The 57671-nt window shown below is 50.7% G+C and carries 60 protein-coding genes and 1 pseudogene (1 of these 61 running past the window's edge); 11 read left to right on the top strand and 50 right to left on the bottom strand.

Going from position 1 to position 57671, the window contains the following annotated elements; genetic code table 11:
* Positions 1-475, top strand: the final stretch of a protein-coding gene (locus G614_RS0124860) for a DUF2079 domain-containing protein (RefSeq protein WP_027644023.1). The gene continues 1118 nt to the left of window position 1, outside the view; the window shows 475 of its 1593 coding nt (coding positions 1119-1593); its start codon lies beyond the left edge, outside the window; the stop codon is at positions 473-475.
* 107 nt (positions 476-582) lie between these two features.
* Here G614_RS0124860 and pepT read toward each other — a convergent pair whose 3' ends face one another.
* The 9 genes from pepT to G614_RS0124815 form a co-directional block, all read right to left on the bottom strand.
* Positions 583-1872: a peptidase T gene (gene pepT / locus G614_RS0124855; RefSeq protein ID WP_027644022.1), complete on the bottom strand. Its 1290-nt coding sequence runs from the start codon at positions 1870-1872 to the stop codon at positions 583-585.
* An 86-nt stretch (positions 1873-1958) separates the two neighbouring features.
* Positions 1959-3272: a bifunctional phosphoribosyl-AMP cyclohydrolase/phosphoribosyl-ATP diphosphatase HisIE gene (gene hisIE / locus G614_RS0124850; protein ID WP_027644021.1), complete on the bottom strand. Its 1314-nt coding sequence runs from the start codon at positions 3270-3272 to the stop codon at positions 1959-1961.
* A gap of 26 nt (positions 3273-3298) precedes the next feature.
* Positions 3299-4018: a 1-(5-phosphoribosyl)-5-[(5-phosphoribosylamino)methylideneamino]imidazole-4-carboxamide isomerase gene (hisA, locus tag G614_RS0124845; RefSeq protein WP_027644020.1), complete on the bottom strand. Its 720-nt coding sequence runs from the start codon at positions 4016-4018 to the stop codon at positions 3299-3301.
* Between the two features lie 82 nt (positions 4019-4100).
* Positions 4101-4253 (bottom strand): hypothetical protein, encoded by a 153-nt coding sequence (locus G614_RS30870; RefSeq protein ID WP_155245157.1) that lies wholly within the window; start codon positions 4251-4253, stop codon positions 4101-4103.
* 37 nt (positions 4254-4290) lie between these two features.
* A complete protein-coding gene (hisB, locus tag G614_RS0124835) occupies positions 4291-4878 on the bottom strand; it encodes an imidazoleglycerol-phosphate dehydratase HisB (protein WP_027644019.1) in 588 nt (195 codons plus the stop codon).
* Positions 4879-4893: 15 nt separating this feature from the next.
* Positions 4894-6186, bottom strand: coding sequence for a histidinol dehydrogenase (gene hisD, locus G614_RS0124830; protein WP_027644018.1), 1293 nt, complete (start codon positions 6184-6186; stop codon positions 4894-4896).
* Positions 6187-6227: 41 nt separating this feature from the next.
* Positions 6228-6881 (bottom strand): ATP phosphoribosyltransferase, encoded by a 654-nt coding sequence (hisG, locus tag G614_RS0124825; RefSeq protein ID WP_022201135.1) that lies wholly within the window; start codon positions 6879-6881, stop codon positions 6228-6230.
* A gap of 22 nt (positions 6882-6903) precedes the next feature.
* The gene (gene hisZ, locus G614_RS0124820) at positions 6904-8169 is read right to left on the bottom strand and encodes an ATP phosphoribosyltransferase regulatory subunit (protein ID WP_027644017.1); all 1266 of its coding nucleotides are present in this window, start codon (positions 8167-8169) and stop codon (positions 6904-6906) included.
* A gap of 300 nt (positions 8170-8469) precedes the next feature.
* Complete coding sequence (locus G614_RS0124815) at positions 8470-9003, bottom strand: Holliday junction resolvase RecU (protein WP_027644016.1); 534 nt, start codon at positions 9001-9003, stop codon at positions 8470-8472.
* Between the two features lie 215 nt (positions 9004-9218).
* On the opposite strand from G614_RS0124815, the gene G614_RS0124810 reads away from it, so the two are divergent.
* The 5 genes and pseudogenes from G614_RS0124810 to G614_RS34820 all read left to right on the top strand — a co-directional run bounded on the left by G614_RS0124810 (position 9219) and on the right by G614_RS34820 (position 11947).
* Positions 9219-9518 carry a hypothetical protein gene (locus G614_RS0124810; RefSeq protein ID WP_027644015.1) on the top strand — a complete coding sequence of 100 codons (300 nt, stop codon included), beginning with the start codon at positions 9219-9221 and terminating at the stop codon, positions 9516-9518.
* Between the two features lie 45 nt (positions 9519-9563).
* Positions 9564-10058 (top strand): RNA polymerase sigma factor, encoded by a 495-nt coding sequence (locus tag G614_RS0124805; protein ID WP_027644014.1) that lies wholly within the window; start codon positions 9564-9566, stop codon positions 10056-10058.
* Positions 10039-10830: a hypothetical protein gene (locus tag G614_RS0124800; protein WP_027644013.1), complete on the top strand. Its 792-nt coding sequence runs from the start codon at positions 10039-10041 to the stop codon at positions 10828-10830. The genes G614_RS0124805 and G614_RS0124800 overlap by 20 nt, the downstream gene beginning before the upstream one ends.
* Entirely contained in the window at positions 10811-11389 is a 579-nt protein-coding gene (locus tag G614_RS0124795) for a TetR/AcrR family transcriptional regulator (protein WP_027644012.1), read from the top strand. The genes G614_RS0124800 and G614_RS0124795 overlap by 20 nt, the downstream gene beginning before the upstream one ends.
* A 29-nt stretch (positions 11390-11418) precedes the next feature.
* A pseudogene (locus tag G614_RS34820) lies at positions 11419-11947 on the top strand (nitroreductase family protein).
* A gap of 93 nt (positions 11948-12040) precedes the next feature.
* On the opposite strand, the gene G614_RS0124785 reads toward G614_RS34820, so the two are convergent.
* The 11 genes from G614_RS0124785 to G614_RS29010 form a co-directional block, all read right to left on the bottom strand.
* The gene (locus G614_RS0124785) at positions 12041-12841 is read right to left on the bottom strand and encodes a MerR family transcriptional regulator (protein ID WP_027644011.1); all 801 of its coding nucleotides are present in this window, start codon (positions 12839-12841) and stop codon (positions 12041-12043) included.
* 254 nt (positions 12842-13095) lie between these two features.
* On the bottom strand, positions 13096-13344 hold the full coding sequence (locus G614_RS29020; protein WP_242828216.1) for a YcxB family protein: 249 nt from the start codon (positions 13342-13344) through the stop codon (positions 13096-13098).
* Positions 13345-13364: 20 nt separating this feature from the next.
* Positions 13365-13676 carry a hypothetical protein gene (locus G614_RS0124775; protein WP_027644010.1) on the bottom strand — a complete coding sequence of 104 codons (312 nt, stop codon included), beginning with the start codon at positions 13674-13676 and terminating at the stop codon, positions 13365-13367.
* Positions 13677-13848: 172 nt separating this feature from the next.
* On the bottom strand, positions 13849-14943 hold the full coding sequence (gene trpS / locus G614_RS0124770; protein ID WP_027644009.1) for a tryptophan--tRNA ligase: 1095 nt from the start codon (positions 14941-14943) through the stop codon (positions 13849-13851).
* 220 nt (positions 14944-15163) lie between these two features.
* Complete coding sequence (locus G614_RS0124760) at positions 15164-16207, bottom strand: RluA family pseudouridine synthase (RefSeq protein ID WP_027644008.1); 1044 nt, start codon at positions 16205-16207, stop codon at positions 15164-15166.
* Positions 16179-16997, bottom strand: coding sequence for an SDR family NAD(P)-dependent oxidoreductase (locus G614_RS29015; protein ID WP_044918917.1), 819 nt, complete (start codon positions 16995-16997; stop codon positions 16179-16181). The genes G614_RS0124760 and G614_RS29015 overlap by 29 nt, the downstream gene beginning before the upstream one ends.
* Before the next feature lie 5 nt (positions 16998-17002).
* Positions 17003-18934 (bottom strand): YgiQ family radical SAM protein, encoded by a 1932-nt coding sequence (locus G614_RS0124750; RefSeq protein ID WP_027644007.1) that lies wholly within the window; start codon positions 18932-18934, stop codon positions 17003-17005.
* Positions 18931-19593: an HAD family hydrolase gene (locus G614_RS0124745; protein ID WP_027644006.1), complete on the bottom strand. Its 663-nt coding sequence runs from the start codon at positions 19591-19593 to the stop codon at positions 18931-18933. The genes G614_RS0124750 and G614_RS0124745 overlap by 4 nt, the downstream gene beginning before the upstream one ends.
* 60 nt (positions 19594-19653) lie before the next feature.
* Entirely contained in the window at positions 19654-20424 is a 771-nt protein-coding gene (locus G614_RS0124740) for a pseudouridine synthase (RefSeq protein WP_027644005.1), read from the bottom strand.
* 54 nt (positions 20425-20478) lie between these two features.
* Positions 20479-21900: an RsmB/NOP family class I SAM-dependent RNA methyltransferase gene (locus G614_RS0124735; protein ID WP_027644004.1), complete on the bottom strand. Its 1422-nt coding sequence runs from the start codon at positions 21898-21900 to the stop codon at positions 20479-20481.
* Positions 21901-21958: 58 nt separating this feature from the next.
* A complete protein-coding gene (locus tag G614_RS29010) occupies positions 21959-23326 on the bottom strand; it encodes an MATE family efflux transporter (RefSeq protein ID WP_044918915.1) in 1368 nt (455 codons plus the stop codon).
* Positions 23327-23486: 160 nt separating this feature from the next.
* Between G614_RS29010 and G614_RS0124725 the strand changes: the two genes are divergently transcribed.
* Positions 23487-24770 carry an acyltransferase gene (locus tag G614_RS0124725; RefSeq protein WP_027644003.1) on the top strand — a complete coding sequence of 428 codons (1284 nt, stop codon included), beginning with the start codon at positions 23487-23489 and terminating at the stop codon, positions 24768-24770.
* Here the strand turns inward: G614_RS0124725 and G614_RS0124720 are convergent.
* A complete protein-coding gene (locus tag G614_RS0124720; protein ID WP_027644002.1) occupies positions 24760-25623 on the bottom strand; it encodes a M23 family metallopeptidase in 864 nt (287 codons plus the stop codon). The genes G614_RS0124725 and G614_RS0124720 overlap by 11 nt on opposite strands.
* 52 nt (positions 25624-25675) lie before the next feature.
* On the opposite strand from G614_RS0124720, the gene G614_RS0124715 reads away from it, so the two are divergent.
* Positions 25676-26626: a nucleoside recognition protein gene (locus G614_RS0124715; protein ID WP_027644001.1), complete on the top strand. Its 951-nt coding sequence runs from the start codon at positions 25676-25678 to the stop codon at positions 26624-26626.
* Position 26627: 1 nt separating this feature from the next.
* On the opposite strand, the gene G614_RS0124710 is transcribed toward G614_RS0124715, so the two are convergent.
* From G614_RS0124710 to G614_RS0124695, 4 genes are all read right to left on the bottom strand, one after another.
* Positions 26628-27266 carry a vacuolar family H+-ATPase subunit H gene (locus G614_RS0124710; RefSeq protein WP_027644000.1) on the bottom strand — a complete coding sequence of 213 codons (639 nt, stop codon included), beginning with the start codon at positions 27264-27266 and terminating at the stop codon, positions 26628-26630.
* The gene (gene coaD / locus G614_RS0124705) at positions 27263-27757 is read right to left on the bottom strand and encodes a pantetheine-phosphate adenylyltransferase (protein WP_027643999.1); all 495 of its coding nucleotides are present in this window, start codon (positions 27755-27757) and stop codon (positions 27263-27265) included. The genes G614_RS0124710 and coaD overlap by 4 nt, the downstream gene beginning before the upstream one ends.
* Positions 27758-28315, bottom strand: coding sequence for a 16S rRNA (guanine(966)-N(2))-methyltransferase RsmD (gene rsmD, locus G614_RS0124700; protein WP_027643998.1), 558 nt, complete (start codon positions 28313-28315; stop codon positions 27758-27760). It lies immediately after the preceding gene.
* 117 nt (positions 28316-28432) lie between these two features.
* Entirely contained in the window at positions 28433-29110 is a 678-nt protein-coding gene (locus tag G614_RS0124695) for a TIGR00266 family protein (protein WP_027643997.1), read from the bottom strand.
* Positions 29111-29560: 450 nt separating this feature from the next.
* Between G614_RS0124695 and G614_RS0124690 the strand changes: the two genes are divergently transcribed.
* Entirely contained in the window at positions 29561-29764 is a 204-nt protein-coding gene (locus tag G614_RS0124690) for an alpha/beta-type small acid-soluble spore protein (RefSeq protein ID WP_002567533.1), read from the top strand.
* Between the two features lie 129 nt (positions 29765-29893).
* Here the strand turns inward: G614_RS0124690 and G614_RS0124685 are convergent, their stop codons facing one another.
* The 7 genes from G614_RS0124685 to G614_RS0124650 form a co-directional block, all read right to left on the bottom strand.
* The gene (locus G614_RS0124685) at positions 29894-30409 is read right to left on the bottom strand and encodes a nitroreductase family protein (protein WP_027643996.1); all 516 of its coding nucleotides are present in this window, start codon (positions 30407-30409) and stop codon (positions 29894-29896) included.
* A 37-nt stretch (positions 30410-30446) separates the two neighbouring features.
* The gene (recG, locus tag G614_RS0124680) at positions 30447-32504 is read right to left on the bottom strand and encodes an ATP-dependent DNA helicase RecG (protein WP_027643995.1); all 2058 of its coding nucleotides are present in this window, start codon (positions 32502-32504) and stop codon (positions 30447-30449) included.
* A 23-nt stretch (positions 32505-32527) separates the two neighbouring features.
* The gene (locus G614_RS0124675; protein ID WP_027643994.1) at positions 32528-33400 is read right to left on the bottom strand and encodes an ROK family protein; all 873 of its coding nucleotides are present in this window, start codon (positions 33398-33400) and stop codon (positions 32528-32530) included.
* Positions 33401-33590: 190 nt separating this feature from the next.
* On the bottom strand, positions 33591-34559 hold the full coding sequence (locus tag G614_RS0124670) for an ROK family protein (RefSeq protein WP_027643993.1): 969 nt from the start codon (positions 34557-34559) through the stop codon (positions 33591-33593).
* Positions 34560-34687: 128 nt separating this feature from the next.
* Complete coding sequence (locus G614_RS0124665; RefSeq protein WP_027643992.1) at positions 34688-35392, bottom strand: Bax inhibitor-1 family protein; 705 nt, start codon at positions 35390-35392, stop codon at positions 34688-34690.
* A gap of 270 nt (positions 35393-35662) precedes the next feature.
* Positions 35663-37387: a DAK2 domain-containing protein gene (locus G614_RS0124655; protein WP_027643991.1), complete on the bottom strand. Its 1725-nt coding sequence runs from the start codon at positions 37385-37387 to the stop codon at positions 35663-35665.
* Positions 37388-37400: 13 nt separating this feature from the next.
* Positions 37401-37757 (bottom strand): Asp23/Gls24 family envelope stress response protein, encoded by a 357-nt coding sequence (locus tag G614_RS0124650; RefSeq protein WP_002567525.1) that lies wholly within the window; start codon positions 37755-37757, stop codon positions 37401-37403.
* A gap of 169 nt (positions 37758-37926) precedes the next feature.
* Here G614_RS0124650 and rpmB point away from each other — a divergent pair, with 169 nt between their 5' ends.
* On the top strand, positions 37927-38112 hold the full coding sequence (gene rpmB / locus G614_RS30860) for a 50S ribosomal protein L28 (protein ID WP_002567524.1): 186 nt from the start codon (positions 37927-37929) through the stop codon (positions 38110-38112).
* Between the two features lie 219 nt (positions 38113-38331).
* On the opposite strand, the gene G614_RS32105 is transcribed toward rpmB, so the two are convergent.
* From G614_RS32105 to G614_RS0124590, 11 genes are all read right to left on the bottom strand, one after another.
* The gene (locus tag G614_RS32105; RefSeq protein ID WP_002567523.1) at positions 38332-38469 is read right to left on the bottom strand and encodes a hypothetical protein; all 138 of its coding nucleotides are present in this window, start codon (positions 38467-38469) and stop codon (positions 38332-38334) included.
* Between the two features lie 69 nt (positions 38470-38538).
* A complete protein-coding gene (locus G614_RS0124635; RefSeq protein ID WP_027643990.1) occupies positions 38539-38967 on the bottom strand; it encodes a GerW family sporulation protein in 429 nt (142 codons plus the stop codon).
* Positions 38968-39051: 84 nt separating this feature from the next.
* Positions 39052-40050, bottom strand: coding sequence for a DUF2953 domain-containing protein (locus tag G614_RS0124630; protein WP_027643989.1), 999 nt, complete (start codon positions 40048-40050; stop codon positions 39052-39054).
* Positions 40047-40346, bottom strand: coding sequence for a hypothetical protein (locus tag G614_RS0124625; protein ID WP_027643988.1), 300 nt, complete (start codon positions 40344-40346; stop codon positions 40047-40049). The genes G614_RS0124630 and G614_RS0124625 overlap by 4 nt, the downstream gene beginning before the upstream one ends.
* A gap of 88 nt (positions 40347-40434) precedes the next feature.
* The gene (locus G614_RS0124620; RefSeq protein WP_027643987.1) at positions 40435-41772 is read right to left on the bottom strand and encodes a hypothetical protein; all 1338 of its coding nucleotides are present in this window, start codon (positions 41770-41772) and stop codon (positions 40435-40437) included.
* Between the two features lie 62 nt (positions 41773-41834).
* Positions 41835-43079, bottom strand: coding sequence for a competence/damage-inducible protein A (locus G614_RS0124615; RefSeq protein ID WP_027643986.1), 1245 nt, complete (start codon positions 43077-43079; stop codon positions 41835-41837).
* 1 nt (position 43080) lies between these two features.
* Positions 43081-43623, bottom strand: coding sequence for a CDP-diacylglycerol--glycerol-3-phosphate 3-phosphatidyltransferase (gene pgsA, locus G614_RS0124610; protein ID WP_027643985.1), 543 nt, complete (start codon positions 43621-43623; stop codon positions 43081-43083).
* Entirely contained in the window at positions 43607-44962 is a 1356-nt protein-coding gene (rimO, locus tag G614_RS0124605) for a 30S ribosomal protein S12 methylthiotransferase RimO (RefSeq protein WP_027643984.1), read from the bottom strand. Before rimO ends, pgsA begins: the two co-directional genes overlap by 17 nt.
* A gap of 96 nt (positions 44963-45058) precedes the next feature.
* Positions 45059-45322: a DNA-directed RNA polymerase subunit omega gene (gene rpoZ, locus G614_RS0124600; protein WP_002567515.1), complete on the bottom strand. Its 264-nt coding sequence runs from the start codon at positions 45320-45322 to the stop codon at positions 45059-45061.
* A gap of 44 nt (positions 45323-45366) precedes the next feature.
* Complete coding sequence (gmk, locus tag G614_RS0124595; protein WP_027643983.1) at positions 45367-45999, bottom strand: guanylate kinase; 633 nt, start codon at positions 45997-45999, stop codon at positions 45367-45369.
* Positions 46000-46042: 43 nt separating this feature from the next.
* On the bottom strand, positions 46043-46921 hold the full coding sequence (locus G614_RS0124590) for a YicC/YloC family endoribonuclease (RefSeq protein WP_027643982.1): 879 nt from the start codon (positions 46919-46921) through the stop codon (positions 46043-46045).
* A gap of 323 nt (positions 46922-47244) precedes the next feature.
* Between G614_RS0124590 and G614_RS0124580 the strand changes: the two genes are divergently transcribed.
* Complete coding sequence (locus G614_RS0124580; RefSeq protein ID WP_027643980.1) at positions 47245-48990, top strand: Rqc2 family fibronectin-binding protein; 1746 nt, start codon at positions 47245-47247, stop codon at positions 48988-48990.
* A gap of 225 nt (positions 48991-49215) precedes the next feature.
* Here the strand turns inward: G614_RS0124580 and rpsU are convergent, their stop codons facing one another.
* From rpsU to G614_RS31830, 7 genes are all read right to left on the bottom strand, one after another.
* The gene (rpsU, locus tag G614_RS0124575) at positions 49216-49392 is read right to left on the bottom strand and encodes a 30S ribosomal protein S21 (protein ID WP_003504099.1); all 177 of its coding nucleotides are present in this window, start codon (positions 49390-49392) and stop codon (positions 49216-49218) included.
* A gap of 154 nt (positions 49393-49546) precedes the next feature.
* On the bottom strand, positions 49547-52195 hold the full coding sequence (gene alaS, locus G614_RS0124570) for an alanine--tRNA ligase (RefSeq protein ID WP_027643979.1): 2649 nt from the start codon (positions 52193-52195) through the stop codon (positions 49547-49549).
* A gap of 182 nt (positions 52196-52377) precedes the next feature.
* A complete protein-coding gene (locus tag G614_RS0124565) occupies positions 52378-53370 on the bottom strand; it encodes a lysozyme inhibitor LprI family protein (RefSeq protein WP_027643978.1) in 993 nt (330 codons plus the stop codon).
* A gap of 202 nt (positions 53371-53572) precedes the next feature.
* Positions 53573-54055: a ribonuclease HI gene (gene rnhA / locus G614_RS0124560; protein ID WP_002567509.1), complete on the bottom strand. Its 483-nt coding sequence runs from the start codon at positions 54053-54055 to the stop codon at positions 53573-53575.
* Positions 54056-54082: 27 nt separating this feature from the next.
* Positions 54083-55690 (bottom strand): MBL fold metallo-hydrolase RNA specificity domain-containing protein, encoded by a 1608-nt coding sequence (locus tag G614_RS0124555; RefSeq protein WP_027643977.1) that lies wholly within the window; start codon positions 55688-55690, stop codon positions 54083-54085.
* 161 nt (positions 55691-55851) lie between these two features.
* A complete protein-coding gene (spoIVA, locus tag G614_RS0124550) occupies positions 55852-57327 on the bottom strand; it encodes a stage IV sporulation protein A (RefSeq protein ID WP_027643976.1) in 1476 nt (491 codons plus the stop codon).
* A gap of 110 nt (positions 57328-57437) precedes the next feature.
* A partial coding sequence (locus tag G614_RS31830; RefSeq protein WP_027643975.1) for a hypothetical protein occupies positions 57438-57671 on the bottom strand: 234 nt, incomplete at its 5' end.

Raw genomic sequence — 57671 nt, 5'->3', positions numbered from 1 at the left:
CGTCCTCATAGGAGGCGTGATGTACAGCAAGTCAAATTACGCCAGCCTGTTTCAGCGCCATCATGAGGAGGCCGCCCAGGCCAGGAGCATTCTGGATCAGATTCCCCAGGATGCCTCTGTAAAGTCCTCCACCTTCTTCCTTCCCCAGCTTTCCATGCGGGATGAAGTCTACCTGCTCACAAGCAGTCATCCGGCTGACTATATAGTGGTGGACCTGAGAAAGGGTTATGAAAAGGACCTGGAACAGATTTTGGCCGACTGCCAGGAACATGGGTATGAGCCGGCAGGAACCGTGGACGGCTATGTGGCCCTGCTAAAGCAGGATGTGGAATCCAAAGGTGGCCTGGCACGCAGCCATAAGCAGCTGTTTCACGCCGCCCTCAGCCAGGACCGGCAAAAGCTCCTGCCAGCCCCTCAGCGGAAACTGCATGATGACCATGGGTCCGGATATTATCCGGATAAACCGTCTGCCTGAATCATATATCTGATGAATTTGAACTTTTATGAGAAACAAAGACCTGTTTTTAAAGGATCTAAAGGCACGGCAGCTTCATTCCTATAAGTCCGCCGGCATCACACAGATTAAAGTGCTGGTGCATCCGGAAGACAGGGACCTGCTGCGTCTTCGGTAATTGCTTCCGCAAAAGACCTGGCAATCTCTATAAGGAGCTCTGTTATCTTCTCCATGGACTGTACCGGAATGAATTCATACTTTCCATGGAAATTATGGCCTCCTGTGCACAGGTTCGGACAGGGCAGCCCCATATATGACAGTCTGGCGCCATCCGTGCCTCCCCGGATCGGAACCACGATTGGCCGGATACCCAGCTTCTCCATGGATGCCCTGGCCTTATCAATCAGGTCCATGTGGGGCTCAATCTTCTCTTTCATGTTATAATAGGAATCCTTCACCACAGCCTCCACTGTTCCGGAACCATATTTCCGGTTCAGAAATCCGGCTGCCTGGGCAAACAGTTCCTTCTTGCGCTCAAACTTCACCCTGTCATGGTCCCTGATGATGTAATCCATCCTGGCTTCCTCCACACAGCCGGTCATCCTGTCCAGATGATAAAAGCCCTCATACCCTTCCGTATACATAGGATTCTCATCTGCCGGAAGCAGTGACTGGAATTCCATTGCCATGAGAAGAGCGTTTCTCATACGCCCCTTGGCCGTGCCCGGATGGATATTGGCACCATGGACCGTCACCCTGCCGGAAGCAGCATTGAAGTTTTCGTACTCCAGCTCTCCCAGCGCTCCGCCGTCCACAGTGTAAGCCACATCAGCCCCAAAGCCTTCCACATCAAAGCCATCGGCTCCCCGGCCCACCTCCTCGTCCGGCGTGAAGCCGATACAGATCGTCCCGTGCTTAACTTCAGGATGCCTAAGAAAATAGGCGGCCATGGTCATGATTTCAGCGATACCGGCCTTATCATCCGCTCCCAGCAGAGTGGTCCCATCCGTGGTAATCAGGGTCTTGCCCTCATATTCCTTTAAATCAGGAAAATCCGCTGTTCTCATCCATATGTCCTGTTCCCTGTTCAGGCAGATGTCCTGTCCGTCATAGTCCCGGATGAACTGCGGCTTGACATCCTTGCCGGAAAAGGAGGGAGCCGTATCCATATGGGCGATGAAGCCCAGGGACAGAGATGTTTTTCCCTCCTCCAGATTGGACGGAATACATGCATATACATACCCCTGCTCACTCATCCTCACCTGGGATGCCCCCAGCTCCTTAAGCTCCCTGACCAGCTTATGCGCCAGTTCAAACTGCTTCTTTGTGCTGGGAATGGACTCCCTGTCATCCTCTGACTGGGTGTCGTATGAAACGTAATCCAGCAATCTCGCTGTAACCTCCGATATTTCTGCCACCTCTCCATTACCTCCTGCGATTTTCATTATTATATTACCGGCATTATATTACCAGAGCGTGTCTGATACTTCCCTATTCCCCGCCGCTACCGGTTCGCCAGTTCCTCCGTGATTTCCTCCCATGTAATGCCGCGGTCCGCCATGAGCACCATCATGTGGTAGAGAAAATCCGAAATCTCGTATTTGATTTCTTCCGGGTTCGGATTCTTGGCCGCTATGACGATTTCAGTGGCCTCCTCTCCCAGCTTCTTGAGTATCTTGTCGATTCCCTTGTCAAACAGATAGTTGGTGTAAGAGCCTTCCTTTGGATGCTCCTTACGGTCCAGTATGACCCCAAATACCTCCTCAAATACCTTCAGGGGATTGGTTTCCTTATATTCCTTCTCCGCCAGCGTGGTAAAAAAACAGGACCGGTTTCCGGTATGGCAGGCAGCTCCCACCTGCTTCACCGCCGCCAGAATGGTGTCATTGTCACAGTCAATCTTCAGGGATTTCACATACTGGAAGTGGCCGCTGGTCTCACCCTTCAGCCACAGCTTCTGCCTGCTCCTGCTGAAATAGGTCATTCTGCCGGACGCCAGTGTGGCCTGGAATGATTCCTCATTCATGTAGGCCATCATCAGCACCTCCAGAGTCTTATAATCCTGGACAATGACAGGGATAAGGCCGTCACTTCCCAGCTTGAAATCCTTCCATTCCAAAGAACTCTCAAAGGTATCCGTGACAATACCCGCGCCTTTTAAAATCTGCTTCAGCTCCATCACCTTGTCCAGGTCATCCTCCGCCAGAGTCAGGACAGCGCCTTCCACCTGGGGACACCCCAGGCTCAGCTTCAAATCCCCGGCCATCTCCTGGACGCTTTCATGACCGCCGCAGAATATAATGCTTCTGCAGGATATCTCGCCGATCTCACCCAGCTCAGCCAGGGACGGGACCGGACCGGATGCCCTGCATATCATCATGGACGCCCCCAGCTGAATATACTCCTCCACCCGGTTCAGATAGGACAGGTCCGGCATATAGGCATATATCTTTTCACTGCCAAACCGGTCTGCCGCCTCCTTCATCATATCCACATTGTCTTCATAGCTCACATCCAGGAATACGGCGCTGGCTCCTGCATAGAGGTACTTTTTCACATCCTCCAGGCGCCTGATTCGTCCTCCCGCCAGTATGGGCTCATCCACGGTGCGGGCTGTTTCCTTGATAGCGCCTATGACAGCCTCGTGGTCCTCATCTGAAAAAGAACGGTCGCAGATAAATATTTCATCCGCTCCGTTGTCACAGGCTGTCCTGGCAAGGTCCTTAAGCCTGCCCTCATACTCAAGCTTTCCGTTCCAGGAAAATGTCTTTCCGTTCCTGTAACCAAATCCCATAATCAGCTTCTTGCAATCAGTCATTTGAATCTCTCCATTTTCTCTGGTACTTAAGCCTCATAAAGCCTCACGGCCTCGGCAAGGTCAATCCTGTTCTCATAGAGGGCCTTTCCGATGATGACTCCCCTGATACCCGCCTCATGCAGGCGTTTTAAATCCTCCATACAGGATACCCCGCCGGAGGCTATGATGTCAAGTCCTGTCTCCTCTGTAAGCTTCCTTGTGGCCTCCACATTAGGGCCGGACAGCATTCCGTCCCTGGATATGTCGGTATAGACAATGTGCCTGACACCGTATTCCTTCATGGTAAGACACAGGTCCTGGGCGGTAAGGGAGCTGACTTTCTCCCATCCCTCCACTGCCACCATGCCGTCCTTTGCGTCCACGCCTGCCACAATGGCCTCCTCACCGAATTTTCTGACCATATCCCTGAGGAATTCCGGGTGTTCCACTGCCTTGGTTCCGATGACGACACGCCTGACCCCCAGGCCCAGCATACGCTCCACCGCTTCCCCGGAACGGATGCCGCCGCCAATCTCAATGGGTATGGAAACCGTGTCCGCAATCCTGCGTATGACCTCCTCATTGACAGAATGCCCTGCCAGGGCGCCGTCCAGGTCCACCAGATGCAGGAAGGATGCCCCCTTCTCCTGCCAGTGAGCAGCCACCTTTTCCGGGGCGTCCGAGTATATGGTGATATCCTTAAATGCTCCCTGTCTTAACCGGACACACTGTCCGTTCTTCATATCAATTGCCGGATATAACTGCATATGAATCTCCTTTTATTCTATTATTTTCTCCATGTCTTCAGACGCCGGTTCCGGAGGACATACGCACATCTCCATCCGCCGGTTAATCTCGCCGGCCAGCATGGCTCATAGAGTCTGCTTCTTCGTCCCGCTGCCAGGCCACTCTCTCCAGTAAAAAGCCGGACAATGCCGCAGTCAGTCCCAGAATCAGGCACAGGACCATGGCATACAGCCGTATGTCCATGTAACGGAGCATTGTCATCTTCCGAGACAGAGCGGGCATATTTCCTATACTAAAGGCTCCCCTTGGTGGAAAGCACGCCTGACAGACGGGGTTCCGCCGCCACCGCGCCGTCCAGAGCCTTGGCGAATGCCTTAAAGGCAGCCTCGATGATATGGTGGTTGTTGGTCCCTGAAAGCTGCTTTAAATGAAGGTTCATCTCCGCCCCATAGGAAACGGCGTAAAAGAATTCCCGCACCATCTCAGTCTCCAAATCCCCCACCTTTTCCCGGTTCAGGACCAGGTCGCAGACCAGGCAGGGCCTTCCGCAAAGGTCCAGGGCGCAGAGCACCAGGGATTCATCCATGGGCAGGATTTGGGAGCCATAGCGCACAATCCCCTTTTTGTCCCCCACTGCCTTCCGGATGGCCTGTCCCAGCACGATTCCCGTATCCTCTATGGTGTGGTGGGTATCCACCTCCAAATCCCCCTTTACCTTAAGGTCCAGGTCAAAAAAGCCATGGCGCGCAAAGCTGTTTAACATATGGTCAAAGAACCCGATGCCTGTGCTGATGTTCCCCCTGCCGGAGCCATCCAGGTTAAGGGTCATGGATATCTGCGTTTCATTGGTGCTGCGGGTGATGGATGCTATCCGTTCCATATTCGTCATACCTCCCTATTGTTCAAAGCGCACTCTGACGGAATTAGCGTGGGCTGTCAGGTGTTCTGACTCGGCAAATGCCACTATGTCCTTATGGGCTGCCTCAAGGGCCTCCCTGGAATAATAGATAATGCTGGATTTCTTAATGAAATCATCCACGCCCAGTGGCGAGAAGAACTTAGCCGTCCCATTGGTGGGCAGGATGTGGTTGGGGCCGGCAAAATAATCTCCCAAAGGCTCTGAGCTGTACTCCCCTATAAAGATAGCGCCTGCGTTCTGAATCTTGGTCATGACCTCAAAAGGATTCCTGGTGACGATTTCCATGTGCTCCGGCGCAATGCTGTTGGCTGTCTCCACTGCCTTTTCCATGGATTCCGCCACCAGGATATAACCGTAATTATCCAGGGACTTTCTTATGATGTCGCTGCGTGACAGCACCTTCAGGAAGCCATCCACCTCAACGGATACCTTCCTGGCCAGCTCCATGCTGGTGGTCACCAGAATGGAGGACGCCAGCTCATCGTGTTCTGCCTGGCTTAACAGGTCTGCGGCCACAAAACGCGGATTGGCGCTGTCATCGGCAATCACCAGGATTTCGCTGGGGCCTGCTATACTGTCAATGCTCACGTGGCCATAGACAGCCTTTTTGGCCAGAGCCACAAAGATGTTGCCGGGTCCCACGATTTTATTTACCCTGGGGATGGATGCCGTGCCGAAAGCCAGGGCCGCCACTGCCTGTGCCCCGCCTGCCTTATAGACCTCTGTGGCTCCTGCCATGTGGGCCGCTGTCAGAGTCACCGGATTTACCTTTCCGTCCTTTCCGGGCGGCGTCACCATGGCAATGCGCTTCACTCCCGCCACCTCGGCCGGAATAATATTCATCAGGACAGAGGAAGGATACGCCGCCTTGCCGCCGGGCACATACACTCCCACACTCTCTAAGGCAGTCACCTTCTGGCCCAGGATGGTGCCGTCAGGCTGGGCGTCAAACCAACTGTTCTGTCTCTGCTTCTCATGATAACGGCGGATATTGTCCATGGACTTCTCCATGACCTTTAAAAGGCCCGGTTCCACCTGTTTCATGGCCTCATCAATTTCCTCCCGGGTCACGCGTATGCTGTCCCCATCCAGGGACGCCCCGTCAAACCGCTTTGTATACTCAAACAGCGCCTCGTCTCCCCTGGTCTTTACATCATCCACAATGGCCTGTACGGTCTGGGTATAGCTGTCATAATTATTGGGGTCCCTTTTCAACATGTCCGCCAGAATATTTTCCATGGACTTATTGTCTAATGTCACGATTCTCATGCCTAACATTCCTCCGCTTTCCTGACTTTGCTCCTGTGCTCCTACTTTCCGGCCTTCTCCTTAAGATATGCCTGAAACTTCTTGATGATGGCCGTGATGCGTTCATTTTCCGTCTTCATGCTCACCTGGTTCACCACCATCCTGGCGGACAGGCTGCACACTTCCTCTAACACCATGAGTCCGTTCTCCCGCAGGGTGGAACCTGTCTCCACGATATCAACGATTACCTCGGACAGTCCCACGATGGGGGCCAGCTCGATGGAACCGTTCAGCTTAATGATTTCCACGGTCTGATACTTCTGGTTATAGAAATAGTCCTTTGCTATGTTGGGATACTTGGTGGCCACCCGAATCAACTCGTGGTGCTCCAGCCTTTCCCTGGCTGATTCAGGTCCGCAGACGCACATCCTGCATTTTCCCACCCCAAGGTCCATGACTTCATAGAGCTTGCGGCCCTCCTCCAATATGGTATCCCTTCCCACAATGCCAATGTCAGCCGCCCCGTACTCCACGTATGTAGGCACATCATTGGCCTTTGCAAGAAAAAAACGCACTCCCAGGTCCTCATTAACAAAGATAAGCTTCCTGGAAGCCTTATCCTTCATCTCATCACAGGAAATGCCGATTGCCTCAAACATCTCCATGGCTTTGTCCGCAAGCCTTCCTTTGGCTAACGCTATGGTCAAATATCTCATCGTTTTCACGGCCTCCCTGTGTTTACTCGTAAGCGGTAATGGGTATCTGGTCTATATTCCCGTTCACCGTGTCCATGGCTGTCACTGTGGTCCCGTCACCCTTCAGGTACAGGACATTGCGCATGCCCCTCTGTGCTGCCATGGCCTTGTAATCCTCTAGCGGCACCTGCTCCTTCTTCTTCATGGACTGGACGGCCAGCCCCTTATCCCTGAAATAGCTGCCCAGCCACAGGGCCCGGGATCTGGCTGACGTCTCATAGAGTATCACCGTGTTCACCAGCGTCACCGGAACATCAATCTGCTGCCTGGAAAGGGCGGCCATCAGCTGGTCTACCACAATCACGAATCCCACTGCAGGCGTATCCTTTCCAAACTGCACCAGCAGCTTGTCATACCGGCCTCCGGTGACAATATAATCCCCGGTTCCATAGGTATATGCCTTGAAAATGATTCCCGTATAGTACTGATACCTGCTGAGCATCCCCAGGTCGTAGGATACATAGGCTTCCAGGCCTCTGCTCTCCAGAATGGAGTGGACCTTCTCCAACCGCTCAATGGCAGCCAGGGCCCCCGGATTGGCGGTAAGCTTTTTCGCCTCCTGCATCTGCTCCAGGGGGCCGAACAGCTCCGGAAGTTTCAGAAAAGCCGTCTTAAGCCCTTCGTCCATGGACTGGTTCTTTAGCAGACCCTCCACGGCAAAATAGTTCTTGTTTTCAATGTACTGATTCAGCTCTTGCTCTACTTCCTCTTCCAGCCCGGCCTCCTTGAGAAGGCTTCTGTAAAATGCCACCTGACCCAGCTCCACCTGGAACTCCTTAAGGCCAGCCTGCCTCAGGCTGTCAATGACCATGGCAATCATCTCGGCATCCGCATCCTCGGAATCATCCCCAATCAGCTCAGCCCCTGTCTCAGCCCGCTCCTTAAGGCGGCCCTGATAGCTGCTGTTATTCTTAAAGGTGCGCTCCAGGTAGCAGAGCCGAAGAGGCATGTGGTCGTCCATAAAGTACTTGGCCACGCACCGCGCAACCGCCGGCGTCATATCCGGCCTCAGAACCAGGGTATTGTTGTCCCGGTCAAAGAACTTAAACATCTCCCTGTCCGGCACGCTTCCCCTGTCCTTGCTGAAAATATCAAAATATTCAAAACTCGGAGTCTGGATATGCTCATATCCGTACAGGTAAAAGGTATCCAGAATCTTGTCCTGTACTGCCAGCTTCTTCCTGCATTCTCCGTTATAACTGTCCTTTACGCCCTCCGGCGTATGAATCAACCGATTATTCCCTGCCATCCTGTTCCCTGCCTTTATATTTTTTCGCGCTTTCACCCTCTATACTTTTCTATGGTAAAGTGCTAATTCATTAACGTGATTGTTTCATTATAGAGGAAAACCCTGCGGCTGTCAATCATATTTTCGTGTCCCCGAAGCAGTTTTGGGATTCCAATCTGCTCATAGTGCAATATACCTTATTATACTTTTATTTACAGGACTGGTCAATGAAAATGTACCCGGGGGGGAGAGAGACAGTACGGACTTTAAAAGGACCCGGCTCAGGCAGCATAGAGGGCGCGGCGCTTCACTCGCAGCCTCCTATGACCTTCTGTCCAGGTCTTTTTGTATTTCTTCCAGATAGTGGACCAGAAAGCCCGCGTGGGAGCGGACCTGCCAGTTCTTGTCCACCTCGTCGTAGGTAAAGCTTTTGCGCCCTCCCGCCTCCATCCGCTTCCAGTATCCCTCTATCTGTTCAAAAGGCAGGTAATATATCTCATCCAGGCCGGTAAAATAGAGAATGATAAACGCAATTCCGCCCTGTTTCTCAAATTCCCGCATGAACTCAATCTGGTGGGGATGGATATTTTGAAGGGGAAATGTCTTTACCGCGCATTCCTTGGCATCAAAACACACCGGAATCCCCTGTACGGCCCCGATATAGTCCACGGTACTCTTCTGGCCAAAATAGGCCAGGGTGATATGGCGGCTGGACTTATCAATTTCAATGGGAGTGATGGGAGTCGGTATCTTCTGTATCAGAGCCAGCTTCTTTTCCCTGTACAAATCGTTGGTATGGTTAATCAAATCTTCAAGGGTAGAGCCCCTTAAGCCTCTGGAATTCCAGGTACCCATGTCAGTTCATTCCTTTTATGTATTATATATTTACGGATAATGATTCTAATGTGTCTCTATTCCGTGCATCAGATAAGTATATCAAAATCAAGGATATTTCACAAGCACAGCAAATTTAAATGAAAAAATATATGAAAAAATATAAAATAACTGAAAGGATTCCAGAGTCCCAATCGTATTAATAATGAACGAATCAGAAAAGGAGATTGAAAAACATGAAAATCAGAACTATAATGGCAGCAGCAGCCACGGGCATCCTGCTAACCGCAGCAGGAAGCAGCCTTGCATGGGGCGCTGACTGGACCTGTCCCAGAGGATATGCTGACTGTACGGATTATGAATACTGCAGGAGCCACGAGCACGGGGACTGCGAAGGCCACTGGTCTGAGGACGGGGATTGGGTATGCCCGGACGGGAACCATGGACAGGCATCCTCACCGGGTACTTCAGGGTATGGATGCCATAGCGGAAACAGCCATCATGGCAGACGCGGCTGCGTTTCACATCACAGATAGGAAAAACAGTACTGCATATGGCAGTATCGGACATATGGAGCGGCTATGCGGCAGGAATCAGATGTAGAGCAGACGATTGGGCAATATGCGGATATGGTAAAACACATCTGTTTTGTCTATATGAAAAATGAAAGTGATACAGAGGACGTGTTTCAGGATGTGTTTTTGAAATACGCCCTTTTTTCTGAACCCTTTGATTCTGAGGAACATAAAAAAGCATGGCTGATTCGGGTGACCGTGAACAGGTGCAAGGATTTGCTTCGCAGTTTTTTCCGGACACACACCTGCTCTCTCGAAGAGGCCATGGCCATGGCTGATACAAAAAACCAGGACCTGTCCCATATGCTGGAGTCCGTGATGAATCTTCCTGATAAATACAGAATCATCGTTTATCTGCATTATTATGAGGGCTATTCAGCCGTGGATATTGCAGGTATTTTGCATAAAAATGTCAATACCATATTTACACATCTGTCAAGGGCGAAAGCCGAGCTTAAAAAAATGCTGGGAGGTGATGAGGGTGAAACAGAATATACATGATGCATTTGATACAGTAAGCTGTGATGAAGTCTTGAAGGGACGGACCCGTGACTATGTGATAAAACACATGCACCGCAGCAGAAAGCCGGTACCGCGCAGAATGAAGTGGGCTGTATCCCTTGCCTGTCTCCTGCTCTTTTCCGCCAGCGGCCTGGGCGGCTACAGCCTGTACTACACGGAAGCGGCCGTCATCAGCATAGATGTGAATCCCAGCATTGAACTGGATATCAACCGCTGGGGAAAGGTGGTGGACCAGACCACCTACGGGGAAGAAAGCGAGACTGTCCTCCAGGCCCTTTCGCTTAAACACCTGGAATATGAGGAAGCACTGGCGCTTCTGCTGGGCAGCGATGCCATGCAGCAGTATCTGAAAAAAGACGCCCTGGTCTCCATCACACTGGAAACAAAAGGCAGCGACCTTAAGATGCTCTCAAGTCTTCAGGAGTGCGTGGACACAGCCTTAATGCAGTGCCATGGCGTAAAGGCGGAGTATGCCAGCGTGGACAGCCACATGTGTGAGGAAGCCCACCAGCACGGGATGTCCTTAGGAAAGTATTACGCCATACAGGAGCTTCTCACAGCGGACCCCCAGGCCACGCTGGATGAATTCAAGGATAAGACCATGAAAGAGATAAAGGGCCACACGGAACACTGTGAACACCGTCAGCAGAGAATGCAGGGGTCCTCACAATCCACAGAGCGTTTTGACAATCAGGCGGACGGCCAGGGATCCGGCTGCCACGGCAGCCGGCATCACAGCCGCCAGGGATAACTATGAAACACTCATCGAGCAGGGAATTGGGCTAATCCATGAGGAAGGGATTGAAAAATTTTCTTTACGAAAGGTGGCGAAGAAAGTAGGTGTATCAGCGACTGCCTGCTATAATCACTTTGGAAATATTGATGAGCTGCTCCGGGGAATGTACTCTTATGTGATCGACAGATTTGCAGCCGCTCTAAAACAGGCAGTTGAAGATAATCCCTGTCATAATGTTACAATTTCTATGGGCGTGGCCTATGTGGAATTTTTTGCAAAGTATCCGCACTATTTTAATTTCTTATTTGACAGTGAATATCTGGGCATTCAAATAAAAGAAACTGAAATCACATGGAACAGCTCCTTTACTCCATTTGAAATTTTTGTAAATGGTGCAAAAAGAGGAATGAGGGAACTAAACATTGATGAAAAAGAGTTAAGAGACGACCTTTTGGTAATGTGGGCAGCCGTACATGGTCTGGCAGCTATGGCTAACATGAAAGGCGTACAGTATGACAATGGTGATTGGGGCGCTCTTACAGAGAGGATACTGCTTAACAAAGTAATGCTGTAACATGAGTTGAGAACCAGGAGGGACTTATTATGACGGAATCAGAAGCAATCAGAGCAAGGCACGCAGTCAGGAATTATACAACGAAACCACTTTCACCTGCGGTTATTGATGGACTGAAAGAAGAAATTGAGCAGTGTAACCGGCTGGGACAGCTGCATATTCAGTTAGTAACGGAAAATGAGGAAGCATTTAAAAGCATTATTCCCCTATTCGGGAGATTTAAAAATGTAAAAAACTATATTGCTTTGGCAGCCAAAAAGCAAGGCGGGTTTTATGTGGAGTGCGGCTACTATGGAGCACGTCTTATGGTTAAAGCTCAACAAGCAGGCCTTAACTCGTGTTGGGTAGCCATGCAGTGACAGATGGTTTATAGATGGCATGAATGCGGCTGTTCTTGCTCCAACCGGTCTTAACAAACAGAATTTTTTTATCGAAGCTAATGGGAATACCGTATCCATCCGCCCAAAGGACAATCGTCCTATGTCCCAAATTGATATTGGCATTGTGAAATACCATTTTGAGATTGGTGCCGGAAGGGAAAATTTTAATTGGAAATGATTTGAATCATATATTTACAGGCTGTCGCAGACTCTGATATGCACGGGGGACTGCGGCAGCCTTTTTGGAACCTATTCACCGCCTGCCTGTTCTTTACTTTTTCACCGGAAAGAAAATCTCTGTCTCCCACTCATCCGGCGGAAGCTTGTCAAACTGGGTCTTGCGGTAAATCTCATAAGGCATCCCATTCATATGATAGCCATTGGCGTTAATCCAGGCCACGATGGCGCCATAGGCATCCGGCAGTCCTGAATAGGGACCCTTGTGGATGGTAGCTGCACACAGACAGCCCGGCATGACAAAGTCAGCCTTATCCCGCTCTGTGATACCCACTCCCAGTTCGATATCGCTGTAAGCCGGGTCAAATTCCCGGTCGTGATAGATAGCCATGACCACCCCGTTTATGGTCATGTGTTCCCTGGCAATCTTTTCGTATATCTTTCCGTAGTATGTGCCGAATTCCTCCACTGACATCTTGTGTCTCTGGGTAACAAGAACCTGTTCCTCTGCTTCCTTTATCTGAATCTCATAATTGTTCTGATAACTCATAATGTCACCTGTCCTTTCAAATTCTTCCAGATGATACCCCATTTCCCTGATGGTTATGGAAATATGCTCCATCTGCCGCTCCAGGCGGAATCTTTGTTTGTACAGCTGCCGCAGCAACTCCCTGCTGTCCGGGATGGTAAGCAGAGCCTGAATTTCCGTAAGGGAAAAACCATACCGTTTCAGCCTTCCAATCAAAAGCATGGTGCCAATCTGAGAGTCCTCGTAGTACCGGTATCCGTTTATCTCTTCTATTCTCTGGGGCTTTAAAAGACCTATCTTATCATAGTGACGCAGTGTCTTAACGCTCACCCCACATACCTTTGACATCTGTCCTATGGTCAGCATGGTTCCGCTCCTCCATTCATTTTCTTTTTGCCTGATTCGAATCTGTTCCAAGTATAAGCTCTGACCTAAGGGCAGAGTCAATAGGTTTTTCTAAAAAACGAGCTAAACCTCGTTCCTGTCTTTTCCTAACATTCACAAACATGCGTCCCGGATGATACTGGAAATCAGCACAGCCAATAATACCAGGGCTATCAGGATATAAAACATCCTGTCATTCTTTGGAAGGGGCGCTGTTTTATCCAATCCACCCCACTTCACCCCCTGTCACGGCAGAAATTGAGAAATGCATCCATTTCCCCATGGTCCTTAAACACCCACTTGGGAACCGGGATACACTCTATCCCGCGTCCTGCCCCTGTATTCACGATATAAAATGTGTCCTCAGTTTCGGCCAGACAATTATAATCCTCCCAACTGTACTCTGTAAATGCCAGCCCCCTCTTCATGCGGATTCCATGTTCCCCAATGGAAATTTCCCACCTTCCAATCCCTTCTGACGGCATCCATCCACTCCTTATTTGTTTCATGTAAAATGACTCTGACATTCCATGTCCCCCCAAGCCCTCTGATCCATAAAGAAATAAAAGTTAAATAAGCCCTCTGCAACATGCCCATCATCCTCCACTGCCTGTGGATTTTGAAATTGCTCCAAAACCCTGTGAGTTTCAGCCCGATATAAATACCAGGAACACGGTATCCTGCTCTTATCGTTTTCACAACACAGATATCCCTGCCTCACTCTATATGTCCTGGGTTTCAGGAATCCCAAGTATTCCGCCAATTCATCTTTTGTCATCTGGAATTCCAACTGTATTTCATTATTCTGTCCTTCCATAACTTCCCCTCTTCCCAATGTCCTGCCCTCAGTTTTCAATTACTCCTTTCCTCCATTGTACCAAGCAGGGAAAAAAGACTCCAGCATTTTCTGCCGGAGCCTTCCATCCATTTATTTCTTATGCCTAATCATTGTCTTACGAAGCCGCATACCGCAAACAGCCGTATATAGCCTACTCCATCTCAGCCCTGAACCGCTCAGCCTGTTCTGCAATCAATTCCTTATCCTCAAAATAATTGATTTTCATGGCCCTCTTCATCTCAGCCAGTGTCTGGGCTGCCTTCTGCTCTGCCTTGCGGCTGCCTTCCTCCAGGATACGGTAGACAGCAGGAATGTCCTTGGCAATTTCCCTGCGGCGCTCACGGATGGGCCTCAGTTCATCCTGAAGCACGCTGTTGAGGAACCGTTTCACCTTCACATCACCCAAACCGCCTCTGGTGTAATGGGCTTTCAGCTCATCCAGATTCTTGTAATCAGGGAGATATTTTTCAAAATGCTCATCCCGGCAGAACGCATCCAGATAAATGAACACAGGATTTCCTTCCACCTGCCCCGGGTCCTCCACCTTCAGGTGATTTGGATCGGTGAACATGGACATGATTTTCTTCTTTACTTCGTCCTCGGAATCAGACAGGTAAATGCAGTTTCCAAGGGATTTGCTCATCTTAGCCTTGCCGTCTATACCGGGCAGGCGCAGACACGCCTTATTGTCCGGCAGAAGGATGTCCGGCTCCACCAGGGTCTCCCCGTAGACACTGTTGAACTTATGGACGATTTCCCTGGTCTGCTCAATCATGGGCGCCTGGTCCTCCCCTACCGGAACAGTGGTTGCCTTAAAGGCAGTGATGTCCGCTGCCTGGCTGATCGGATATGTGAAGAAGCCCACCGGAATGCTGGCCTCAAAGTTGCGCATCTGAATCTCAGACTTTACAGTAGGATTGCGCTGAAGCCTGGATACGGTCACTAAATCCATATAGTAAAACGTCATCTCGCACAGTTCAGGCACCTGTGACTGGATGAACAGAACGGATTTCTCCGGGTCCAGTCCGCATGCCAGATAATCCAGAGCCACCTCTATGATGTTCTGACGCACCTTTTCCGGGTTGTCTGCATTGTCTGTCAGCGCCTGGGCATCGGCTATCATAATATAAATCTCATCAAACTCTCCTGAATTCTGCAGCTCCACCCTGCGCTTTAAAGAGCCTGCATAATGTCCTACGTGAAGCCGTCCTGTGGGGCGGTCACCGGTCAGTATAATCTTTCCCATCTGATATATCCCTCTCATTTCCTCAGCATCAGGCCATCATTGGCCGGAAAGCTGTTTTTTGCTTGTACAGAACAAGCATGAAAATCCCCTTCCGCCAACCATATTCCACACGGGAAAACAGCAGCAAAAAAATGGCAATTTCAAACATTATCTAGCATAACCCAAAGATGAATTCCTGTCAAGAATTCCCTGCCCCGGTCCGGGATAATGTCAGGAATAATCATCCCTGCCCCGGTTCGGGATAATCGCCCCGGCTTCCGGAAGGCAGCCCAATCCCCTCCCCTTCCATAACCGTGCTGAAAATCACCGGCAGACCGGCGGTAAACTCCTCTCCCCTCAGATACTCCAGGGGCGCAGGAAGTGTTTCAGGCATGACCAGCCTCCAGGAATGAAGGAGCTGGGACCGGACCGCGTACTTCTTTTTCACTGCATCGTTTAAGCTGCGGCTCCCATACTTATAGTCTCCCACAATCGGATGGCCAATGGACGCCAGATGGGCACGAATCTGATGGCTTCTTCCTGTAATCAGGGTCACCTGCAGCAGTGTGAACTTCCCGTTTCCGGACAGCGGCAGATATTCGGTCATGATAGGGACGCTGTCCTCCACTTCCAGAGGATAAATGCTTACGGTATTCGTGCTCTCATCCTTTTTCAGGAAGCCTGCAATCAGCTGTTTCTCCTTTATCTCACCGGCAACCAGACACTGGTAGTACTTGTGTATGCTTCTGTCCTTAAACACCTCATTCATCACCTGGAGGCCTGCCAGGGATTTTCCGGCCACCACCAGTCCGCTGGTGTTTCTGTCCAGCCGGTTGCAGATAGACGGCTTAAAGGTGCGCAGCTGGGATATGGGAAGTTTTCCTGAATCAATAAGATAATTAAGGATGTATTCGTTTAGGGACATTTCGCTGTCCTTTGCCTTCTGTGACAGCATGCCGGATGGTTTATTCACCACCAGGATATGCTGGTCCTCATAGACAATGTCCAGACGTTTCCTTCCATCCCGGCTGTTTCCGGGCCTGCCGGCATATCCGCTGATGTCCGGTACAGAAAACTTTTCTATAGTCTCATCCGAGAGGAACAGCTTTACCTGGTCTCCCTCTTCCAGCCGTTCGGAACCATCGCATTTCTTTCCATTCAGCGTTATGTTCTTTTTACGCATCATTTTATAGATAAAACCCTTGCCGGCCTGGTTCAGATATTTTGTAAGCAGCTTATCCAGCCGCTGTCCGGCCTCATTCTGGGTAATTGTCAGTGTCTGCATATGGCGGCACTCCTTCGCAGGTAATTATTCCATTCATGAAGCTCATGACTGCCAGCAGCATGCGGTGGGGCATCACTTTACACAGCAGCCGGAAGGCTTTCATGGTAATGCCGTAGACCGATATCTCTCTGCCTGCAATGCTGTCCCGGATGGTCTTTTGAACCACCCGTTTTGGATTTGCCATGACTAACCTCTTATAGAGAGGAATCACACCTGTGGACTCGGCAATGTCAAAGAACTCCGTCTTTACCGGTCCCGGACACACAGCCGTCACATAGATTCTCCGGCTTCTCAGTTCCTGATTCAGGGCCCTGCTGTAGCTGAGGACAAAGGATTTTGTGGCCGCATAGATGGCAAATCCGGGCTGTGGCAGGAAAGCTGCGGAAGATGCATACTGGATGATACGGCTGTTGCATTCCATATAGGGCAGCACCATGCGGGTTACGGCGCACAGGGCCTCACAGTTTAAGGCCACCATGTCTGTCTCGCTCTTTAAGCCCAAATCCTCCACCTGCCCAATCATACCAAAGCCTGCTGCATTGACCAGAAACTTTACCTGCGGTTTCCCGGCACTCAGCGCCCGTAAAAGCACGTCCCTGTCACGTTCCCTTGTAAGGTCCAGTGCAAATTTGCGCAGGGGAACCCCCACCTGGCGGTCCAGTTCGTCCAGACGCTCCCTTCTCCTGGCTATAATCCAAATCTCGTCAAAGCCCTTGAAATGTTCCCACAGCTGGATGATGGTTTCCCTGCCCATACCGGAGGACGCTCCGGTCACTACAGCAATCTTCATACCTGTCACGTTCCTTTCTTTTTGTGGATGTTGCGTATGGTCTTCTTAGGCTTCTGGCCGCGGCTTCCCTGGCCTGCCGCCTTATAGCCGGTTCCCCTTGCCTTTTCTGGCGGCGCGGCTGCCCCGCCGCCCCTGTATCCGTCCCTTGGACGAATCAGGCATTTTCTGTCATATCCGATTAAATCCGTGCGCCCTGCAATCTTAAGGGCTTCCGTCACCAAATCATAATTCTTGGGATTCCTGTACTGAATCAGGGCCCTCTGCATGGCCTTCTCATGGGGATTGACCGGCACATAGACCTGTTCCATGGTCCGGCAGTCATATCCCGTGTAGTACATACAGGTGGAAACAGTGGAGGGGGTGGGGTAAAAATCCTGTACCTGTTCCGGCATATATCCCAAATCCCTGAGATACTCAGCCAGCTCCACTGCCTCCTTCATGGAAGAACCCGGATGGGAGGACATGAGATAGGGCACCAGATACTGCTCCTTGCCCAGCCTCTGGTTCATCTCCTTATACTCCTTCACAAACTGGCGGTAAACGCTGTTCTTGGGCTTCCCCATGCGGGTCAGCACCTTGTCCGCCACATGCTCCGGCGCCACCTTAAGCTGACCGCTGACATGGAACTCACACAGTTCCCTTAAGAATTTCCGGTTGGAATCCGCCAGCACATAATCAAACCGGATGCCGGAACGGATGAACACCTTCTTTACCTTTGGAAGAGCCCTCAGCTTTCTCAGCAGGGCAATATAATCGCTGTGATCCGCCCGCAGATTCTTACACGGTTCAGGAAAAAGACACTGGCGGCCCGGACACGCGCCGCTTGTCAGCTGCTTTTCACAGGCAGGAAAACGGAAATCCGCGGTGGGTCCGCCCACATCATGGATATAACCCTTGAAATCCGGCTCCTCTGTCAGAAGCTTTGCCTCCTCCACCAGGGATTGGTGGCTTCTGGCCTGGATGATGCGGCCCTGATGGAAGGTCAGGGCGCAGAAGCTGCATGCGCCGAAACATCCGCGGTTGCTGATCAGGCTGAACTTGATTTCCCGGATGGCGGGCACACCTCCAAGCTCCTCATAAGACGGATGGTAGTTCCTCATGTAAGGAAGATCATATACCGCATCCATCTCCTCCTGGCTCAGGGGCTTGGACGGAGGATTCTGTACCACAAAAAGCTGATTCCCATAGGGCTCCACCAGACGCTTCCCGGAAAATGGGTCCGTATTGCTGTATTGGACATAGAAGCTCTTGGCATATTCCTTTTTGTCCTTTAAAAGCTCCTCATAATCAGGAAGCTTTTTATAATCATAAACAGATTCCAGGCTTTTTGTCTTATATACCGTACCGTCAATAAAGGTAATGTCCCTCACGTCCAGTCCGCTGTCCAGAGCATCGGCAATCTCCACAATGGACCGTTCTCCCATGCCATAGGATATCAGGTCAGCCTGGGAATCAAGCAGCACGGAGCGCTTCAGCTTATCAGACCAGTAGTCATAATGGGCAAGGCGGCGCAGGCTGGCCTCGATTCCGCCTATGATGACAGGCACATCCTTATACGCGGACCGTATCAGGTTGCAGTACACCACCACGGCATAGTCGGGCCTTTTGCCCATGACGCCGCCCGGTGTGTAGGAGTCTTCCTTCCGGCGCTTCCTGGACACGGAATAGTGGTTCACCATGGAATCCATGTTTCCCGCCGATACCAGGAAGCCCAGCCTGGGCCTTCCCAGCACTTCAATGCTCTTTTTATCCTTCCAGTCCGGCTGGGCAATGATTCCCACCTTATATCCGTGGGCCTCCAGCAGCCGGGATATGATGGCCGTGCCAAAGGAAGGATGGTCCACATAGGCGTCCCCGGACACATACACAAAGTCGCACTGCTTCCATCCCCTGATGCTCATATCATTCCGGTTCATGGGTAAATAATCGTTTTTCATCCTGCCGCTCCATCCAATAATTCGTAATAATCCCTGATATAGTAATCTGCCAGCTGTTCCTTCTCCGCCTTCATCTCCAGTGAAAATGCATCCTCCACTGCGAAGACAGTCATGCCCGCATTCTTGCCGGCCTGGATGCCGGCAGGCACATCCTCGAACACCACACAGTCCTCCGGCGCCACCTTAAGGCGCTCAGCCACATTCAGGTATATATCCGGGGCAGGCTTACCGGCAGCCACCTCACAGGCCGTTGCCACCACCTTGAAGTACCTGCGGATGTCCAGGGAATCTAACACCGCATCCACCATGGCCCTTCCATTGCTGGTGGCAATGCCGGCCACCAATCCCTCCCTCGAGATAAATTCCAGGAAAGCCCTTGCTCCCGGCTTTAGGGGGACTTCCTTTCTGTACTTCTCTATGGACATCTGAATCCAGGCATCCTTTATCTCGTCCAGGGTCTCCTTTAACTGGAACCGTTCCTTAAAATACACTGCAGTCTCAGAGAAACTCATGCCCTCGATTTCCTTCTGCAGGTCGTCCGGGCAGGTAAGGCCAAACCTGGCCAGGTATTCTATGTCAATGGCCTTCCACATCCACATGGAATCCACCAGGGTGCCGTCCAAATCAAATATAACTGCTTTTTTCCTGTTTAACTTCATCTTTCCCTATTTTCCTCTGTCTATAAACATGTTGACAAGTTTTCTGTGACTCTTATATAGTTATACACGTTTTCTGCGGTTCCCGCAATCCTTTATGGAAGACTCCTCCTCAGGAGTCAGGGGACGGTATTCACCTGGTTCCAGTTCCGGGTCCAGGCTAAGGGGGCCCATGGATATCCGTTTCAGATACTCCACCCTGCACCCCAGCGCTTCAAACATCCGCTTAATCTGGTGGAACTTTCCTTCCCTTATGGTGACCAGTACTTCCTGCAATTCTTTCTCCTGGCCTGCCGCTCCCTGTATCTTAAGCTTTGCCGGAAGCGTCATGGTGCCGTCCTCCAGTTCGATTCCTTCCTCAAACCGCCTTACGGCGTCCTCCGTGAGCCCGCCTGACACATAGGCCAGATATACCTTATCCACATGCTTTTTAGGCGACAGCAAATTGTGGGCCAGCTCCCCGTCATTGGTGATGAGAAGAAGCCCCTCCGTGTCAATGTCCAGCCTGCCCACCGGAAACAGGTCTTTTCTCAAAGCCTCCCTGATAAGCCCCACCACCGCAGGGTATTTCCTGTCCTCGGTGGCGGACACCACGCCCTGGGGCTTGTTGAGCATATAGTACTCCATTCTGGCGTAAGCCACCTGGCTCCTGTCCACTTCTATCAGATCCGATTCCGGGTTCACCTTTCGGTCCGCGTCCTTTACCGCCTCTCCGTTCATCCGGACGCGTCCCTTCTTCACCATATCCTTTACCTGGGTACGGGTTCCGTATCCCATCTCAGCCAGAAACCTGTCAAGACGCATCGGTCCATTTTTCCTGCCCTTATCAGCCATCGGTCTGTTCCCTCCCATTGCGTTGTTTTACTTATAATGTCTCCATCCTGACTGCTACTGCCATCTCCAACCGGGATAGTACTTATTCTTCAGGCTCATTCCCGTACCTTTGGCCCAGCCAAGAGGAAATCCCTCCATGGCTGCCAGGCACCATCCCTTTACCGGTCCTTCATCCCCTTCCAGGGAAATGGTCTCTCCCTTCAGGTAGCGGAGAACCCGGCTGTCACCGGCAGGTAAGCTGACTGTATTTGGAAATTGCCCGGCCTTCATGGACATGGCCAGGGCCTGGGATGGCTCAAACCGTCCCTTTTTAAGCTCACCCAAAAGCAGTCCCGTGCGCAGAAATCTTAGGGGCAGGTTCCATGCAAGTCCCTCCGGCAGATAGTAGGCGTTGTCCTGGTGTATGACAATCCTCCCATAATCCCATTCCACGCCGCTCTGCCTTAAAAATGCATCCAGCTCCTTTTCCTTCTCCACGGCCCGGACCCGCTTCCCGGCCGCGCCGTCATCCGCAGGCGGACAAACCACCTTGTCCACCGGAGGGCAAATCCCATTATCCCCGCCCTTTTTTCGCATCAGGGCCAGAAAATGCCCTTCCCCTCTTAAGCGGTGCGGAAAGAGCCTCATGCAGCCGGAAAGCCCGAATCCGCCGCAGGCTCCCGGCACTTTATCAAGGTCCAGACAGCACAATTCCATCTGGGGAAATTTCTCCAGGACATAGGAGACATTCCCCTCATCCTCTTCCACGGAAAACGTGCAGGTAGAATACAGCATATATCCGCCCGGTTTGAGCATGGCTGCTGCCTGGGACAGAATCCGGCGCTGGATGGGCACATAGTATTCCGGTCCCTTTTCATTCCAATCCTTCACCATATCCTCATCGCGGCGGAACATACCTTCCCCGGAACAGGGGGCGTCCACCAGTATCTTATCAAAAAATTCCGGCCACTCACCGGCCAGCTTTTCAGGGGCTTCACTGGTGACGCAGATATTGGCCGCTCCGGCCAGCTCCAGGTTTTTGAGAAGGGCTCTGGCCCTGGAATAGCTGATGTCATTGGACACAAGCATTCCCCGGCCTTTAAGCTTTGACGCAAGCTCCGTGCTCTTGCCTCCCGGAGCAGCGCAAAGGTCCAGCACCCTGTCTCCGGGAACCACGGGCAGCATGGCTGCCGGAGTCATGGCGCTGGGTTCCTGAAGGTAATAAAGCCCCGCGTAATAGGCCGGATGCTTGGAGGGCCTTAATGCCTCCTCATCCAGCGTCCCATCGTAATAAAAACCATTGTCCGCCCATGGCACCGGCTCCAGGTTCCACGGCACCAGCTTCGCCAGTTCCCGCGGTTCTAACTTCCACGTGTTCACCCTGAGACCGGGCTTCCACTCCTCTTTGAAGCTTTCCAGGTACTGCCCGTATTCCTTCCCCAGAAGCTCCTGCATTTTCAGCAGAAAGGCCTCCGGAAGCTGTCTCACATCCGTCATATCATCCGCCCTCATTTCTTTATAACAGTACAGGACCAAACTGTCACAATCGTTTTTATCATATCACATCCGCCGTGATTCCGCCACCATGCGTTTCTTTCCGGGAAATCCTGGAAATTTTATAAAAGTAATAGGGCACAATGGGGATCAGGGCCGCCAGCCAGGCCGCCGGGTCTGCCAGGCAAACTCCCATATACCCGAAGCTTCCTGCCACAGCCGCCACAATGGCTGCCCTGGCAAGCAGCTCAAACACGCCTCCCATCATGGGCATGAGTCCGTATCCCAGACCCTGCAGGGCATTTCTGTACAGGAAAATGCTTCCCAGGAAGGGATAACACCATGCCACTGCTTTAAAATACGTCCTTGCCGCACTCATTACCTCTGTCTCCGATGCATCAATAAATATGTGAATCAGCATGTCACCGAATAAATGGATGACCAGAATCATAACAGCGCTCCAGATCAGAATCATGACCTGTATGGACTTGACACCCTGATGAACGCGGTCCATGCGGCCCGCACCCCGGTTCTGCCCCACATAGGTCGCTGCCGTAGACCCGAACGCCACAAAAACAGTGGACACAATGTTTTGTATCTTGCCCGCGGCTGAGAAGCCTGCAATGTACACGGACCCAAAGACATTGACAGCCCCCTGTACGATGATGGTGCCTATGGCTGTTATGGAAAACTGAAGCCCCATGGGAATCCCGATGGACAGCAGCCGTCTCATGATGCCAAAGGAGATCTGGAAATCCTCCCGTCTCAGCTTCAGTATATCGAATTTCCTGACAATGTAGAGGAGGCACAGAAGGGCTGAAATGGCCTGGGCAATCACGGTAGCGTAGGCACATCCCTCCACTCCCATTCCAAACCAGATGATGAACGCCACATCCAGAAACACATTGATGACCGCGGAAATAATCAGAAAATACAGAGGGGAGCGGCTGTCCCCCAAAGCCCTCATGACAGCAGCCAGTCCGTTGTAGGCAGCCGTCGCAAAAAGCCCCGCGTAAATGACGGCCATATAACCGGCCGTGTCGTGTATGATTCCATCCGGCGCATTCATCAGGCGCAGTATGGGATAATTAAGTATCTCCAGCGCAATTGTCATGACCAGAACAAAAGCAAGGCACAGATAGATGGACATGGCCACATTGCGGCGCATCCTTTCATATTTTCCGGCTCCGAAATGCTGGGCCACCATGATGGAAAAACCGCTGGTAAGACCATTGAGCCATCCGATCACCAGAAAGATAAGGGATGTGGTGCTTCCGATGGCTGCCAGGGCGTCCACTCCGATGAAACGCCCTGCCACCACGGAATCAGCCAGGTTATAAAACTGCTGGAATATGTTTCCCAGGCAGGTGGGAATCATGAACTGCAAAATCAGTTTTGCCGGCTTTCCGGTTGTCATATTATTTGTCATATATTTTTATTCTACCTTTCCAAAAATAGCAGGCATCATTATAATACAAAATCATGGAATATTCCAGTTGTTTTTTATCCGCTTAATGGTATACTGGAAAAATCAGACTTGGACGGACTTTGTAAGGCATTTTAACATGATTGGCAGGGAGACACTCTATATGAATGGAAAGAAACTTCGCTACGGGTTGATATTTATTGTTTTGACCACACTTATATATATACTCATGGAGCTTCGTTACGGCATTCCCATCCGGCCGCTGCGCCTAAAGCATTATGCCGCCGCCGCTGTTCTCGCCGCATGCTCCTGCCTGATTCACATCAGGCGGGCCGGGGCTTCCCCCGGTTATGTGAGGGAGCTGCTTTGCGGATACAGAAATAAGCCCGGACGCATTGTATATATGGACTATCTGAGGGTACTGGCTGCCTTTCTGGTCATCCTCGTTCATGTATTGGAACCGGCTTACGCTGTGCTTATGCCCCATACCTTTACCAGAAATGTGATGGCGGCCGTGGCCGGTCTGGGCTTAAGCTGCAACCTGCTGTTCATGATGCTCAGCGGGGCGCTTCTGCTGGGAGGAAAGGAGGAATCCGTCCTGCAATTTTATTCCAGGCGCTTTGTCAGGGTGCTGATACCCTGTTTTGCCTATTACCTGTTTTACTTCTTTTATGTGGAAGGCATCTCCGCCCTCAGTCCCGGAAACTGGGGAAGCCTGATTCAAAGCTTCCTGTCCAATGACAGCGGCCAAACACCTCATTTCTGGCTGGTGTATATAATCCTGATGTTTTACGTTGCAGCCCCCTTTTTCCGGATCATGTTAAAACACATGACAGAATCCATGCTGGAGGCGCTGACCGCAGTCATTTTTATCCTGCATTTCATCTACACCTATGGCCCTCTGGTTCATGTACAGTTTGCAGCCTCCGCCTTCCTGGCATCATGGGATTCCATTTTCCTGCTGGGATATTACTGCACCACCCAGTCTGCCATGAAACATTACCGGCTGTTCCTGACAGCAGGCCTGTTGTCAGGGCTGGTAATGGCGGCTTCCATCATGACCTCGGAGAGCCTGGGCCCACTGGTTTACAACAACGCGCCTCCCCAGATGCTCTTTACCTGCGCCGTATTTCTCTTCTTCCGAAAGCATGGGGACCATCTGTTTTCAAGGATTCCCACCGTGCTTTCCGCCATAGGCAGGTACAGCTTCTCCATTCTCCTGGTTCACTGGCTGGTGCTGCACCGGATCGTGGGCGACGTGTTTGGCATCAATGGTTTGTCCTTTGGGATTGCAGGCGGCATACTGGTATCCTTTCTGCTTACCCTTGCCATCAGCCTGGCCCTCGCCTTCCTGTACGACAATACGATAGTCCTGTGTATGGACAGGGCCTGTGAGATTCTTTTTGGTGCTTTGGGGCGTGTGAGGAAGCGGCCTCCTAATATGTAAACACCAGCCGCCTCTTTTCCAGCCATTTAAGGATCCAGTAAGGATTCACGCTCATCTCCTCATTGTGGTCCGTCTTAATATAGATTCCCACATGGAGATGTACGTCAAAATTCCCTCTGGTCCCCTCTGTCTTTCCGTATCCCGTATCCCCCATATATCCGATGAGTTCCCCTGCCTTAACCCTGTCCCCCTCCTTAAAATCCCCGGCATAGTCATAGAGATGCGCATAGTACAGATAGGCTCCCCCAGGAGCCCGCACGCCTATGCGCCATCCCCCCATCTCCAGCCATCCGATTTTTTCGATGACTCCGTCCGTCATGCTGACAACAGGATAATATCCGGACGGCATTTTTGATCCCATGATATCGCAGCCTTCATGGCGGCGTTTTGGGCTGTTTTGCTGACTGCCTCCTGCCTGACTGTCCCCCCGGCCGCCGCCATCCCCGCCGCTTACATACCCCCGCCCATCCATCCAGCCGTCCTCAAACACCACCTCCGGTGTGTCCTTATTCTGACTTTTTGGTATTGGAAAATACTTTAAATCCCCCAGAACGGTCTCATATGCGTGTTTCAGCTTTCTGTAGTCCACAGGCCTGGCAGCAGCCAGCATCCTTTTATTATATCTGGTGTCCTTAAGACCTGTAAGGTCATAATCGTGTTCCACCATCAGGGTAGTGACCATATCCGTGTCCAGGCTGTCAAGCCTTGCCACGGCATTCCCCAGACGCATGGCCCTGAAATCATTACTCTCCCAGGAATACGGCCCCAACTGGTAATAATCCGGATTCGTAATCAGATAATTGGTAATGGAACACTGGAATACCGCCAGCAGTAAAATAAGAATCAAAGGCATAGCCCACCACCCTTTACAATATATTTGTATAAACCATTGTATTCAGGTGCGTATGAAAAAATCCATAGGAGGCATTCTGTCTGTCCTCTGTCTGCTCATGCTGCTGTTCAACCCCGGACTTGCACTGGAAGGTGCCCGGCAGGGACTTGTGCTTTGGGGAAATGCAGTTCTTCCCACCCTCCTTCCCTTCATGATATGCTCCGGCGTCATCGTGGCCATGGATGCCATCCACATCCTCACAGGCCCTTTTAAGCCCATCCTCTCAGGTATCCTGTCCCTGTCAGACCAGGGCAGCTTCTGCCTCATGAGCGGGCTTTTATGCGGTTATCCCATGGGTGCCAAGACCACCAGCGACTTTTTGGACCAGGGAAGGCTCTCTGCCCAGGAGGGAAAATACCTGCTGGCCATCAGCAATCATCCCAGTCCCATGTTTGTGCTGGGATATGTAATGGCCCAGATTGCCCTGATTCCCTCCATGGCATCGCCCTGTCCGCTTTGGGCTGTCCTGGCAGCCCTGTATCTGCCCATACTTCCCATCTCCATACTAGCAAGATACTGCTATCATTATAAAAGGAATACCCATGGTGAAACATGCCCGGTAACAGCACAGGCAGAACCGGAGACCGAAGCCTGCTTTTCCTTTGACGCCCACATGATGAGCTGCTTTGAGACCATGGTGAAAATAGGAGGCTATATCATGCTGTTCTCCATCCTGGCCCTGTATCTGACCGTATTCCCGTTTCAGATTCCCCCCCTGCTCCGCCCGGCCCTGCTGGGAAGTGTGGAAATCACCACCGGCATCCAGATCATCGCATCCTCTGTCCCCGGAAAAATAGGAGCCCTCCTTATCATCGGTTCCGCTGCCTTCGGCGGATTCTCAGGCATATTTCAGACAAAAAGCGTATTAAAAAATGCCGGATTGTCCATCCGGCATTATATGCTGTGGAAAATACTCCACAGCGCGCTTTCCTGTCTTATATTTTATGTATCCCTGTGCCGGTAGCCTATGCCTGCTGCTGGCCGTCATCCATATCCTGAGGAGCCTGGCCTTCGCCCTCCTCCGGCCTCACAATGCCTCCTGAAAGTTCATTTCGGTTGGAGGAAACAATGTCATAGCTGGACTGCATGGAAGTCATGAAGGCATCGAAACGTCCTCTTGCACCCTCCATGGTATGGTTGATGATGGTCTGAAGGCTGCGCAGCATGTCGTCAGTATACTGGATGGAACTCTGGCGGATTCCATTGGCATCGTTCACGGCAGAGTCCACGATGGCCTGGGCCTGTATACTGGCCTGCTCCACCACTTCATTGGCATGGGCATATGCGCGCTGCATGATTTCATGCTCATTAATCATCTCCGAAGTCTGTTCGCTGGCCTGTGCTACCATGGAATCCGCCTGCTTCTTGGCATCATCCAGCATGGCATCCGCCTGGGCCTGGGCTTCATTTAAAATGGTCTCCTGCTGGCTGATGATTTTCTGATACTTCTTGATTTCATCCGGTATCCTGAGTCGCAGCTCTACCAGCAGTTCCTCCAGCTCTTCCTTATTAACAATAATCTTGCTGTTGGATAATGCCTGGAATTTACAACTGTCTATATATTCCTCGATTTCACTGATTAACTGCTCTATCCTACTCATCATGTCAACCGTCTCCTCTCCTCCAGCTTCTCTCTTACCCTGGCTGCAATGACCGGATGGAGGAATTCATTGATATCCCCCTCGTACTCCGCAATCTCTTTCACGATGCTGGAACTCAAATATGAATATTTTAAATTAGTAGTCAAAAATATAGTATCAATCTCCGGCGCAATGACCCTGTTGGTCTGCGCCATCTGAAGCTCGTATTCAAAATCCGTAATGGCCCGCAGGCCCCTGACCACGATATCCGCATGATTCCTGCGCACAAAGTCAATGAGCAGGCCTTCAAAAGACTGAATCTCCACGTTATGCAGAGACGCAGTCACTTCCTTTAACATATTAACACGTTCCTGGGCAGAAAACAACGGGCATTTTGCCTTATTGTTAAGGACCCCGATGATTAATTTATCCACCATCTTTGCTGTGCGCTCTATGATGTCATAATGGCCTAATGTAACTGGGTCAAAGCTTCCCGGATATACTGCTGTCCTCATCTACTCTCCTCTGCCAACGAACACGTGCTTGTTGGTCTTATACTCTTTGCTTTTTATCATATGCCAGCCGGATTCTTCCAGCCATCCAAACTCAGTTTCCTTAGATGCCTCAATTACAATCAGGGTATCCTCCGCAACCATGGGGGAATGGCTCAGATAATCCAGAACCAGCCGTTCATACTCGTGATTATAGGGCGGATCCATGAAAACAATATCAAACCTGTAATTCTTGCCCTCCAGGCGCTTCAGTCCGGTTATCACGTCACAGCCCATCACCATGGCCCTGCCCTCCAGCTTTGTCCTCACCAGGTTCTCGCGGATGCACTCCAATGCCTTTGGATTGTTCTCAATCATCACAGCCAGACCGGCTCCCCGGCTCAGCGCTTCAATCCCGATGGCTCCGCTGCCGGAAAAAAGGTCCAGAAACATACAGTCCGGCAAATCCGGCTGAAGCATGTTAAACAGCGTTTCCTTAATTCTATCAGTGGTGGGCCTGGTATCCAGCCCATCCAGTGTCTTTAAAAGCAGCCTTCTGGCGCTGCCTGCGATTACTCTCATTCATTACTCCCGCTTCCATACGCTGCGTATTTACAGCAATTTTCATACCAAACAAGTATAATATGAAAATTCCAGATATACAAGGGTTTTTTTAGGATTTTTGCAACATTTCCCTCATTATTTGGAAGTGGGAAGCCCCTGGGCAATCCGTCCGGTAAATTCCGCAATGTTCATAGTCTGCATGTATACCTTGCCCGGACCTGTCAGTTTTGTGAGGAACAGCCCTTCACCGCCGAACAGGATATTCTTCACGCCTTTCATTGTCTCGATTTCATAGGATATGCTGGGTTCAAAGGCGAATACATTTCCTGTATCCACCTTAATCACTTCTCCGGGAGCCAGAACCCTCTCCACCACATCTCCATCCACCTCCAGGAATGCCATGCCGCTTCCCTGTATCTGCTGAAGGATGAAGCCTTCTCCGCCAAAGAATCCGGCCGTAAACTTCTTAGTCAGTACGGTGTTTATTTCAACCGTTGTCTGGGCGCATAGAAATGCTCCCTTCTGGCAAATCAGGCTGGTCTTTGCCGTATCTATTGCCAATATCTTCCCCGGTACAGTGGATGCAAATGCAATGACACTGTCCGGTCTGGACGCCGTATAGGTAGCCATGAACAGGGATTCGCCGGAAAACATCCTTCCCAGTCCCTTCATAAGCCCTCCTTTCACATTGGAGTCCAATGTGAAACCGTCGCTCATCCAGGCCATGCCTCCGGACTGCGTATACATAGCTTCTCCAGCCTGCAGCTTGACTTCAACGGCCGGCAGTATATCTCCCAACATCCTGTAATCCATGTAGTGTTTCCTCCTTAAGATAATTTCATTTGTGTAACAGTATACCATATGTACAAGCAAAATCCTTTAAATTACTCTTAATATTTACGATTGAAAATTCACGGTTTTGCGTTGGTTTCCCGGAACAGAAAACATAAACTTCTGCTCATGCCATAGAACTAATTCTTTTTAATTTCCCATCCTTGTTTTGGATTTCTAAAATCCTAACCTGTCATAGATTTCTTCATCCAATACCGCCTCCTTAAAAATAAATATCAACTTCTACTATACTATTTAAAACAGTTTCATATGTCCATAAGAACAAAAAAACGGTTTCCTGTTTTAACCAGAATACGAAGAACCTTCTAGTTTATAATTTTTGAATCATCACATAATAGGATTGTAACACAAAACAAGCCATGAACCACTAAACAATTTCATGGCAAATATAATACAAGGAGGCGTTTTATTATGTCTAACAATTCTAACAGAACAAATGTACCTGAAGCAAAGGAAGCAATGGACAGATTTAAGATGGAGGTTGCTAACGAGATTGGTGTACCGTTAACCAACGGATACAATGGTAACCTGACTTCTGCACAGAATGGTTCCGTAGGTGGCTATATGGTTAAGAAGATGATTGAAGCCCAGGAGCGTCAGATGGCAGGTAAATAAATCCTCCCTTTCTGAAGGATTTCTGAAGTAAGATTGTATCATTGCTGGAAACAGCAGAAAATCCCCAGACTATGTGTTAAACACAGTCTGGGGATTTTGTCATACATATATAAGTCGCACAGATGCAGACTAATCCACATATACCACTTTACCTGTACGGGCCTTATCCGCCTTAGTGTCGGCCGTGTATCCAAGAGCCGCCATACCGTATACCACATGGTCAGAAGGCACTCCAAAGGATGTCAGTATCTGACGGATGGCCGGCTCATCGCAGATTCCCTGGAGCTGGTTAATCCACACAGAACCGATTCCAAGGGAATGGGCGGCAAGGAAAATGTTTTCCATGGCACACGCATCGTCTTCCCTGCCAAAACGGCTCTCCTTTTCATTGGACGGAATAACCAGGACCTGGGGCTGGTACATATCATATCCCTGACGGTCCAGCGTCTTTTCAATGGCCGCTGCCAGCATCTGGATTTTCTCCCTGTTTCTCACAACCGTAAACTGCCATGTCTGGAGTCCCATTCCGCTGGGCGCATGAAGGGCTGCCTGTACAATCAGCTCCATCTCATCCTCAGGAATGGGCTTGTCTGAAAACTTTCTGGTACTTCTCCTGGTCAAAATCGTATTCAATGTCTCATTCATGGTAAAACACTCCTTTCTACTGCTCCTAAAAAATCCACTACAGGTTCAGCTTCTCATAATTGGTTCCCAGGTAATCCTCCACCATCCGCTTTAGCTCCCTGTGCTCATCCTTTTCCAGCTGAGGGTCATCATCCAGAAGCCGGTTCACTTCCTCTGAAACCTTTTTTAAAATATTGGCATCCGTGAATATATCTGCCAGTTTAAATTCCATATCCCCTCTCTGGCGCAGTCCGAAGATATCCCCAGGTCCCCGCAGCTTCAAATCCTCTGAGGCAATGTAAAACCCGTCATTGGAACGGTTCAGTATATCCAGGCGCTCTCCTGCCCCTTCGTCCCGGGAACAGTTGACCATGATGCAGTAGGACTGGTCCTTTCCTCTGCCTACCCGCCCGCGGAGCTGATGAAGCTGGGCCAGGCCGAACCTCTCTGCATTTTCAATCATCATCACCGTTGCATTTGGCACATTGACTCCTACCTCGATGACAGTGGTGGATACCAGGACATGTATTTCCCCTGCCGCAAAGCGCTCCATAATTGCATTCTTCTCCTTGCCCTTCATCTTGCCGTGGAGATATTCCACTATAACGGACGGCGGCAGCGCTTTCTTCAGGGACTTGGTGTAATCCAGCACATTCTCTGCCTCAATCATCTCGCTCTCCTCCACCATGGGACAGATGACATAAGCCTGATGGCCCTCGGCCACCTGGCGCTCGATAAATGCATATGCCTTTGGACGATAGCCCGGATCCACCACACAGTTCTTTATGGTCTGTCGTCCCGCAGGCAGTTCATCTATGACAGATATATCCAAATCCCCGTACAGGATGATGGCCAGTGTACGCGGAATGGGCGTGGCGCTCATAACCAGCACATGCGGTTCCTGTCCCTTGCTGCTGAGAAGTTCCCTCTGTCCCACACCAAAGCGGTGCTGCTCATCGGTGATAACCAGGGCAAGGTTGTCGTACACCACCTTTTCCTGAATCAGGGCATGGGTGCCGATTATGATGTCCGCTTCATGGCCGGCAATCCTTGCATATGCCAGACGTTTTTCCTTGGCCGTCATGGAGCCGGTGACCAGCACAGGAACCTTTTCGATTCCCTGCTTTTCAAAAAGGCTGGTCATGGATTCAAAGTGCTGTCTGGCCAGCACCTCCGTGGGTACCATAAGCGCGCCCTGATATCCATTATATGCAGCCTCCAGCAGGGCCAGAATGGCAATGATGGTCTTGCCGGATCCCACATCTCCCTGAATCAGGCGGTTCATCACCAGACCGCTTCCCATATCGTCATATACTTCCCTCAGAGCCCTCTCCTGTGCCCCTGTAAGGGCGTAGGGCAGACTGGATTTAAAGGCAGCCACCTCTTCTGCCTCCTTTATCATAAAGGCAGAACGCCTGTCCTCCCTGTGCTCCTTCAGACGCCTGACTCCAGCCAGGAACATAAAGAACTCGTCAAATACCAGACGTTTCCTGGCCAAGAGAAGTTCTGTCTGGTCAGCCGGGAAATGGATGTGCTCCATGGCGTAATTGATTTCCGCCAGCTCATACCTGCGCCTTAAATCCGGCGGCATGTACTCCCGCTCCATCTTCCGCACTTCCAGGGCCATCTGCTGCGCCCGCACAATGGTCTTATTGCTCAGTCCCCTGGTCTGTCCGTATACAGGCTGCATGGAGCCTGCCAGGGCCTCGTAGCTTTCCGGGGTAAATACCTCCGGCTGTTCCATGACCATCCGGCCCCTTTTCTTAACCACCCTGCCCCGGAATACATACTTCACGCCGGTCTTTAAATTTGCCCTCATGTAGGGCATGTTATACCAGGATACCTGGAGGGAGCCAGTCAGGTCCTTAAGCTGCACCGAGACAATCTGCATATGGCCCAGGCGCAGCAGGTCGGCTCCCCTCACCAGCGCCGACTCCACAGCCATGATGGTCTGCTCCTTTAACTGCCCTATGGACACCGGAGCCTCGTATGCATCGTATGCCCTGGGATAATAGGACAGAAGGTCATCTATGGTGACGACCCCAAGTTTTTCAAATAGTTTGCCTGTCTTCTCGCCAATTCCTTTTAACGAGTTTACCGGCTGTCTGTTCAACATGTATCAGAATCCTCCAAAGGAAGTCATGCCTGTAATGCATTGAGGCCCAGCTTTATGCATCCCATGATTCCCTGGTCATCGTGAAGGCTTGCCGGGACAATATAGTTGTCCATGTCTTCCAGTTCCTTTGTCATAATATAGCCGTTTAACATCTCCTTCACCTTTTGGCGAATCATGGGGAACAGCTGCTCCTGATGCATAACTCCGCCGCCCAGAATGATTTTCTGGGGTGAAAGCAGCATAATATAGTCCACAAGGGCCTGGGCAATGTAATAGCTCTCCATCTCCCATACCTTGGGCCTGTCCACCAGTTCCACAGCCTTTTTACCCCATCTGGCCTCGATAGAGGGACCGCTTGCAAAGCCCTCCAGACAGTTTTTGTGATAAGGACAGATACCGCCCTTTGGGTCGTCCTCATGGCGTGCCAGAAGGATGTGGCCTCCTTCCGGGTGAAGCATTCCGTGCAGGAGCTTTCCATTGATGCATACGCCCACGCCCACACCGGTTCCTATGGTGATATAGATAACGCTGTCCAGTCCCTTGGCGCATCCGTATGTCACCTCTCCCAGACAGGAGCCGTTTACATCCGTATCCAGTCCCATGGGAACCTTAAGCTCATCCTTAAGCCTGCCCAGAAAATCCTTGTGCCTCCATGCCAGCTTAGGCGTGTCCAGGATATATCCGTAAGTCTCTGACTCCGGCTTCACATCCACAGGGCCAAAAGCCGCTACGCCCAGGGCCTCAATCTCCTTATCCTTAAAATACTCAATGAGCTTAGGTATGGTCTCCTCCGGTGTGGTGGTGGGTATGGATACCTGCTCCAATATGGTACCGTCTTCCTTTCCAATGGCGCACACCATCTTTGTGCCGCCTGCTTCCAATGCTCCAATTAACATATATGCTCCCCTTTCTGAAATATATTATTTCAATATATACTTTTGAAACAATGTATCTGACATGAAAATTATAACAGTCTTTGACTTCTTAGGCAACTAAATTTGTAAATGCCTTACAGCTCCCTGCATACCGCTCTCCACATTCCATTCCCATCATTCCATTCCTATCATTCCATTCCTATCATTCCCTTCACTCCTCCCATATCTCCATGGCCGCCATCACAGCCCCATAATCACCAATCTGCTCCCCCAGGCCGGAAGGCAGGATACAGCAGGCATTTACACTGGCTGGGAGCGCCTCTCTCCGAAGCTCCTTTTCCATCTCTTCCTTAAGGAACCTGCCGGCCCTTGCATAGATTCCTCCTGCTACAATCCTCTCGGGATTCAAAATGTCTACCAGCAGGGCAAGCCCCCTGCCAAAATACCGGCCGGACACTGCCAGGACGTTTCTGGCATCCGCATACCCCATATCCGCGGCTTCCGCCACATCCCTGGCTGTGATGCCTTCCAGTCCTCCCTCATTCAAGTAAGAAACCGGACGACCTGCCTTGAGGGCATCCTCTGCCATGGCCCCGGCCAGCCGCGCGATTCCTCCCCCGCTGCAAAATCCCTCAAAGCTTCCTGCCTTTGCGTAACCCACAGGTCCTTCCTCTGCCAGCCGCACATGCCCGGCTTCACCTGCCATGCCGCAGGCCCCTTCGTATAGCCTTCCGTTTAAAATCAATCCTGCCCCCAGCCCTGTTCCAAAGGTAAGGAATATCATGTGGCGGCAGCCCTTGCCAGCCCCATACCTCCATTCTGCCAGGGCACAGGCATCCGCATCGTTCTTAAGTCTTGCATCCATGCCCAGGCACTGTACCAGATAGGACACGACCGGTACCTGGTCCCACCCTGGCAGATTAGGCGGCGACAGAATTACGCCTCTGCCGCTGTCCAACGGCCCTCCGCAGGAAATTCCGATGCAGCATTCTTCCCTGGATATCCGGTGTATTTCCAGAAAGGCTTTCCCCATATCCGCCAGGCAGCCCAGCACTTCCTTCCATGTCCCGTGAGTGGGAATGGCTTTTCTCTCCAGAAATACCACATGTTCTTTATCCGGCCTGGCCAGAAGGATAGCTAATTTCGTTCCGCCTATGTCAAGGCCCAATACATATTTCATATTTACCTCCTGTCTGTATGCAAAACTCATCATGCAAAAGGGCGCATCGCCGCAACCGTAATCCAGTCACGTCAATGCACCCCTTGGATAATCATAATCTTCCATTAAGTATATGTGGGTATCCCTGCTTACTTCCTGCGCCCCAAAATCCTCATAATATAGACAAAGAGGTTGATAAAATCCAGATAAAGCTGCAGTGCAGAGAAGATGGATGCCTTGGCTGCCATCTCAGGCACCTGGCCGTAGTATGCGTGGAATGCCTGTATCTTCTTCACATCATAAGCTGTCAGTATCAGGAACAGGAAGATTCCCACAGTGGATACAATGGTATCAAATGCGCTTAAATCAATAAACATTGCAAAAATCCAGTAGAAAAACAAAAATACAAGTCCTCCAATCATGAAGGGACGGAGTTTGGTAAAATTAATATTGCCAAACCATCCAATCAGGGCCATGATTCCAAAGAAAAGGGCCGTGATACCGAATACCATCCACAGTATCTCCAGGCTGAAGGCAAATAAATATGCGCTGAATACAATGCCGTTAAGGGCAGCATACAGGAAGAATAAGCTCCTGGCCATACCTACGGACATCTTCTCAATTCTGGCGGAGAGATACATCACCACTCCCAGCTCAGCTGCCAGAAGCGCCAGAGGCCAGTACCGGAAGGAATATACATAGAAAATCGTTCCTGTCATCGCAAAGCCGACTGCGACAATAAAAGTAATCAAAAGTCCTGCAAACATCCAGCCAAAAGTCTTTGCCGTGTAGCGTCCCAGGGAGTCTCCCTCTACCTGAACTTCATAAGATCTGTTCATCATGTTTTCATTCATAGTCATCCGCTCCTTTTATTTTAGAATATTATAACCAATGATGGCTGCCGCCATGGCAATGGAACCCAGTATCACAGCCGCCCTGCCTTTAGCTTTTGCTGGAGCTGCGGGCCTTCTGTCCGAAGGTGATTCCCAGTCCTCCCAGCACAATGCCGCCCAGAGGCGAAAGCAGCAGGCCCACCACACACAAAATCAGCCGGCTGGCTCAGTACCTCATCTCTTGTCCATCTAGCCATTCTCTTTTCTGGTTCCTCCTTTGCCGTCATCCATCTACTCAGCAGAAATCAGATAGTAGTATATGGGCTGGCCTCCGTACTGAAGCTCGATTTCCTTATCAGGATACTGCTTCTGGGTCTGATCCCTGAGAGCCTCTGCCTCATGCTCAGGCACATCTGCCCCGTAGTATATGGTCACGAGCTCACATTCCTCATCCAGCATCTCTTTCATGGCATCCAGGGCAACCGCATCCACGGATTTTCCAACTGCCAGCATACCATGGTCTCCCAGGGCCATGATATCCCCCTCTTCAATGTCTATGCCGTCAATATTGGTGGTGCGGACCGCATAGGTAATCTGGGCAGTCCTTACATTCCCCATTTCCTCGGTCATGGTCTGGGTATTTTCCTCCGGTCCCAAATCCGGCATGAAATTGACCAATGCCGTGAGTCCCTGGGGAACGGTTCTGGAAGGTATGACGATTATGTTCTTATCTTCCGTTAAATCTCTGGCCTGCTGTGCGGCCATAATAATGTTCTTGTTGTTGGGCAGGATGAAAATGTTCTCTGCATTTACCCGGTCAATGGCCTTCAGAATATCCTCTGTGCTGGGATTCATGGTCTGCCCGCCCTCAATCAGAAAGTCGGCGCCAATTCCCCTGAAAATATCGCTTAGGCCTTCCCCGCTGGATACGGCTATGAAGCCATATTCCCTGCGTTCTGCCGGCGCCTCTTCTCCGGATGCCTGGTCCTTGTCAGCCTGCTCCCTGGCGGCCTGTTCCTTAGCCAGACGCTCCGAATCCTGAATGACCCTCTCCTGGTGCTCCTCCCTCATGTTGTCTATCTTCATGCGGGATAAAGAACCGTAGGCCAGCGCCTTCTCAAAGGCCAGGCCGGGATGGTTGGTGTGCACATGCACCTTCACGATCTCATCGTCCGATACCACTACCAGGGAATCACCAATGGATTCCAGATATGACTTTAACTCCGCCTCATCCTTATCCGTGTAATCCTTTTCCAGATTTATGATGAATTCGGTGCAGTAACCGAATTTGATATCTGCCGTATCTATGTCCGTCCTTGCAGCGCCCTTGGCGGCTCCTGCGCCGGCTGCAGGCGTTTTCCCGCTGTCCTGGACCGAGTCCAGTGAAAAGTCCACTGTCTTGCCCAGAAGGCCGTCCACGGCCCCCTTGACCATCTGCATCAGCCCCTGACCGCCGGAATCCACCACACCCGCCTGTTTTAACACGGGAAGCATCTCCGGTGTCTGGCCCAGCACGTAATCGCCATATTCTATGACTACCTTTACGAATTCCTCTATGTCATCTGTCTGTGAAGCCATCTCCAGGCCCTTATCCGCCATGGCCTTAGCCACGGTCAGGATGGTTCCTTCCTTTGGTTTCATGACAGCCTTGTATGCTGTTTCAGTTCCCCTAACCATGGCGTTTGCCAGGATGGTGGTATCTATCTCTTCCACTGCTTTTATTTCTTTTGTAAAGCCTCTGAGAAGCTGTGATAATATAACTCCTGAATTTCCTCTTGCCCCGCGCAGGGAACCGGATGAAATGGCTTTTGCCAGCTGGTCCATGGCAGGATTCTCAAGCTCCGCCACTTCCTTTGCCGCCGCCATGATGGTAAGCGTCATATTGGTTCCCGTATCCCCGTCCGGCACGGGAAATACATTCAGTTCATTAATCCAGTTCTTCTTTGCCTCTAACCCCTTTGCTCCTGCCAGGAAGGCATTCTTAAGCATACCGGCGTCAATCGTACTTATACTCACAAGTTACTTCCTCCTAGTCAATCACTCTAACACCTTCCACATAGATATTGATTTTCTCAACCTCCATGCCGGTGAATTCTTCTACCCTGTATTTCACGCTTTCAATCAAGTTGTCAGATACAGCCGAAATACTGACTCCATAAGATACGATTACGTGAAAATCAATGGATATCTTATTATCATTTATATCCACGTTGATTCCATGAGTCAGACTCTCTCTCTTTAATAGTTTAACCAGCCCGTCCTTCATGCTGACTGCTGCCATACCTACAATGCCAAAACATTCAACTGCGATGGTTCCTGCATATAAAGCAATCACGTCCGGGTTAATCTGGATTTCGCCCATTTTATTGCTGATTCGTCCCTTCATACACATGCCTCCGTTTCTTTACTAGAGACAGTATACACTATTTTCTGAAAAAAAGAAAGAAATTTTAATTTTTTTACTTGCAAAATTTACAAACTTCTGGTATCATACATTTGTTGTGGATTTTTCTTAAAGAAAGAATCCAAGTAACGTGTTAAGGAGGTGCAATAGTATGGCTAAGTGTGCAATCTGTGAAAAGGCAGCTCATTTCGGAATTCAAGTGAGCCATTCCCATAGAAGATCCAACAAGATGTGGAAAGCGAACGTTAAATCTGTCAGAGTCAAGGTTAATGGTGGAACCCAGAGAATGTACGTATGTACTTCCTGCTTACGTTCAGGCCTTGTAGAAAGAGCTTAATGAAACAGAACATATCATGAAAAAGGCATTGTCTCTGTCATATCGACGGGCGGTGTCTTTTTTTGTGCAATACTTTGCTGATTTTCGTAGATTTTCCACTGCCGGGATAAAACAGGCAGCAAAAAACAGGCTATGCCCCATGGGATGGACGCATAACCTGTATTTTATATTCAATCGCTATAGTAACCTTCTTCCCCTTCGATACGTCATACGTTTATATTAACAACAGAACAGATTATATCCTAATACAAGGCAGCCGATAACGAACAGGAAGGTAAAGATTGTCTCCGGAATAAAGAGCAGCACTGCCATCCCCAGTCCAAAGCAGAACAGCATAAGCCCGCATATTCTTCTCATATCTTAATTGTCTCCCCCATTCTGCAACAAGCTATATTCCATCATATGCAGAAAGGCGGCCCGGGATTCCTATTTCACATCCATATGTTCCGCCTTACCCGTGTCATAGGCTGCCGCCGTATCCTTTGCGGTCTGGACCGTTTCTTCAGACACGGCCGGCTTTCCCCCCAGGAATTTATTGATGAAATCCGGCGCCATATCTATGACCTTGGTGATGGCATCCTGATTCTTTACGTTGACAAGCTTTGTCACGCCTCCCTGAATTACCAGTACGGCGCTGGGACTCATCTTGGCGCTCATGCCTCCGCCGCCCCGGTGTTTCTGCCTGACACCCTCTGCAAAGCTTCCGGCCGCCATACCGCATGTCACATCAATCAGAGGGACAATGATTGTATCTCCCACCTGTACCGGTTCCCCCACCACGGTCTTGGTGTTGACGAACTGGTCCATGCCTCTAAATAACGTGTCTATCGTAGATGTAAATTGATTCTCTGCCATAGTATGTCCTCTTCTCTATTTATTCCCGCGGGCTGCCAGCGGGACTGGATTTACCATCCCCCGGCAGCAGCCGCGAGTGTCATATCACTTTAAGAAACCCTTCAGCATCCTGCGGGTATGTCCGTCAAACAGGACCTGGAGTACCAGCCAAAGGATTACGGATAACCGTATTCTTCCTTTCAGGCTCCCCTCTGCGTCCAGTATCTTCTCATCAAATACCGGGTACAAAAAAAGCTGCCTGTGGTAAAATGGGTAGATAAGGCTGGCAGCCTGAAGCACCTGCCCCGTGGTATAGGGGTCGTCAAACCCGAAGGTGACGGTGCACCTGCCCTTTCTGGGCCACAGATGTATAAGGAGACGTTTTGTCTGCCTGTAAAGGAGCCTCAAGGATGCCTGATTTTTTTCATCCTCCAGCCACATTTTCTTTTCCAGAACAAATTCCCTGATTCCCTTGAGCTTATCACAGATTTTCTCAAAAGAAAACTTAAGTTTTTCCAGTATATGCCTGATTGACTGACTGATACGGCCTGCAAGGTCTTTTATTTTTCCGATGATGCCCGACCCCCTTTTGTCAGGCCCTGTTTTATCTTCCTCTGCTCCTGTTTCCTTCCGGTTGGCGTCCTGCTCTCCTGCCGGTTCGCCATGCGCCAGTTCCTCACCGGGCTGACCGCCCCCGGCCCTGCCATCCGTGTCTGTTTTCCTATGTTCCTCCTGGGCCTTCCTGTAATGCTCCTCATCCTGCTGCAGTTCCTCATACAGGGACTGTTCTTCATCTCCCAGTATGGTATCCAGACCGTCTTCCAAATTCTGGGCAGGATCTTTTCCCCGATTGTGCCACAGCCTAAAGCCCAGAACCTTGAGACTGCACACCAGGCCTTTGCCTTCATAGACAGCCCCGAATGCCAGGATATGGAAGAACCAGGTGGCGCAGACCGACAGCAGCAGCTGTCCGTGATAACTTCCCTCTGCCTTATACCTTACAGGGATGAACAGCACTGCCAGGAGAATGCCAAGCAGCAGCCCCAGGATGACCAGAAGAGCAATACCTATTATCTTCAATATCACAAGCAGAATATGAATCATCTTGCCTCCTCCAGGTACGACATATATGATTTCCAGTTAAAACCATCCGTATGCCGGTACATATCATCCACCATGGCGCGGACTACCTCACATGCTTCCCCGTATCCCTCGGCCACGCCTAAAATCAGGAAATCCTCTGCCTTCCGCTCTTCCTCTGTCAGCAGCATCACAGGCCGTATGTCAAGTATATGATTCCCACTCTGAGGAAGAGTAATCACATAGGTGTCCGGCATGAGCTTCCTTTCGCGGATTCCCATGAGGACCCTGGCCCGGTGCCGCCCGGCCCTGTCTCCCATATATAGATGCTCCCACCAGCGCATTCATCCATCTCCCTCTGTCTGCGCGCCAGGCCATGTCTGAAACCCATTTCCGCCAAGGCGCGTCCTAATAATCTTCCAGGTCAAATCTATCCTGTTCCATCATCATGCGTATAATACCCATGGAAATCTCTTTTTCCTTCCCATCGGAACAGCTTCTTAGACTTCCTTCCACATACTGACGCACTTCCTCCAGGGAATCGAAAAAGACCGGCAGCCTGGACAGAATCTTGGACATCACAGCCCTGATAAGGACCTTTGGTTTTCCTTCCCAGGCAGCTGACAGCTCCCCAAAGAAGCGCTCCAGCTTCCCGGCCATCAGTTCTTCGTCCACCTTCTGGTCCGCCCTGTCTTCCGGACGCTCCAGGGACATGAAGGAACTGCCCGACATGAGCAGGTCAATCTTCCGGAGAATTTCCCCGTCCTCATCCAAGCCATCTGCCGCGCTCTTAACCTCTGTCTCCAGACGCATCCACTGCTCAAAGTAAGTCTCCTGCTTTCCCTCCAGCATGGACAGCTTATCTGTCAGTTCCTGGGGAATGGCCTTTACGGCCCCTTCCTCAAAAAGAGACTGAACCGCTGACAGGAGCCCTTTTAACAGGCTCTCCTCCGATACCTCCATCATCGCCCATTTTCTGGAAAGCACAAGCACATAAAGGTCATTTATCAAATCCATGAACAACATCAGTTCCCCTGTGGTATCCATGAGAATCTGTCCTGCCCGCTCCATCTCGGCTGTCAGATGCCGGTATTCCTCTGCTGTGATGGCCTTAAAATCCGTCTTTTCAAATTCCCTGAGAATGGAGTAAAGGTCCTCGTATCCTGTCTCCATGTCCTCCGGCCGCACCAGCATGGCCTCAGACCGCAGGATATACAGCATATCATCCAGGCCGGAGACCGGTCCGCCCTTATAGACAGACATCCCCTCCTCCACCATGGCAAAGAATTTATTCCTGGTAAGCCGTATGGGAAGCTGGCCTACCACGGACTGTATCCGTTCATTGACAACCATTGCCTCGTCTGTGTCCATGATATAGGCCATGATTTCCGCTGTCCATTCCTCCTCATCCGGCTGGACATTTCTGTTTCCCATGAGCTGGGGCTCAAAACGCCCTTCCAGACGGTTCAGCACATATTCATACGCCTGAAAAACATCCGCATAAGCGGTATTGGTCTCCATAGCCGAGGCTGTCTCATCCCTCAGGCAATTCAGCTCCTCCAGCTTCAGGCTTCCCTCCAGGAAATCCTTTAACAGACCGTGATACCGTTTGCTCAGTCTCTCCAGCCTGCTTAAAAAGTCCCCTTCCAGAGTTACCTCATAGTACATATAATAATTCAGAGCCAGCCGCGTATATGCATAGTGGCAGGCCGCTGAAATCTGTTTCTTCCTTCGTCTTGATTCCAAAACCCATTCCTCCCGGAACTTATTTTCACATAATAAACAATGATGATATATACGCCTGATATTTAATTCTTACCCAGTATACAAAGGCGCGCCAGGTCCAGTGCCTTCATCATGGCCTGTTCCCGCACCTTTTCCCGGTTGCCCTTAAACTGGTATCTCTTGACGCAGGTCTTTCCCCTCAGGCAGCAGGCCATGTACACCAGCCCAACAGGTTTTTGATCCGTACCGCCGTCCGGTCCTGCTATGCCGGTGGTGGCCACACAGAGGTCAGTACCGCTGGCCTTCACTCCGCCCTCCGCCATCTCCCTGGCAGTCTCTTCACTGACAGCGCCGTGGGCTTTTAAAGTGCCCTCACGTACTCCCAGAAGGCGCATTTTGGCTTCATTTGAATATGTCACCATGCCTTCCATAAACACGTCGGATACCCCGGGCACATTCACCATTCTGGCCGCTATCATGCCTCCGGTACAGGACTCGGCAGTGCACATGGTCAGATGATTCCGTTTTAACAAATCCGCCACTGCCATCTCAAGACTCACCTGTTCATCCGTAGTGTAAACAGCTTCCTTAAAACGGTCTTCTATCTCCTTCTCCACAGGCGCAATGAGAGCCAGCCCCTCCTCCCGGCTTTCCGCCCTGGCAGTAATCCTTAAATGCACCTCTGCTGTCTTGGCGTAGGTGGCAATGGTGGGATTGGTCTGGGCGTCAATCAGGTCCAGGAGCATATCCTCTACCTGGCTTTCGCCGTATCCGCAGATTTTCACCATACTGGATACCAGCACCGCATTCTGCTTTTGCTGAAGATAAGGAAACACCTGCCCGTTGAACATGGGATACAGTTCATTGGGAGGTCCCGGAAGCAGGATAGCGGTCCTGCCGTCCTTTTCCAGAATCAGACCCGGGGCCATGCCGTTGGCATTGTCCAGCACCAGTGCCCCCTGGGGGACTGTGGCCATCTTCCAGTTGTTGTCCGGAATGTGCCTGTAAATGTTATTCCTGAAGAATTCTGTCAGATGCTCCCTGGTATGGGCATCCTCCGCCAAAGGCATGCCGAAGGCATCGGCACAGACCTCCTTTGTCAAATCATCCTCTGTGGGTCCCAGGCCTCCTGTCAGTATGAGAATGTCCGAACGTGAAAGCCCCTGGCGCACCACGGACATCATCCTGTCATAATTATCCCCCACCGTGACCTGGAAAAACAGATCGAATCCAAGCATGGCGCATTTCTCAGCCAGGAACTGGGTGTTGCTGTTTACAATATTCCCCATAAGAATCTCAGTCCCCACGGATATGAGTTCCACTGTCATGCTACATACCTCCCTCTGTCAGGATTTTCATATTCTTTGCCACATAATCCACCAGGGATATGATGGTCAGTGCAACTGCAATGACAACCACAATGTTGGTCACCAGCGTCAGGGCCGGGATATTAAAAATCAGCAGGATGACAGCCGTCATCTGGAAGGTGGTCTTAAATTTGCCCCAGTAGCTGGCTGCTATGACCACGCCGTTATCCGCTGCCACCAGACGGAATCCGCTGATGATGAACTCGCGGCTGATGATAATGATGACAACCCAGGCAGGGAGCTGTCCCAGCTCAATCAGGCAAATCAGCGCGGAACAAACCAGCAGCTTGTCTGCCAGCGGGTCCATAAATTTACCAAAGTTGGTCACCAGGTTGTACTTCCTGGCAATCCTGCCGTCAAACAAATCCGTGAGACTGGCCACAATGAACAGCACATTTGCCACAATACGCATGGTATAGTTATTGCCGTGATCAAACAGCAGGGCCGCAACAAAAAATGGAATCAAACACGCTCTTATAATCGTCAGTTTATTGGGCAGATTCATCATACACCTCTCCTATCAAATCATATTCAGCGGCTCCTGTTACCTTAACCCTCACAAAGTCGCCTGACATCAGTTCAACATCCCCGTTCACAAATATCAGACCGTCCACATTCGGCGCGTCCATGTAAGTCCGTCCCACATAGGCTGGCTCGTCCACCACCTTTCCTTCTATGAGGACCGTAAGCACCCTGCCTACCATGTTCTCACAGTGTTCAAATGCAATGTCCTGCTGCAGCTCCATGATCTGGTCCCTGCGCTCCTCCTTCACCTCCTCCGGCACCTGGTCGGGATAGGAGAAGGCCGGTGTGTCCTCCTCAGCGGAATAAGCAAATACCCCCAGACGCTCAAACTCCATCTCATTGACAAAGTCCATCAGTTCCTCATGGTCGCTCTCAGTCTCTCCCGGAAAGCCCGAAATCAGGGTGGTCCGGATGGCAATATCCGGAATCTCCTGCCTGAGTTTTCCGATGCGCTCCATCAGTTCTTCCTTGTTGGTCCTGCGTCCCATGCGCTTAAGAATCCGGTCGCTGGCATGCTGGATGGGCATATCCAGATAGTTGCACACCTTTTCCTCTGTCCGGATGGTCTCTATGAGCTCATCCGTGATTTCCTCCGGATAGCAGTACTGAATGCGAATCCAGTAGATTCCCGGAATCTTTGCCAGCTCCTTAAGAAGTCTCGGAAGGCATTTCTCCCCATAAAGGTCCTTGCCGTAAAGGGTTGTTTCCTGCGCCACCAGAATCAGCTCTTTAACGCCTGCCTCCGCCAGCTGCCTGGCCTCCGCCACCAGCTGCTCTATGGGGACGCTGCGGTAGGGACCCCTTAAATAAGGGATGATGCAATAAGTACAGCGCTTGTCACAGCCTTCCGCGATTTTAAGGAAGGCATAATGACCGCCGGTGGTGACCACACGCCTGGCTTCCACCTGGGGAAGCTCGCTCAAATCGTGGAAACAGGAAAGATGGGTTCCTGACCTTCCCGTGAGCACCTGCTCCAGCACCTTTGCCACCTCCTCATAGGAGGTTGTCCCAAGGATGGCGTCCACCTCAGGTATCTCATCCAGAATTTCCTGCTTATATCTCTGGGCCAGACATCCTGCCACCAGTAGTGCCTTTAGATTCCCCTCCTCCTTATACCGGGCCATTTCCAGGATGGTGTTGACGCTTTCCTCCTTGGCATCGCCGATAAAACAGCAGGTGTTGACCAGTATCACATCCGCCTCTGTCTCGTCGTCCGTAAAAATGATGCCCTGTCCGTTTAACAGTCCCAGCATCTTCTCTGTATCCACCAGATTCTTATCACATCCCAGGGATACGCAAAATAACTTTATATTCTCCATATAAAAATAACTCCTAATGAACATTTAAGCCATCTCTGTCCGGGCAGCACCGGGAATGACCCAAAATGCTTCCCTGTACAGGAGACGGCTTATGATTTATGCGTTCTGCTCTTCCTCTTCCGTTGTCTCTTCCTCCGGAAGGATTTTCACCTTCTGGTGATACAGTTCATCAATGGCAATGGACAGCGGCTTCTTTCCTGCTGCTCCGGCAACCATGGGGTCCTCCCCTGCGATGAGCTGTCTGGCACGCCTGGACGCTGCAATGACGATGGAATAACGGCTCTGTACCACCGGCTGCTCTCCGGGCTCAATATCACTGTTTACTACGTTGATTAAATCGGTGTATGATGGATGTAACATATTACATTCCCCTTTCAAATTGTTATATGACTTTTATAAATGGTTTACTGTCTGTCATCCAGGTGATAAAGCTCTTCCCGCATCCTGCTCAGGAAGTCCAGATGATAGCAGGTTTTACTGTGCTGCAGTGTAATGAGCTGATGCATCTGCTCCACACATGCATCAATCTCGTCATTAATCAGCAGGTAATCATAGGCTTCCATGCCCGACGCCTCCTCAGCCGCACGGCGGAGCCTGGCACCTATGACCTCAATGGTCTCTGTTCCCCTGCCCACCAGACGGCGGCGAAGCTCCTGGGCACTAGGCGGTGTGACGAAAATCAGCAGCGCATCAGGAAAGCGCTTCTTCACCTTAAGGGCACCCTGTATCTCAATCTCCAGAATTACGTCCTTTCCCTCTGCCATCTTTTTCTCCACATAGTCCCTGGGCGTGCCATAGTAATGGTTCACGTACTGCGCGTACTCCACCAGACGTCCTTCCTCTATCATCTGCTGAAAATATTCCCTGCTGACGAAGAAATAATCCTCCCCGTCCTTTTCTCCTTCCCTGGGCTGCCTTGTGGTGGCGGATACAGACAATGCATAATTGTCATACCGCTTTAGAAGCTCTTTCATGAGTGTTCCCTTTCCTGCTCCGGAAAATCCGGATACTACCACTAAAATTCCCTGCTGGTTCATGGTATGCTCTCCCTGACTTTTCAATGTACTTATTTGTATGTTCTTATTCAATATTCTGTATCTGCTCCCTGACCTTCTCTATCTCGGTCTTAAGGGCAATGGCCTTGTCCGAGATGGACAGGTCCGTGGATTTGGAGAGGATGGTATTAGCCTCCCGGTTCATCTCCTGGGCAATGAAATCCAGCTTGCGGCCAACACTCTCTCCGCTTAAAAGCTCATTCCTGGTGTTGTTTATATGGCTTCTGAGGCGCACCGTCTCCTCATCCACACATATCCTATCTGCATAGATGGTAACTTCCGCCGCAATACGGCTCTCCTCCATGGCAGTGTTGCTTAAGAGCTCCTTTACCTTGTCCTCCAGCCTGTTCCTGTACTCTGTTAAAATCTGCGGGGAACGCTCTTCGATAAAATCCACCAGCGTTTCCATATAATCCAGCTTGCCCAAAAGATCCTTCTTAAGATGTTCTCCCTCAATTTCCCTGGACTCCACAAACTTGACAGCGGCCTCCTTAAGGGCTCCCGTAAGGATTAACCACAAATGCTCCTCGTCGTCCGGCACCTGCTCCATGGTAAGCACCTCAGGAAACTTGGCCAGGGCCGACACCTTCACATCGTTCTGGATGCCGAACTCATCCGACATCCTGTTAAAGTACTCCATATATTCAGCAGCCAGCGCCCGGTTGTACTTCAGGCACATGTTGCCTGACCTGTAATCCTCGTAGTTGATGAACAAATCCACTTTTCCCCTCTGGATATATTTCTTAAGGAGTGTCCTGATGGAAGCTTCAAAATAATTGAACTTCTTGGGCATCTTAATACTTAAATCCAGATATCTGTGATTAACGGCCTTCATCTCGACAGAAATCTTGTACTCGTCCGTCACATTCTCGCATCTGCCGAAACCAGTCATGCTTTTTAACATAACGAATGCCTCTCTTTCGTTTTTATCCATAATTAGTTAGTATTATAATTCATCTGGGGAATCAAGTCAACAAATTGTTCAACAAAGCAATTTGTGTGAATGTTCAGGGAGAATGTTCAGCAAAGCAATTTCTGCGATAAGCAATTTCCGCGGCAGTTCAATTGCAAGGCCTTTTCTATTCCTTCAAATTATGGTATTCTTATATTCAGCGGCCCCGGCGCCCGGACATGCCCCGGAGCGGGGAACCTTCCGGTTCATCCCCGTTCCCTGTACAGACGGCATTTCCCGCGTTAATACAGGCCCGACAGGAGTGTATATATCATATGGCATTTGACGGCATTACCATAGCAAACCTGGTTCATGAGTTCAAGGAAGCCCTTGGAGGCGGGCGCATTTCTAAAATTGCCCAGCCCGAGAAGGACGAGCTTCTCATAGCCATTAAAAATAACAAGGAAAATTACCGCCTCCAGATATCGGCCAGCGCAAGCCTCCCCCTTATCTACCTGACGGACAAAAACAAACCCAGCCCCATGACAGCTCCTAATTTCTGCATGCTGCTGCGCAAGCACATCGGAAGTGCCAGAATCGTGGACATCAGCCAGCCCGGCTTAGAGCGCATCATCCAGTTCGAGCTGGAGCACTTAGACGAGATGGGGGACCTGTGCCGCAAGAAACTGATTGTGGAAATCATGGGAAAGCACAGCAATATCATTTTCTGTAAGGAGGACGGCACCATTATCGACAGCATCAAGCATGTGTCCGCCCAGGTCAGCTCTGTCCGCGAGGTACTTCCGGGACGAACCTATTTCATCCCCCAGACCGTTGCCAAGGAAAATCCTCTTACGGTCACCCAGGAAACCTTCCGCCAGGCAGTAGGCTCCTCCTCCATGTCCGTCCAGAAAGCCCTGTACAACCATCTCACAGGCATCAGCCCCATTATGGCCGAGGAAATATGCCACCTGGCAAGCATTGACTCAGATTACGGCGCCTCAGAATTGTCTGAAACAGAACTTCTGCATCTTTACCATACCTTTTCCCTGGTGATGGAGGACGTAAAGGAAGGGAGTTTTGCGCCGGCCATTGTCTTCGATGAAGAGGGCCCGGTAGAATACGCTGCCCTTCCCCTGACCTGTTACGAGGGCGGCGCTTACCACAGCCAGTCTTTCCAGTCCATGAGCCATCTGCTGGAGGAGTACTATGCTTCCCGGGACACCATTACCAGGATCCGCCAAAAGTCCTCAGACCTGCGCCGGATAGTCCAGACAGCCCTGGAGCGCAACTACAAAAAATACGATTTGCAGATGAAGCAGCTGAAAGACACTGAAAAGCGTGAAAAATACCGCATATACGGCGAACTCCTGAACACATACGGCTATGAGCTCACCGGCGGCGAGAAATCCTTTACCTGTCTGAACTACTACACCAACGAGGAAATCACCATTCCTCTGGACACGCAGCTGTCAGCAAAGGACAATGCCAAAAAGCACTTTGACAAATACAACAAATTAAAGCGCACCTATGAAGCCCTGACAGACCTGACAAAGGAGACCAAGGCTGAAATCGACCATCTGGAATCCATCAGCTCCGCCCTTGACATAGCCCTGGCCGAAAACGACCTGGTACAGATTAAGGAAGAGCTAATGGAGTACGGATATATCAAAAAGCGCCGTTCAAGCGACAAAAAGCCGAAAATCACCAGCAAGCCCTTCCACTACATTTCCTCCGACGGCTTCCACATTTACGTAGGAAAGAACAACTACCAGAATGAGGAACTCACCTTTAAACTGGCAACAGGCAACGACTGGTGGTTCCACGCCAAAGGCATCCCCGGCTCCCATGTCATCGCAAAGACAGAGGGCCGCACCGACCTTCCCGACCGTCTCTTTGAAGAAGCCGGAGCCCTGGCCGCCTACTATTCCAAGGGCCGTGACAACGACAAGGTGGAAATCGACTACATCCAGAAAAAGAACATCAAGAAGGTAGCCGGAGCCGCGCCCGGATTCGTGATTTACCATACCAATTACTCTTTGGTGGCGTCGCCGGGGTGTGAGCTGAATGAGGTGGGGTGATTTGGATTTATGGTGTAGTGGATGAGAGTACGGTACGTCCGCGGAGAGGGGGAGGCGGGGTTGGGGGACTGGTTCCGGAGCCTCAAGCCTCCTCGCCCTGCCCCTTCCCACGGACGTACCCTCCAGCCACAATATAGAAAAAAGCAAAAAAACAACTGCCTGCCATAATTTCTTACGACAGCCAGTTGATTTTCCATTACATTAACACCTAATCCAACCAGTGAATTAGTTGTACTTACGCTTACGAGCAGCTTCAGACTTTTTCTTACGTCTTACGCTTGGCTTCTCGTAATGCTCTCTCTTACGAATTTCCTGCTGAATGCCAGCCTTTGCACAGTTTCTTTTGAATCTGCGTAAAGCACTGTCTAAGCTCTCGTTATCTTTAACAATTACGTTTGACATCGCTCACACCTAACCTCCCTCCAGTTGTGTAATTGTGCATAATACAACTGTTTGGGTATTTTTAGCACTGCTATGATTATAGCATAAAAATACCGTACGTCAAGAATTTTTTTATAATTCTTACGTTTATTTTTAAATTTTATTTGTACATGTACTATTTTGTCTGTTCTTCCACTGTCTCAACCGCTTTTTTAAGAGCATCGTCGATACCAGCCGGATTCTTGCCGCCGGCCTGGGCCATGTTGGGACGGCCGCCGCCGCCGCCGCCCACAAGACCAGCTATGGCCTTAATCAGGTTGCCTGCGTGGGCGCCCTTTTTCTGTGCGGAGTCTGTGGCTGTCGCCATCAGGTTCACCTTGCCGTCCTGCTCGCAGGCCAGCACAATGACGCCTTCTCCCAGCTTGTCCTTTAACTGGTCGCCTAAGTTTCTCATGCCGTTCATGTCCACTCCGGCCACCCTGGCTGCCAGAACCTTAAGTCCGTTTACTTCCTTGACCTGGCTCATGACATCACCTAAGGAGTCATTGGCAAGCTTGCTCTTAAGCTTCTCATTCTCGGAGTGAAGGGTCTTAATCTCCTCCAGAAGGGACTGTATCTTGGAAGTCAGCGCGGACGGTGTTGTCTTGGCTGTCCTGGCCGCCTCCTGAAGCTCCTCTTCCACCTCCTGATAATGTTTCATAAGCCCCTCGGATGTAAGCGCCTCAATACGCCTTACGCCGGCGGCAATACCTGCCTCGGAAATAATCTTGAAATATGCAATGGTGCCGGTATTAGGCACATGGGTGCCGCCGCAGAGCTCTGTGGAGAAATCTCCCATGCGGACCACGCGGACCTTATCCCCGTATTTTTCACCGAACAGGGCCATGGCTCCTGTTTTCTTGGCTTCATCCAGTGTCATAACCTGGGTGACTACCGGAAGGGATTCCTGGATTTCCTGGTTCACCAGTTCCTCCACCTTCTTGATTTCATCCGGTGTCATGGCTGAAAAATGGGTAAAGTCAAAACGCAGCCTGCCGGCATCCACGTAGGAACCTGCCTGCTCCACATGTTCTCCCAATACCTTGCGCAGGGCCTTCTGAAGCAGATGGGTGGCGCTGTGGTTCTTGCATGTAAGAGCGCGGTTGTGGGCGCATACAGAGAGGGTCACGGTTTCTCCTACCTGGAACATGCCTTTTGTCATGACACCCACATGGCCTACCTTGCCGCCCTGTAGGTGTATGGTATCCTCTACCTTAAAGGCGCCGTTTTCATTGGAGATAACACCTGTATCTCCCTGCTGGCCGCCCATGGTTCCGTAGAACGGGGTCTGCTCCACGATGATGGTGCCCTTCTGTCCGTCTGAAAGGGCCTGTACCAGCTCGTCTTCCGTGGTCAGTACAGTCACCTTGGAATCAGCCGTCAGTCTGTCATAACCAATAAATTCAGTGGTAACAGAAGGATCGATGGACTGGTATACAGTCACGTCGGCACCCATGTAATTGGTAGTCTTGCGGGCCTTTCTGGCCTTTTCCTTCTGTTCCTTCATGGCGGCGTCAAAGCCGTCTTCATCCACGGTGCAGCCTCTCTCTTCCAGAATTTCCTTGGTAAGATCCAGAGGGAATCCATAAGTATCATACAGCTTGAATGCATTGGCTCCGGAAAGACACTTGTTTCCGGTTTTCTGCATCTCATCCTCCATCTCTCCCAGGATGCTCAGTCCCTGGTCAATGGTCTTGTTGAACTTTTCCTCTTCCTCGGACAGTACCTTGAAAATCATGGCCCGCTTTTCTTCCAGCTCAGGATAGCCGTCCTTAGACAGCTCGATAACGGTCTCGGAAAGACCGGCCAGGAACCTGCCTTCAATCCCCAGCTTTCTACCATGACGGGCAGCACGGCGCAGGAGGCGTCGGAGCACGTAGCCCCTTCCCTCGTTGGAGGGCATGATTCCGTCTGAAATCATGAAGGTACAGGACTTAACATGGTCTGTAACAATACGCAGGGACACATCTGTCTCGTGGTTCTTCTGATATTCTGTATGTGCAAGCTGGCAGACCCTGTCCAAAAGCGCTTTGTTGGTGTCAACAGTAAACAGGGAGTCAACGCCCTGAACCACCACAGCCAGACGCTCCAGGCCCATGCCCGTATCAATATTCTTATGCTCCAGCTCTGTATAATGGCCATGTCCGTCATTGTCGAACTGGGTAAATACATTGTTCCATACCTCAATATAGCGGTCGCAGTCGCAGCCCACCGTACATCCGGGTTTTCCGCAGCCAAAGGCCTCGCCTCTGTCGTAATATACCTCTGAGCAGGGGCCGCAGGGGCCTGATCCGTGCTCCCAGAAGTTGTCCTCCTTGCCGAACTTGAAGATGCGCTCAGCCGGAATTCCAATTTCCTTGTTCCAGATGCCGAAGGCTTCATCGTCATCCAGGTACACGCTGGGATACAGCCTGTCCGGGTCCAGTCCCACCACTTCGGTCAGAAATTCCCATGTCCAGTGGATGGCTTCTGTTTTAAAATAATCCCCAAAAGAGAAATTACCCAGCATCTCGAAGAAAGTGCCGTGACGGGCTGTCTTTCCTATATTCTCAATGTCGCCGGTGCGGATACACTTCTGGCAGGTTGTAACCCTCTTTCTGGGCGGAATCTCCTGTCCTGTGAAATATGGCTTCAGGGGAGCCATACCGGAATTGATTAAAAGCAGGCTGTTATCATTATGCGGAACCAGTGAAAAGCTCTTCATTGCCAGATGGCCCTTGCTCTCGAAAAACTCAAGGAACATCCGGCGCAGCTCGTTCACGCCGCGGTACTGTGGTTCTTTCACTTTATTTTCCTCCATATTATTGCTCTGATTACATAACCGTCATTTTACCATAACGCTATATAATTATCAAGACTGTCTTAACAAAAAAGAGAGGGAAAACCAATGATTTTCCATTGTTTTTCCCTCTTACCCGCAATTTTCAGTTCCCGTCATACGGACCGTTCTTCCCATACTTTCGCCTGTTACGGCAATGCAGTTTGGGATGAATCCTCCTCCTCGCAGAACACCCCGTTGGCCTCCTCGTAGCGGCCTGCCAGCTCGTAAGCCCTGTCCCTGGTCAGACTGACCAATGTGGCCGCATAACTGATTCCCTCCATGGATCCGCTGTTCCTGCCCGAACTCTCTGCCGCCCTGGCATCCCGGTTCTTAAGCCATTCCTGCTGTTCAGAAGCCAGCTTTGCAGCATCTCCCTGAGACAGCATCTCCATGAGAGCATTGTAAATGGAATTCAGCTCTCCTTCCCATAACTTTAGCTCTGTCTCCGCCGAGGTCTTGATGGAATATACATTGGAATCCGTTTCCTCCTCCCGCATCTTAAGAATCTGGGTGTCCAAATCCTCCAGGCGTTTGCGGTAGTCTACTATAAGACTTGCCTTGTACTCCCTGGTCCTGGCTCCTGTGAGAGGGGAAATAGGCATATCCTTTTCCGAAGCAGTCTCCGAAACAGCGGGCCCCTCACCGGCACCTGCGGCGCCGGCAGTATCCGAAGCCATTGTCTCATCAGCGGCATCCGTCATTGCCGGAGCTGCCTGGTCCGAAGAAAAGGCCCCTGCTGCCTCTGCTGCCGGAGCCGCTCCGTAAGCTGCATTTCCGGGACCTGCACTTCCGGGACCTGCACTTCCGGGACCTGCACTTCCGGGACCTGCATCTCCTGAAGCTGTATTTCCTGAAGCTGCATTCCCAGGTCCTGCATCTCCCGTCATCCTGCGCTCCGCAAGTGTTGCGGGCTCTGCCCTGCCAGCCGCCATACCTGCATCCGTTCCGCCCGTCTCTGTATCCTGCTGTCCCCAAGCCGGGGCAAAGGATGACGCTGCCGCAGTCTCTTCTGGCCCTGCTGTAATCTCAGCCATCATGGCTGCTCCCTGGCTCTTCACATAGTATTTGGTATAGTGGGTAACACCAGTTCCTATGACCAGGATACAGCCAATCACAATCCATATCCTTTTATCTTTCATCGCAACACATCCCTGCCATAATCTTGTATTAACCTTATCACAAAAAAGGAAGAAAAGAAACACGAAGATAAAAGGAGTAATAGATTGTAAGAGATATGTAAGAAAATCAGGAACAGATACAAAAACAAAAAAGCGCCGCCTCCCCTGTTCCACACGTAATCCAGGGTTAAGCAGCGCCTTCTAACTGCAAGGTGAAGCTTATTTAAGCCTCCAGCCCCTGGTCTGTCATCAGATTCCCGCCATCTGCCGCAGAGGTGGCCAGAGCATCGCATTTCTCATTTTCAGGATGGCCTGCATGTCCTTTTACCCAGATGAATTTTACCTGGTGGGGTTCCTTTGCCTTTAACAGGCGTTTCCAGAGGTCGATATTCTTTACCGGCCCGCTTTTCCCACGGTTCCATCCCTTTGCCACCCAGCTGTCAATCCAATGCTGGTTAAACGCATCTGTCAGGTATTTGGAATCCGAATATAATTCCACCTGGCATGGCCTGTTTAATGCCTCCAGCCCTACTATGGCAGCCATCAGTTCCATCCGGTTGTTGGTGGTGCGCACATACCCGCCGGACATGGTCTTCTCATGAAGCTGGCCGCTGCTGTCCGTAAAATGAAGCACTGTCCCGTAACCGCCCGGGCCGTCAGGATTTCCCCTGGCAGAACCGTCTGTGTAAATCTGTACTTTCGTCATGTGTCAATATCTCCTGTCAGTAACATTCTATCTGTCCCATTTATCGCACAGAGCAAGAATCTGTTCCGTAAAACGGGTCAGGTCCTTATTAGCGCCGCCCTCATTGCGGTGAATCACATCTAACAGCATCTTGCCCGCATCCACCAGCCTGGTATAAACACCGCTGGCCCTGCGTTTGGCGGCAGTTTCCTTCTCAATGAGAACGCCCTCTGTCTCTTTAATCCAGAAGCCCTTTATGAGGTCAAACTGGGAACCTGAAAAAGGCGCCTTGGCTGTCAGTTTCAGCTGGGTATTCAGCACATCCGAGAAGGATATGCAGGATTCCTCGCTTCCATGAACCACAAAAACATAATCCGGCTTTTTCTCAAATGCGGATATCCAGGTGATAAGCCCGTCCCTGTCCGCATGGCCGCTGATTCCCTCCATGGTCTCTATATGGGCCCGCACATCGATTTCCTCACCGAATATCTTCACGATCTGGGCCCCGTCCTGAAGAATCCGTCCCAGGGTTCCCTCTGCCTGGTATCCCGCGAACACAACGGAACACTCCGGCCTCCACAGGTTGTGTTTCAGGTGGTGGCGTATACGGCCCGCATCACACATGCCTGCCGCTGATATGATGACCTTGGGCGTCATGTCAAAGTTTATGCTCTTGGATTCCTCACTGGTAATGGAGAGCTTCAGTCCCGGAAAATCAATGGGGTTGATTCCGCGTTCCACCAGAGCCTTTGTCTCCTCGTCATAGCACTCCAGCATATTGTCCTTAAACACATGGGTGGCTTCCACGGCCAGAGGGCTGTCTACATAGACCTCGAAGCTGTCATGGCCGGTCACAAGCCTTTCTTCCTTAATATGGCGTATCAGATACAGCAGCTCCTGGGTACGTCCCACTGCAAAGGCCGGTATGACCACGTTTCCCTGCCGGTCCAGGGTCTCCTGAATGATTCCGGCCAGACTGTCCACATGGTTTACATCCTTTTTATGGCAGCGGTTTCCGTAGGTAGATTCCATCACCACGTAATCTGCCTCCGCAATATACTGTGGATCACGGATCAGGGGCTTATTCTTATTTCCAATGTCGCCGGAAAATACGATTTTTTTCTTGCTGGCACCCTCAGTGGCCCATATCTCTATGGAAGCAGACCCCAGTAAATGTCCCACATCCGTAAAACGCAGGGTCAGGTTGTCATTGAGCTTAAATACCTGCCCATACGCCACGCCTTCAAAATGCTTAAGCACATCCTCAGCGTCCTGCATGGTATAGAGGGCTTCCACCTCACCCCTGCCTGCACGGCGCGCCTTCCGGTTTTTCCACTCAGCTTCCATCTCCTGTATGTGGGCGCTGTCCTTAAGCATAATGTTGCACAGGTCAGCGGTGGCATAGGTGGTTATAACCTGGCCTCTGAATCCCCTGGCGTGAATCCACGGAAGCATACCCGCATGGTCAATATGCGCATGCGTCAGAAGCACATAGTCAATCTCGTGATACCCCACGGGCAGCTCCGCATTCTGGTATATGTTATTTCCCTGTTCCATACCGCAGTCTATAAGCACCTTGGTATTTCCCACCTCCAGAAAATGGCAGCTGCCCGTTACCTCATGGTCGGCCCCGATAAATGTAAGTCTCATCTGCATTCTCCCCTCTGAGTATAATATAGTCTTGCCCCACAGAATATTCTGTCAATTACAGCTACAGTATACCATATTCCCCATAAGAATGCAAATCGTATTGTAATATTTGCACAATTTTCTGTGAACAGTCCTTCTCTCAACATGTATTCCCATTATTGTCGATTTTAAATAATGATGCATATCATACCGCCGTTGCTGTCATTGATGATTTTCTGCAGAGTATCCTGCAGCTTCAGCTGGCAGTCCTCCGTCATCTGGGACACCTTGGCCTGGATACCGTCCTCCACAATCTGTTCAATGGATTTTCCAAAGATATTGGTATTCCAGATTCCGTCGTCGCTCTCCCTGGCATTTTCCTTGATGTAGGCAATCAAATCCTGGGCCTGCTGCTCGCTTCCCACAATAGGCGCAATCTCCGTCTCAATATGGGCCTTAATCAGGTTGATGGACGGTGCTTCGGCCTTCATCTTCACCCCGTACTTGTTGCCGTGTTTGATGACCTGTGGTTCATCCAGCACTATTTCTGAGCGTTCCGGAGTCACCACCCCGTACCCTTTTAACCGCACCTGTGACAAAGCATTCTGCACCTTTTCATATTCCTTCTGCATGTTGGCCAGGCTGCTTAAGGTCTGCATGAGCTGGTATTCTCCTTCAATGGGCAGTCCCACATAATCGCTGAGAATCTGGTAATAGTAGCTGTCGTCCATATCCACCTGGACGCCCACCCTGCCGTCAGCCATCTGCATATTCTTGATATTCATGGAGCGGATGGTATCCGTATGCTGCTGTTCCAGTTCCCCGGACACATCCTTCATATGGGTTACCTTCTGTATTACATTCCTGGCTGCCTGGATGACCTGGGCCTTAAGCCAATGGGTGGAAGGCAGGATCTCCAGCCATTTGGGAATATGGAAATCCATCTCAGTCACAGGGAATTCCTTCAGGACGCGTTCCAGAATATGGAAGATATCCTCCTTCTTAAGCTGCTCGCAGTTTACGGGCAGCACCGATACCCCGTAGGATTCAGACATTTCCCTTGCCAGCCTGGCAGTCTCGTCGGAATAGGGTTTGGTGGAATTCAAAAGGACCACAAATGGTTTTCCCAGCTTTTTCAGCTCGTCAATGGTCTGCTTTTCAGCTGCTATGTATGCGGGGCGTTTAATTTCCCCTATGGTTCCGTCCGTGGTCACAACGATTCCAATGGTGGAATGGTCATTGATAACTTTCCTGGTTCCGATTTCCGCTGCCTGGGTAAACGGAATATCATAATCAAACCACGGCGTCTTCACCAGACGCTCCTCGCCGTTTTCCACATGACCCGCTGCTCCGTCTACCATGAAGCCCACGCAGTCAATGACCCTTACCTTGGCTTCAATGCCGTCCGCCAGATTGATGCTGGCCGCTTCCTTGGGAATAAACTTGGGCTCCGTGGTCATGATGGTCTTGCCGGCCGCACTCTGAGGCAGCTCATCCCGGCTCAGATTGCGCAGGTTCTCATCCTCCATTGCAGGGAGCACCAGCAGTTCCATGAACCGCTTTATGAAGGTAGATTTGCCTGTGCGGACCGGCCCTACTACGCCTATGTAAATCTCTCCGCCTGTTCTCGCCTGAATATCCTTGTATACATTAAAATTGTCCATAAATATACCCCCTTGCTATGCTTTTATAGTATATGCAGGGGGGTATGAGTATATGACTGGTGCAAAATCACGCTGTATCAGCTTTATTCACGCAAAGTCAATGGATAAAATCAGGCTGTCTTCGCCTCCAGGGCTTCCACTCTTTTTTCCACTTCCTGTATCATCTTAAGGAGCATGGCGCCATTGATATCATCCAGCTTCTTAATCCTGTAATACTCTGTCATCTCATCTAATCTGCGTTTCATCGTGTCCAGCCGTTCTGTCAGATTATCCTGTACCCGGTCCAATTCCCCAAGAATCAGATTCTCTGATTCTGTGAAACGGCTATCCAGTCTTCTGTCTAT

The organism is [Clostridium] clostridioforme AGR2157, assembly GCF_000424325.1.
In the GTDB taxonomy this organism is placed as follows: Bacteria; Bacillota; Clostridia; order Lachnospirales; family Lachnospiraceae; genus Enterocloster; species Enterocloster clostridioformis_A.
This window is presented reverse-complemented; position numbering and strand designations above follow the sequence as displayed.

Bases quoted from the DNA above. Each gene is read 5' to 3' on its own strand.
- hisIE (WP_027644021.1), bottom strand. From the start codon at position 3,272: ATGACTGATTGCAAGAAGCTGATTATGGGATTTGGTTACAGGAACGGA.
- hisA (WP_027644020.1), bottom strand. From the start codon at position 4,018: ATGCAGTTATATCCGGCAATTGATATGAAGAACGGACAGTGTGTCCGG.
- G614_RS30870 (WP_155245157.1), bottom strand. From the start codon at position 4,253: ATGCTCCGTTACATGGACATACGGCTGTATGCCATGGTCCTGTGCCTG.
- hisB (WP_027644019.1), bottom strand. From the start codon at position 4,878: ATGGAACGGATAGCATCCATCACCCGCAGCACCAATGAAACGCAGATA.
- hisD (WP_027644018.1), bottom strand. From the start codon at position 6,186: ATGAGAATCGTGACATTAGACAATAAGTCCATGGAAAATATTCTGGCG.
- hisG (WP_022201135.1), bottom strand. From the start codon at position 6,881: ATGAGATATTTGACCATAGCGTTAGCCAAAGGAAGGCTTGCGGACAAA.
- hisZ (WP_027644017.1), bottom strand. From the start codon at position 8,169: ATGGCAGGGAATAATCGGTTGATTCATACGCCGGAGGGCGTAAAGGAC.
- G614_RS0124815 (WP_027644016.1), bottom strand. From the start codon at position 9,003: ATGGGTACCTGGAATTCCAGAGGCTTAAGGGGCTCTACCCTTGAAGAT.
- G614_RS0124810 (WP_027644015.1), top strand. From the start codon at position 9,219: ATGAAAATCAGAACTATAATGGCAGCAGCAGCCACGGGCATCCTGCTA.
- G614_RS0124805 (WP_027644014.1), top strand. From the start codon at position 9,564: ATGCGGCAGGAATCAGATGTAGAGCAGACGATTGGGCAATATGCGGAT.
- G614_RS0124785 (WP_027644011.1), bottom strand. From the start codon at position 12,841: ATGCTGACCATAGGACAGATGTCAAAGGTATGTGGGGTGAGCGTTAAG.
- G614_RS29020 (WP_242828216.1), bottom strand. From the start codon at position 13,344: ATGCCGTCAGAAGGGATTGGAAGGTGGGAAATTTCCATTGGGGAACAT.
- G614_RS0124775 (WP_027644010.1), bottom strand. From the start codon at position 13,676: ATGGAAGGACAGAATAATGAAATACAGTTGGAATTCCAGATGACAAAA.
- trpS (WP_027644009.1), bottom strand. From the start codon at position 14,943: ATGGGAAAGATTATACTGACCGGTGACCGCCCCACAGGACGGCTTCAC.
- G614_RS0124760 (WP_027644008.1), bottom strand. From the start codon at position 16,207: ATGCAGACACTGACAATTACCCAGAATGAGGCCGGACAGCGGCTGGAT.
- G614_RS29015 (WP_044918917.1), bottom strand. From the start codon at position 16,997: ATGAAGATTGCTGTAGTGACCGGAGCGTCCTCCGGTATGGGCAGGGAA.
- G614_RS0124750 (WP_027644007.1), bottom strand. From the start codon at position 18,934: ATGAAAAACGATTATTTACCCATGAACCGGAATGATATGAGCATCAGG.
- G614_RS0124745 (WP_027644006.1), bottom strand. From the start codon at position 19,593: ATGAAGTTAAACAGGAAAAAAGCAGTTATATTTGATTTGGACGGCACC.
- G614_RS0124740 (WP_027644005.1), bottom strand. From the start codon at position 20,424: ATGGCTGATAAGGGCAGGAAAAATGGACCGATGCGTCTTGACAGGTTT.
- G614_RS0124735 (WP_027644004.1), bottom strand. From the start codon at position 21,900: ATGACGGATGTGAGACAGCTTCCGGAGGCCTTTCTGCTGAAAATGCAG.
- G614_RS29010 (WP_044918915.1), bottom strand. From the start codon at position 23,326: ATGACAAATAATATGACAACCGGAAAGCCGGCAAAACTGATTTTGCAG.
- G614_RS0124725 (WP_027644003.1), top strand. From the start codon at position 23,487: ATGAATGGAAAGAAACTTCGCTACGGGTTGATATTTATTGTTTTGACC.
- G614_RS0124720 (WP_027644002.1), bottom strand. From the start codon at position 25,623: ATGCCTTTGATTCTTATTTTACTGCTGGCGGTATTCCAGTGTTCCATT.
- G614_RS0124715 (WP_027644001.1), top strand. From the start codon at position 25,676: ATGAAAAAATCCATAGGAGGCATTCTGTCTGTCCTCTGTCTGCTCATG.
- G614_RS0124710 (WP_027644000.1), bottom strand. From the start codon at position 27,266: ATGATGAGTAGGATAGAGCAGTTAATCAGTGAAATCGAGGAATATATA.
- coaD (WP_027643999.1), bottom strand. From the start codon at position 27,757: ATGAGGACAGCAGTATATCCGGGAAGCTTTGACCCAGTTACATTAGGC.
- rsmD (WP_027643998.1), bottom strand. From the start codon at position 28,315: ATGAGAGTAATCGCAGGCAGCGCCAGAAGGCTGCTTTTAAAGACACTG.
- G614_RS0124695 (WP_027643997.1), bottom strand. From the start codon at position 29,110: ATGGATTACAGGATGTTGGGAGATATACTGCCGGCCGTTGAAGTCAAG.
- G614_RS0124690 (WP_002567533.1), top strand. From the start codon at position 29,561: ATGTCTAACAATTCTAACAGAACAAATGTACCTGAAGCAAAGGAAGCA.
- G614_RS0124685 (WP_027643996.1), bottom strand. From the start codon at position 30,409: ATGAATGAGACATTGAATACGATTTTGACCAGGAGAAGTACCAGAAAG.
- recG (WP_027643995.1), bottom strand. From the start codon at position 32,504: ATGTTGAACAGACAGCCGGTAAACTCGTTAAAAGGAATTGGCGAGAAG.
- G614_RS0124675 (WP_027643994.1), bottom strand. From the start codon at position 33,400: ATGTTAATTGGAGCATTGGAAGCAGGCGGCACAAAGATGGTGTGCGCC.
- G614_RS0124670 (WP_027643993.1), bottom strand. From the start codon at position 34,559: ATGAAATATGTATTGGGCCTTGACATAGGCGGAACGAAATTAGCTATC.
- G614_RS0124665 (WP_027643992.1), bottom strand. From the start codon at position 35,392: ATGAATGAAAACATGATGAACAGATCTTATGAAGTTCAGGTAGAGGGA.
- G614_RS0124650 (WP_002567525.1), bottom strand. From the start codon at position 37,757: ATGAAGGGACGAATCAGCAATAAAATGGGCGAAATCCAGATTAACCCG.
- rpmB (WP_002567524.1), top strand. From the start codon at position 37,927: ATGGCTAAGTGTGCAATCTGTGAAAAGGCAGCTCATTTCGGAATTCAA.
- G614_RS32105 (WP_002567523.1), bottom strand. From the start codon at position 38,469: ATGAGAAGAATATGCGGGCTTATGCTGTTCTGCTTTGGACTGGGGATG.
- G614_RS0124635 (WP_027643990.1), bottom strand. From the start codon at position 38,967: ATGGCAGAGAATCAATTTACATCTACGATAGACACGTTATTTAGAGGC.
- G614_RS0124630 (WP_027643989.1), bottom strand. From the start codon at position 40,050: ATGATTCATATTCTGCTTGTGATATTGAAGATAATAGGTATTGCTCTT.
- G614_RS0124625 (WP_027643988.1), bottom strand. From the start codon at position 40,346: ATGGGAGACAGGGCCGGGCGGCACCGGGCCAGGGTCCTCATGGGAATC.
- G614_RS0124615 (WP_027643986.1), bottom strand. From the start codon at position 43,079: ATGACAGTGGAACTCATATCCGTGGGGACTGAGATTCTTATGGGGAAT.
- pgsA (WP_027643985.1), bottom strand. From the start codon at position 43,623: ATGAATCTGCCCAATAAACTGACGATTATAAGAGCGTGTTTGATTCCA.
- rimO (WP_027643984.1), bottom strand. From the start codon at position 44,962: ATGGAGAATATAAAGTTATTTTGCGTATCCCTGGGATGTGATAAGAAT.
- rpoZ (WP_002567515.1), bottom strand. From the start codon at position 45,322: ATGTTACATCCATCATACACCGATTTAATCAACGTAGTAAACAGTGAT.
- gmk (WP_027643983.1), bottom strand. From the start codon at position 45,999: ATGAACCAGCAGGGAATTTTAGTGGTAGTATCCGGATTTTCCGGAGCA.
- G614_RS0124590 (WP_027643982.1), bottom strand. From the start codon at position 46,921: ATGTTAAAAAGCATGACTGGTTTCGGCAGATGCGAGAATGTGACGGAC.
- G614_RS0124580 (WP_027643980.1), top strand. From the start codon at position 47,245: ATGGCATTTGACGGCATTACCATAGCAAACCTGGTTCATGAGTTCAAG.
- rpsU (WP_003504099.1), bottom strand. From the start codon at position 49,392: ATGTCAAACGTAATTGTTAAAGATAACGAGAGCTTAGACAGTGCTTTA.
- G614_RS0124565 (WP_027643978.1), bottom strand. From the start codon at position 53,370: ATGAAAGATAAAAGGATATGGATTGTGATTGGCTGTATCCTGGTCATA.
- rnhA (WP_002567509.1), bottom strand. From the start codon at position 54,055: ATGACGAAAGTACAGATTTACACAGACGGTTCTGCCAGGGGAAATCCT.
- G614_RS0124555 (WP_027643977.1), bottom strand. From the start codon at position 55,690: ATGCAGATGAGACTTACATTTATCGGGGCCGACCATGAGGTAACGGGC.
- spoIVA (WP_027643976.1), bottom strand. From the start codon at position 57,327: ATGGACAATTTTAATGTATACAAGGATATTCAGGCGAGAACAGGCGGA.